Genomic DNA, 55,045 nt, shown 5'->3' on the forward strand with positions numbered 1-55,045 from the left:
GATCTGCGTGGTCGAGATGTCGGCATGGCCAAGAAGTTGCTGAACGGCTCTGAGATCGGCGCCGTTCTGCAGGAGATGGCTGGCAAAAGCATGGCGAAGCACATGCGGCGAGATCTTCGTCGACGCTATGCCGGACCGAGCGGCCAACCCCTTGAGATCGCGGGCGAAAACCTGCCGGGAGACATGGCCGCTGTCGGAAGAGGCCGGAAACAGGAACGGGCTCTCGGCAAAAGCCGGCCGCTCGGCCCTTACGGCGAGCCAGGCACGCATGGCGGCGCGCGCCTTGGTCGAGAGCGGCACCATGCGTTCCTTGTCGCCCTTGCCTCGCACCATGAAGAAGCGATCGTCGCGCAACGCCACCGTGACCGGCAGGCCGACCAGTTCCGACACGCGCAAGCCCGTTGCGTAGAGCACTTCGACCAGCGCGTGCAGGCGCAACGCGGCCAGCCTGTCGCCGTCTGGCCCGGATTCTCCGGCTTCCTGCGCTGCCCGGTCGAGCAGGCGCCCGGTCTCGGCTTCGCTCATCGTCTTCGGCAGCGGCCGGCCCTTGCGCGGGCTGTCCAGCGTGCCGGTCGGGTCGTCGCCGCGCAGCCCTTCGGCATAGAGGAATTTGAAGAACTGGCGGATCGCTGACAATTTGCGCGCCTGCGAGGTCGGCGCGAAGCCGCGCGCGGCGATGTCGTCGAGATAGGCGCGGATGTCGGCCGATCCCGCGCCCGCCAGTCCGCCCTTGATCGCCTCGGAAGCATCCTCCAGGTCGCGACGATAGGACGAAAGCGTGTTCTCGGCCGCGCCTCGCTCGGCGCTCATCATCTCGAGGAAGGCTTCGATGCGGGCGGCGCTGTTCATCGGGCCGGGATCAGCTCTTTGTCGGTGTTCGTGGGTCAGTTTTTCTTCGGGTTGAGCTTTTCAGCCGGAATGCGGATGCTCATTTCTGCTTTTTTCGGCTCCACGAACATCGCCAGCGCGAACATCGCGCCATAGGCAATGCCTGCAAGAACCGCCAGCGTCACGACGAAGCGAAACAAAGTCGGCATTCAATTTTCGCCCGTCTTGTTGTTCTGCTTTTCCAAAGCCCTGTGCCCTTATGGGACGCCGATCCGGTCAATTCAAGCACGAAGCATTCCGGTGAACAGGAGGTTTTGCCGGGGAAGCTTCGCGGCCGTTTGTCCGGCCGTGCTTGACGCAAACAGGCTTTTGATGTCGATACGGCGCAAAGAGGCCCCGATGAACGCTCTGCCACCAAATCCGACGGACGAAGGCCGCGCCGCGCTGATCGAACGGCTCGGAAGCCGGTCGATCGTCTTCGTCGGACTGATGGGCGCCGGCAAGACCGCGATCGGCCGCAAGGTGGCGGCGATGCTGTCGCTGCCCTTCATGGACAGCGACCAGGAGATCGAAAGCGTCTCGCGCATGACGGTGCCGGAGTTGTTCGAGCGCTATGGCGAGCCGGAATTCCGCGCGCTGGAGCAGCGGGTGATCCTGCGCCTGCTGGAGAACGGACCGCAAGTGCTGTCGACCGGCGGCGGCGCCTTTATGAATGCGCAGACGCGCGAGGCGATTTCCGCGCATGGCATATCGGTCTGGCTGAAGGCCGATCTGGATCTGTTGATGGAGCGCGTTTCGAAGAAGCAGAACCGGCCATTATTGAAGAATCCGGATCCGCGTGGCGTGCTGGAGAAGCTGATGGGCGAGCGCTATCCGGTCTACGCCATCGCCGACCTGACGGTGCCGACGCGCGACGATCGCAAGGAGATCATCGCCGGCGAAGTCGTCGCGGCGCTTTGCGCCCATCTCGGCCTCGACGCGATCGCAACGGGCGCTGCGAGCGCCACAACTGGCGAGAATCAGTCGTGAGCAATGCCGAACCGGTGAAGGTCGAGGTCGGACTCGGCGACCGCGCCTATGACATATTGATCGGTTCAGGATTGCTGGCGCGCTCCGGCGAGGAGATCGCGCGCCGGCTTCCCGGTACCCGCGCGGCCATCGTCACCGACGAAAATGTCGCCGCCGCACATCTCGACACGCTGAAGGCTGGGTTGGACAAAGGCGGCATCCAGTCCGCCGTCATCACGCTGCCTGTGGGCGAGAAGACCAAGAGCTTCGTCCATCTGGAGGAAGTGGTCGACGGCGTGCTCGCGGCAAGGCTCGAACGCCGCGACGTGGTGATCGCGCTCGGCGGCGGCGTCATCGGCGACCTTGCCGGCTTTGCTTCCGGCATTGTGCGCCGCGGTATGAATTTCGTGCAGATACCGACCTCGCTGCTGGCGCAGGTCGATTCTTCCGTCGGCGGCAAGACCGGCATCAACAGCGCGCGCGGCAAGAACCTCGTCGGCGTCTTCCACCAGCCCAGGCTGGTGCTTGCCGACACCCAGGTGCTCGACACGCTGCCGATCCGCGAGTTCCGCGCCGGCTATGCCGAGCTTGCCAAATACGGGCTGATCGACCGCCCGGCCTTCTTCGCCTGGCTCGAACAGAACTGGGGGCAAGTCCTCGCCGGCGGTCCGGCGCGGGTCGAGGCGATCGCCGAGGCCTGCCGCGCCAAGGCCGACGTCGTTGCCCGCGACGAGTTCGAGACCGGCGACCGCGCCTTGCTCAATCTCGGCCACACTTTCGGTCATGCGCTCGAAGCTGCCACGCAGTATGACGGGAGCCGGCTCGTCCATGGCGAGGGCGTCGCCATCGGCATGGCGCTGGCGCACCGCTTCTCGGCGCGTCTCAACCTGGCGAGTCCGGACGACGCGGAGCGCGTCGAAGCGCATCTGCGCGCCGTCGGCCTGCCTTGGCGGATGGCCGACATTCCGGGCGAGCTGCCGGACGCCGAGGCGCTGCTCGGCTTCATCACCCAGGACAAGAAGGTCTCGCGCGGCGCGCTGACCTTCATCCTGACGCGCGGCATCGGCCAGGCTTTCATCGCCAAGGACGTGCCGTCGTCGGAAGTGCTCTCCTTCCTCAAATCGAGCCATCCCGGATGGCTCGAGATGAGCCATCCCAGATGAACGGCGCCGGCTGGATCGTCGCCGCCGTCCTTGCCGCCATCGTGCTTTTGGCGCTTTTCTTCCGCGCCCGATTGCTTGCCGCTTGCGGCTATGCGCTGCGGCCGATCGAGCCGCCGCAGCGGTCCGAGCGCAATGGCAAGGATGAAGACGGCGACGAACCCCGGCGCGATGACACGGCTGCCGAGGAGCGCAATCGGCTTGAGGGCCTGTTCGATCTCGACGAGCTCGAAGTGTCGGATGTCATGGTCCACCGCACCAATATGCGCTCGGTCAATGCCGACAATGCGCCGGAAGCGGTGGTGCGCGAGATCCTGCAGAGCCCGCACACCCGCATGCCGCTGTGGAAGGGCTCGCTCGACAACATCGTCGGCGTGTTGCATGCGAAGGATCTGCTGAGGGCCCTCAACGAGGTCGGCAACGATTTTTCGCGGATCGACGTCATGAAGATCGCGGCCAAGCCGTGGTTCGTGCCGGACACCACCACCTTGCAGGAGCAGCTCAACGCCTTCCTGAGGCGCAAGGCGCATTTCGCCATCGTCGTCGACGAGTATGGCGAGGTCGAAGGGCTGGTGACGCTGGAAGACATCATCGAGGAGATCGTCGGCGAGATCGCCGACGAGCACGACATCGACATGCAGGGTGTGAAGAAAGAAGCGGACGGCTCGGTCGTCGTCGACGGCACGGTGCCAATCCGCGATTTGAACCGCGCGCTCGACTGGGACCTGCCCGACGAGGAAGCCACGACGATCGCCGGCCTCGTCATTCATGAGACGCAGTCGATCCCGGAGGAAAAGCAGGCCTTCACCTTCCACGGCAAGCGTTTCGTGGTGATGAAGCGCGAGAAGAACCGCATCGCCAGATTGAGGATACGTCCCGCCAGCGAGGGCTAAGGCGTGCCGATGTCCGGCGATGCCGCTCAGAGTTCCTTGGTCCAACGCTCGCTGAGTATCGCGCCGGTACCGGCATCGATTGCCGCCAGGCTGACATCATAGCCCCAGAGGTTGCGGATATGGCGCAGCGTCGCGTCGCGGCTCTGGCCCTCGAGCATGACGCCGTCCTTGACCGTGTGCTGGAGCCGCAGATGCCGGTCGCCGAGCAGGTCGACGTCAACCACCTGGATGTCGGGACGGTTGGCGCCGATATCGTAGCTTTGCGCCAACGCCGACCTTATCTTGCCATAGCCGCGCTCATTGTGAATCGAGGCTACCTCATAGTGCGGCTCGTCGGCACCGTCGGCCAGCACGAAGAGCCGCCATTTGCGGATCAGCCTTGGGCTCAGATACTGCCGGATGAAGGATTCGTCGCGATGGTTGGCCCAGGCGTCGAGCAAGGTGTCGCGCCAGTCGCCGCGGCCGGCGATGTCGGGAAACCAGTCGCGGTCCTCGGCGGTCGGCGCGGTCGAGATGCGCTGGATGTCCTGCATCATGTCGAGACCCAGCGCATAAGGATTGATGCCGGAAAAGCGGGGGTCGTCATAGGCCGGCTGGAAGACCACGTTCGAGTGGTTGCGCAGGATTTCGAGCATGGCGCCTTCGCTGATGCGGCCACGGTCGAACAGCATGTTCATGAGCGTGTAATGCACGAAGGTCGCGCAACCTTCGTTCATCACCTGGGTCTGCCGCTGCGGATAAAAATATTGCGCGATGACGCGCACGATCCTGACGATCTCGCGCTGCCAAGGCTCGAGGACGAGACTGTTCTTCTCGAGGAAATAGAGCAGGTTCTCTTCCGGTAGATTGAGCGATTTCTTCCGCTCGGCCGCGTCGTCGTCACCGGCTGTTTTGGTATCGCCACTCTCTTGCGAAGGCGGCAGTGTCCGCCAGAGATCGTTGAACGAACGCTCCTCGTATTCCAGGCGCTCGCGCAGCCCTTCGCGCTGCTGCTCGGACGACAGTCTCGGCGGCCGATGATAGCGAAACACCCCCTGCTCCATCAGCGCGTGGGCCGAATCCAGGATCGCCTCCACGGCCGCCATGCCATGCCGCTCCTCGCATCGGGCTATGTAGCTCTTGGCAAAATCCAGATAGCTCAGGATGCCGCCGGCGTCCGTCCATTGCCGGAAAAGGTGATTGTTCTTGAAGAAATGATTGTGTCCCAGCGCGGCATGCGCCGTCACCAAAGCCTGCAGGGCCATGGTGTTTTCTTCCATGAGGTAGACGATGCAGGGATTGGAGTTGATGACCAGTTCATAGGCCAGACCGCGTGCGCCCTTGCGGTACAGCAGTTCGTTGTAGAGGAAGTGCTTGCCGAATGACCAATGCCGGTACATCAGCGGCATGCCCACCGACGAATAGGCGTCGAGCATCTGCTCGGAAGAGATGATCTCCATCTGCACCGGGTAGATATCGAGATGAAGCTCTTCGAGGCCGATCGCTTCGATCTCGTCATAGACCCGGGACAGCTTGTTGAAATCCCAGTCCGACCCGGAAAACAGCAATTCGGATTTGCGCGCCTGACTGACCATCGGCCTATGTTCCTTCGAGCCTCAGTCCTCAAGCGCTCTTGCGCAGATCAGGTTGCCTGGCGAAGAGCTCGCGGAAGACCGGGTATATGTCGGCCGGCGCGGCGATGCGCCTCATCTGGAAATTCGGCCATTTTCCGTCGACGGCGTTGTAGGCGCGCCAGAGCGATGTGCCGTTCTCGGTCGAGCCGAAAATGTGGCTTTCCCGCTCGTCGATGATCTCCACATAGGCGAAATACTGGCAAAGCCGCATCAGCTTGCGGTCGAGCAGTTCTATGCAGCGCTCGGAATCGGTGGCGAAATTGTCGCCGTCGGAGGCCTGTGCGGCGTAGATGTTCCATTCTGCGACCGGGTAGCGTTCCTCGATGATGCGGTGCATTTCCTCGAGCGCGGTGGAGACGACCGTGCCGCCGCTTTCGGTGTGGTAGAAGAACGTATGCTCGTCCACCTCCTTGGCTTCGTGAGTGTGGCGGATGAAGACGACCTCGGTGCGTTCGTAGCGCCGTGTCAGAAACAGATGCAGCAGCACGAAGAAGCGTTTGGCCAGATCCTTCTCGCGCTCTCCCATCGAGCCGGAGACGTCCATCAAACAGAACATCACCGCGCTGGCGTTCGGCACCGGCTGGGGATCGAAGCGATTGAATCGGATATCGACCGGATCGACATAGGCAATTCGCCTGCGCCTGCGCTCGATCCGGTCGAACTCCTCGCGCAGGGCAGCGATGCGTTCGCTCATGGCCGTGCTTGCCGGCTTCGCTTCAAGCTCGGCAATCTGCAGGGCGATTGCGTCCAACTCCGCCTGCTTGGGGCGTCTGAGCGCGATGCGGCGCCCATGGCTGTTGCGCATCGTGCGCCCGACATTGATGTTGGTCGGCGCTCCGCTTGCCGTGAAGCCTGCCCGTCTCGGCTTGAAGCTCAGTATCTGCTTGAGATTGAGCTTGACCAGATCCGGCAGTTCGAGGTCCTCGAAGAAAAGGTCGAGCACTTCCTCGCGTGACAGCACAAAGCGGAAGTCGTCTTCGGATTCCGTGGTCCCTGGAGCCGATCCGTAGCCTCCTCCGCCGCCCGGTTTGGAGATGAGATCGCCAGGGCTGAATGTCCTGTTGCCGGGCAGGATGTGCTGGCGCCTGCCGCTTTCCTTGTCGTCGCCGAAGGTCGGTTCGCTGGTGCCCTTGCGAGGCATCGGCACGGCATGCTCGCGGTCAATGTCGGCGATACGACCTGTCCGGACGTGGTCGCGGATGCTGCGCTTGAGCTCATCACGGGCGCGCCGGAGGAAGCGCTGGCGATTGCCCAGGCTCTTGTCCTTAGGGTTCAGGCGGCGGTCGATGAAGATCGGCATGGAACCGTCCCGGCTTTGCTCAACCCGCCTTGTTCACGCGCATATACCAGTCGACCAGCCGGCGAACCTGCCGCTGGGTGTAGCCGCGTTCCACCATACGCTGCACGAATTCGTTGTGCCGCTTCTCCGTGACACTGTCCTGCTTGGAGCCGAAGCTGATCACCGGCAGCAGGTCCTCGACCTGGCCGAACATGCGCTTCTCGATGACCTCGCGAAGCTTTTCATAGCTCGTCCAGGAGGGATTGCGGCCGTGGTTGCGCGCCCGGGCACGCAAGGTGAATTTGACCACTTCGTTGCGGAAGTCCTTGGGGTTGGCGATGCCGGCCGGTTTTTCGACCTGCGACAATTCCTTATCGAGCACCTCGCGGTTGAGGATCTGGCCAGTGTCGGGGTCCTTGTAGTCCTGATCCTCGATCCAGGCGTCGGCATAGGCGATGTAGCGGTCGAAGAGGTTCTGACCGTACTCGCTGTAGGACTCCAGATAGGCCTTCTGGATCTCATGGCCGATGAACTCGGCATAGCGCGTCGCGAGTTCCGACTTGATGAATTCGAGGAAGGCGGCCTCCGTTTCCTTCGGGAATTGCTCGCGCTTGATGGCCTCCTCGAGGATGTACATCAGGTGCACGGGATCGGCCGCCACCTCCTTGGTGTCGTAGTTGAACGTCTGCGACAGGATCTTGAAGGCAAAGCGCGTGCTGACCCCGGTCATGCCCTCGTCGACGCCAGCAGCGTCGCGATACTCCTGGACCGACTTGGCCTTGGGGTCGATCTCCTTGAGGTTCTCGCCGTCATAGGCGCGCATCTTGGTGTAGAGCGGCGAGTTCTCGTGCTCGGCAAGGCGGGTCGAGACGGTGAAGCGGCTGAGAATGTCCAGCACTTCGGGCGCGCAGGGGCTGTTTGCCAGCTCGCTCTCGCGCAGCAGCTTCTCGTAAATGTGCCTCTCCTCGGTAACACGAAGGCAATAGGGAACCTTGACCACGAGGATGCGGTCGAGGAAGGCTTCGTTGTTCTTGTTGTTCTTGAACTGCTGCCATTCCGATTCGTTGGAATGGGCCACGACGATGCCCTGATAGGGGAAGGCACCGAAATTCTCGGTGCCGTTGTAGCTGCCTTCCTGGGTTGCCGTCAGCAATGGGTGCAGGACCTTGATGGGCGCCTTGAACATCTCGACGAATTCGAGCAGCCCTTGCGTGGTCCGGTTGAGGCCGCCGCTGTAGGAGTAGGCGTCCGGGTCGGACTGGCTGAAGTGCTCCAACTGCCTGATGTCGACCTTGCCGACCAGGGCCGAGACATCCTGATTGTTCTCGTCGCCGGGCTCGGTCTTGGCGATGGCGATCTGGCGCAGCCGCGACGGCATCAGCTTGACCACGCTGAATTTGGAGATGTCGCCCGACAGTTCGTCGAGGCGCTTGGCCGCCCAGGGCGAAATCAGTCCGTTCAGGCGGCGGCGGGCGATACCGTATTTATCCTCCAGCAGATCGCCCATGCGATCGGGATGGAAAAGGCCGAGCGGCGATTCGAAGACCGGGCTGATCTTATTGCCGACCTTGAGCGTGTAGATCGGGCGCTCCTCCATCAGCTTCTTCAGCCGTTCGGCCAGTGAGGATTTGCCGCCGCCGACCGGGCCGAGGAGATAGAGGATCTGCTTGCGCTCCTCGAGGCCCTGCGAGGCATAGCGGAAATATCCGGCGATGCGCTCGATCGTATCCTCCATTCCGTAGAAATCGGAGAAGGAGGGATAGATCTTGATGGTGCGGTTGGAGAAAATGCGGCCGAGCCGCTCGTCCTTGCTGGTGTCGACCAGGTTCGGCTCACCGATCGCCTCGACCATGCGTTCGGGCGCCGACGCATACATGGATTTGTCTTCGCGGCAGGCCAGGAGATATTGCTGCAGGCTGATCTCTTCCTGAGCCGCGTTGGAATAAATCTCCGAAAACAGATCGAAGACGTCTGATTGGTTCTCGCGCATGGTGCTTTGCCTCGGAGCCGGTGGGCTGCCAATCGGCTCATCGCTGCATCAACTGCCGGAAAGCACTCTTTGTTCCCTTCACATGAAGGATAGCGCATGCAATCTGGCATTGACCCGGGGGATACCCGACGCGGCCGAAAATGCTCGCCCGAGAAATACGTGGTGATTGCCGGCGGAGCTTCAAGGTCCTGATTTGGTTTGCTGCCCACAAGTTGTCATTATTGATCCAATCGAGGTGCGCGGCGCGCTTGCGCCGCAACCTGGCCGGAGATGACGATGATCGATCGACGCGGCTTTATCGCGGCATGCCTGGGGGCGCTGCTGCCGGCAGGTGCGTCAGCCGCCAGGCGTCCGGGCCGGCAGGCATCGCAAACCCTCGATTACGGTCCGGCCAGGCTCGATGTCTACGCGCCGGACGGCGCAAACAACCTGCCGGTGGTTTTCTTTGTCCATGGCGGCGCCTGGCGGTTCGGCAAACGCGGCCAGATCGGCTCAAAGCCGGACTTCCTGCTCGCCAATGGCTTCGTGTTCGTCTCGATCGATTACCGCATGCTGCCGGGAGCCGATGTCGCCACCCAGGCCGGCGACGTCGAAAAAGCCTACGCCTATGTGCGCGCCAACATCGCCCGATACGGCGGCGATCCCAGTCGCATCGTCGGCATGGGCCATTCGGCCGGGTGCCATCTGATCGCGCTGACCGGCATGCGCGGCGGTTTGCCCGGTGTCGCCGCGCTGATCCTGGACGATACCAGGGCCTATGATCTTGCGGCGCTTTCCAGGAATGGCGGCATGATGGGCGCCTATGCGCGTGCCTTTCCCGACCCGACACAATGGGCGGCGCTATCGCCGTCGACCTATGTCGAAGGCAGGAAACATCCGCCGACCTTCATCGCCTATTCGCGCGCGCCCGGGCGGGGCGAAGCGTCGAAGGCTTTCGCGGAACGCCTGCGCGCCACCGGCGCCAAGGTCACGCTGTTCGACGGCAGCGCCTATACGCATATGTCGATCAATCGCGATTTCGGCCAGGACGGCGACGCCTTGACCGCGGCTGTATTGGCCTTCCTCAAGGCGAGCGTCGGCTGAGAGCTTACCAGCGCGTCTTCTCGCCGGGTGCCGCCGGCTCGATCGCCAGCGCATGCACGCCGGCTTTCAATTCGTCCGCGAGCAATTCGTTGACGGCACGGTGGCGCTCGATGCGAGCCATGCCGGCAAAGCTCGGCGAAACGATGCGAACGCGAAAATGCGTCTCGCCGCCGCCGTCGAACGTCGCGTGGTGGCCGGACTCGACGTGATGATGCCCGGCGTGAAGGTGGCTCTCATTGATGACCGCTAGCCGTTCGGGCGAAAATGCCGCTTTCAGCTTGTTTTCGATTGTCGACTGTATGGACATCCGGGTTTCCCTTCCCCACATCTGCGGCATAGCCGCAAAATCTTGAATTCGACCGCTTTTAAGCCGCGATTCAGCGGTTAGGGCGATCATCGGCGAAATGTCAATTCTTGTTTCGCACATGCGAACAGCCCATAAATGGGTGAGATGAAAGCGTACCCCAAATATTTCGAGAAAATTCGAATTCGGCCGGAGAAGGACGCGGAGCTGAAGTCGCGCGCCCCGATCTGCCAGTGGGACGGCTGCAACGAAGCCGGCACGCATCGCGCGCCGGTCGGGCGCCTCAAGGAGGGCGAGTATTTTCGCTTCTGCTTCGACCATGTGCGCGAATACAACAAGGGCTTCAATTACTTCTCCGGCGTGTCGGACACTGAGATCGCCCGCTTCCAGAAGGAGGCGCTGACCGGCCACAGGCCGACATGGCGCATGGGCGCCAATGGCGGCGGGACGCGCTCGGCGCCGGATTTCGCGCAGCAGCGTTCGGGACGGGCCGGCTACTACAACCGCATGCGCGATCCCTTCAACCTGTTCAGCGGCGGAGCACGCGAGCCGCGCGAGCGCAAGGCAAAGCCACTTGAGGCCAAGGCGCTGGAAACGCTTGGCCTTGACACAAAGGCGACTGGTCAGGACATCAAGGCGCGCTATAAGGAACTCGTTAAGCGCCACCATCCGGATGCGAATGGCGGCGACAGAGGTTCGGAAGACCGGTTCCGCGATGTGCTGCAGGCCTATCGCGTGCTCAAGCAAGCAGGATTGTGCTGAGCGGCCCCACGGTACCAAGTCGTTTTTCCAACTTTCATATGGTTGGAAAAGGCTCTAAGACCGCCCCCGGACAAAATCGATTGCCGGCGAAACGCGGCGTTTCGCCCGTGGAGACGTTGATAGTGATGAACAAGGTCGATCGCGACATCGCCAACCTGCCCGACACGACCGTGCCGGTGAAGGAGAAATTCGGCTTCGATTCCAAGATGATCGTTCCCGCATATTCGGCGGCGACGGAGCATGTGCCGGACATCGACCCGGACTATCTGTTCGACAAGGCGACGACACTGGCGATCCTCGCCGGCTTTGCCTACAACCGCCGCGTCATGGTGTCGGGCTATCACGGCACCGGCAAGTCGACGCATATCGAGCAGGTCGCAGCGCGGCTCAACTGGCCCTGCGTGCGCGTCAACCTCGACAGCCATGTCAGCCGCATCGACCTCGTCGGCAAGGACGCCATCGTCGTCAAGGAAGGGCTGCAGGTCACCGAATTCCGTGACGGCATCCTGCCCTGGGCCTATCAGCACAATGTGGCGCTCTGCTTCGACGAATATGATGCCGGCCGTCCGGACGTGATGTTCGTCATCCAGCGCGTGCTGGAATCGTCGGGCCGCCTGACCCTGCTCGACCAGAGCCGGGTCATCCGCCCGCACCCTGCATTCCGGCTGTTCGCCACCGCCAACACGGTCGGCCTCGGCGACACCACGGGGCTCTATCACGGCACGCAGCAGATCAACCAGGCGCAGATGGACCGCTGGTCGATCGTCACCACGCTCAATTACCTGCCGCACGACAATGAAGTGAATATCGTGCTGGCCAAGGCCAAGCACTATCGCGACAGCAAGGGCAAGGACATCGTCAACAAGATGGTGCGCGTCGCCGACATGACGCGTTCGGCCTTCATCAACGGCGACCTGTCGACCGTGATGAGCCCGCGCACCGTCATCACCTGGGCCGAGAACGCCGAGATTTTCGGCGATATCGGCATGGCGTTCCGGCTGACCTTCCTCAACAAGTGCGACGAGCTGGAGCGTTCGGTGGTGGCCGAGTTCTACCAGCGCGCCTTCGGTGAGGATCTGCCGGAGAGCGCCGCCAACGTGGTGCTGGGGTAGGCGCGCGGCTGAAGAGGCCTCCAGCCTTTCAGCATGAATCGCGCAGGGAATGATCATGGCGGGTCCAGGCGACAACACGCGCAACAAGCCGAAGAACGGGTCTGAAGCCGACAGCTTCAAGCGCGCGGTGACCGTGTGCATGCGCGCCGTCGCCGGCGACAAGGACCTCGAGGTCGGTTTTGCCAAGGACCGGCCAGCTTTGGCCGGCAACCGCGCGCGCCTGCCCGAACTGCCGAAGAAAGCGTCCCGCAACGACATTGCGATCACGCGCGGCCTGGGCGATTCCATGGCGCTAAAGCGCGCCTGTCACGATCAACGCATCCACAACAGGCTGGCGCCGGAAGGCAAGCTGGCGCGTTCCATCTTCGACGCCGTCGAGCAGGCGCGCGTCGAGGCGATCGGCAGCCGCGCCATGCAGGGCGTGGCCGACAATATCGGTTCGATGCTCGAGGACAAATACGCCAAAGCGAACCTCGTCGACGTCAGGGACAAGGCGGACGCGCCGCTCGAGGAAGCGATTGCGCTGATGGTGCGCGAGAAGCTCACCGGACGTTCCGTGCCGAAGAGCGGCGAGCGGCTGGTCGATCTCTGGCGTCCCTGGATCGAGGAAAAGGCGAGCGGCGAGCTGGACGGCCTGTCGGCCAAGCTCGAGGATCAGCAGGCCTTTGCCCGTGTCGTGCGCGACATGCTGGTTTCCATGGAAATGGCCGAGCAACTCGGCGAAGACCAGGAAACCGACGACTCGGAGGAAAACGAAGAGAACGAGCAGCAGGGCGAGGAACAGAGCGAGGAAGGCGGCGAGGAGGATTCAGGCTCCGAGCAGTCGCAGTCGGAAGATGCCGAAGCCTCCGCCGACGACGAAGAGTCGGCCGAGACCGAAGCGACCGACGCCACCTCCGACGACCTGTCCGATGAGGACGACGCCGACGCCGAGACGCCGGGCGAGGCCAAGCGCAACGACAATCCGTTCCTGAACCTGCCGAAAGAGATCGATTACAAGGTGTTCACCACCGCCTTCGACGAGACGGTGGGCGCCGAGGAACTGTGCGAGGAAGAGGAACTCGACCGGCTGCGCGCCTTCCTCGACAAGCAGCTCGCCAACCTTTCCGGCGTCGTCGGGCGGCTCGCCAACCGGCTGCAGCGCCGGCTGATGGCGCAGCAGAACCGCTCCTGGGATTTCGACCTGGAGGAAGGCTATCTCGATCCGGCTCGCCTGGTGCGCGTCGTCATCGACCCGATGCAGCCGCTGTCCTTCAAGCAGGAGCGCGACACAAAGTTCCGCGACACGGTGGTGTCGCTGGTGCTCGACAATTCGGGCTCCATGCGCGGCCGGCCGATCACCGTCGCCGCGACCTGCGCCGACATCCTGGCGCGCACGCTGGAGCGCTGCGGCGTTTCGGTCGAAATCCTCGGCTTCACCACGCGGGCGTGGAAAGGCGGGCAGGCGCGCGAGAAATGGCTGAAGGATGGCAAGCCGCCTAATCCCGGCCGGCTCAACGACCTGCGCCACATCATCTATAAATCCGCCGATCACCCGTGGCGGCGCGCGCGGCGCAATCTCGGGCTGATGATGCGCGAGGGCCTGCTCAAGGAAAACATCGACGGCGAGGCGCTGCTGTGGGCGCATAACCGGCTGATCGGCCGGCCGGAGCAGCGCAAGATCCTGATGATGATCTCCGACGGCGCGCCGGTCGACGATTCCACGCTGTCGGTCAATCCGGGCAATTACCTGGAACGCCATCTGCGGGCGGTCATCGAGCTGATCGAAACGCGCTCGCCGGTCGAGCTTCTGGCGATCGGCATCGGCCATGACGTCACGCGCTATTATCGCCGCGCCGTCACCATCGTCGATGCCGAGGAACTCGCCGGCGCCATGACCGAGCAGCTCGCCTCGCTGTTCGGCGAGGAGAGCGCACGCGACACGCGGCGCGGCGGATTGCGACGCGCCGGATGATCCTTTCGGGGCGGTGTGCGCGGCGGACGCTTTTCGCCTGCGTGCTGGCCTGCGCATCGCCGGCAATTGCCGCTCCAGGAACTCCCGTCGCAACAGTCGGGATTTCGGCGCGGCCGATCAGCCAGTTCCATATCGGCCGCGACGAGACGCGGTTCGGGCCGCTTGAATTCGTCGGCGGGCTGGAGATGACTTCGCAGGCGCGCGATTTTGGCGCGCTGTCGGCCTTTCGCTTTCTGAAGCCGGGCAGCGACTTCATCGGCGTCGCCGACACCGGCTTCTGGTTCTTCGGCACGATCACGCATGACGCCGACCGACGTCCGTCGGGCGTTTCGAACTTCCGCATGCAGCAGATGGTCGACGCTTCGGGCCGGCCGATCGACCGGAAATGGAAGGCCGACGCCGAGGGGCTCGCGGTCAGGGACGGTATCGCCACCGTCGGCTTTGAGCGCGACCAGCGCGTCGCCCAGTTCAGGATCGATCCCGACAATATGAAAGCCCCGGTCAGGCAGCTCGACTATCAGGTCCCCGCCGAGGAGCTGCGCCAGAACCGCGGCTTCGAGACCGTCACCCATGCCAATCCTTATGGGCAGCACGCGGGCGGCCTGGTTGTGGTCTCGGAGAGGAGCCTCGATGAAGCCGGCAACGTCTATGCCGCCATCATCGAGGGACCGCATAAGGGCATCTTCACCGTCAGGCGCGACGGCGATTTCGATATAACCGACGGCGCCTTCCTGCCGGTTGGCGACCTGTTGCTGCTGGAGCGCAGTTTTTCGATCGCGCGCGGGGTGAAAATGCGGCTGCGGCGCATCTATGGCGAAAGCGTCGAGAAGGGCGCGGTCGCCGACGGGCCGGTGCTGATGGAAGCCGATGTGGGCTACCAGATCGACAATATGGAAGGGCTGGACGTCTGGACCCGCGACGACGGCGCGCTGATGGTGTCGCTGATATCCGACGACAACCATTCGATCCTGCAGCGCAACCTCTACCTGGAATTCATCCTGCACCAGGATTGACGACGGCTGGTTGGCATGGATTCAGCCGTGCCGACGGTGGACGCCGAGAGATTACCGGCCGACGTGGCGGACTTCGTTCATCACGAAATTGGCCGCGCGCTTGCTCCGGTTGCGGATCTTGAGCGTCGCGGTGTTGTCCACGAAATAGGTATGAAGGATGCTGTCGCGGGTACGGACTTCCGGTCCGACGGTGTCGACCGCGTGCCAGGTGTCGGTGCCGACCGCAAAGGCGTAGCCGGTGTTCGGCGAAAACGACATCCGGTGCGAATTCTCGAAATGCCCGTCCGGCATGCGCTCGGCGAAGCGGGTGCCGATATGGTTGATCGAGTCGTCCTCCGGCAGGTAGAACTGGACCGTGATGCCCTTCCATTTCGTGTCGGTATGGAAGCCGATCTTGTAGCCCGCCACGTCGCGCGTCAGCATCGGCACCGGATACATGCCGACCTTCATGAAGTCCGAGCCGAACCGGCGCTCCAAGCCCGGGGCAAGGCGGCGCATGAATGCGTCCTTAAGCTGCGGCGCGTGCAATGCCTTGCCAACCAGGGACCAGACCGCCCGTTTCTCTTCCGGCAGATGGCGGATGTATTCGGGGTAGAGGTCGATCTTGATCCGCGTTGCGGTGCCGTCGGCCTTGATGTTCACATTGTTGCGTCCCTTGAGCGCACGATATTCGCGCGCCTCCGGCATGGCGGCGCGCATGCGCTGATAAAGGTCCGCCGGGAAAACATCGGTCATTTCCAGATGCCAGAAAGGCTTTTCCACAAAGGCGGCACGGTTCACGGCGTCCACCATGTGGGAGACAACATGCTGCAGCGTTTGTGTGGCTGATGCTGGCGCCGCCGCGCCCTCTATGGCCGACATGGATGTCTTCTCCCCAAGCTAAAACCCCGAATCCAAATTTCTTGAATACATATATCGCCGCCTAAACGAGATGCTAACCAAAGCACAGGCTGGATTGCAACGATCCACGGGACTGATTTCGATAGCGGCTTTCTAAATCACGCAGTGAAATTGCATCAGCGCAGAGCAGGCGTATTGCGAAGGGCGCTGTCGACGATGCTGATATGGCCGCGGGCCGATATTCAACGAACCTTGTAGATCTCGATCGGCTTTCCCGCGGTAGACTGGTCCAGTTCGAGCCACTCAGGCAGGTCGCCCCGCAGCAACGCCGCGACAAGGCCCTTCGGCGCGTCCAGAGCCAGCGATATCTCTTCCGTGTTGCCGCGGCAGATCGCGACCAGCCCGACATGCTCGCGTTCGATGACGGCGCGGGCGGCGTCCGGCGTCCCCATGAAAGCGTCGAGCATGGCGAGATTGCCGCCGACATTGCGGTGGTAAGGGCCGGCCAGCGCCCGATGGCCGGTGAACGCCAATATTCCCGAGCCGAGATTGGACGAGGCAAGCACCGTCGTCGCGGGCATCGCGGCAAGATCGTGGAAGTCGCCCGGCTTGCCGCAGGTCACGGCATGGTCGGGGTCGGAATTAACCCGCTGTGGCGCCTGCCGAACCACGGACTGCGCCGCCACCGCGACCCCAGCCCAGGTCGCGTTGAGCGAGACCAGCCACGCCATGACGATGCCGGTGGAAAGGCGCCACGAGGGCGCGGCGTCCGCCCGCAGGCGGATTCTCGCGATCCAGGCCGAAAGCGGCAGCACGGCGATGGCGACGGAGAAGGTCGAGCCGCGCACCTGCCATAGGCTGACGCCGAAGGCGACGACGAGCAGGATGGCGGCGAGCATCTCGGCGCGGCGCAGGCGACGGGTTCGGAGCTGAAAGCCGACCAGCAGGATCGCGATGAAGGGCGTCACATAGCGCGCCGCCATCAGCTTCGGCTGGTGAATGGCGACGCTCCAGAACGGCTGCGCTTCGACGACGTCGGCCAGCCAATAGGTGCGGATACGTTCGTCCATGCCCGCATAGGGCGATGCCAGGCATTGCGGGAAGAACACGACCACAACCACCGCGACCGCCGCCATCAGCGCCAGCATCGAAACCAGCCGCGCCCGGCGGCTGGATGCGGCAAAGGTACTGGCGATCACGAGGCCGAAGCCGGACAATGCGGCAACGGCGAACTGGAAAGAGGAGAAGGCGTCGCATTGGGCCACGCCCCAGTCGGCGGGCCGGATGGTCGCCACGAAGACCAGGGAGGCTATGCCGGCAAATCCGATGCCAAAGCCTCGTGCCGTGCCGCGCTCCTTGTCGTCGAGGATGAACAGGACAGCGGCGCAGATGCCGAGCACCGCCACATAGGGAGCCGTCTCCATGCCGACCGCGAGCGTCAGGCCGGCGCAAATGCCCGACAGAAGGGCAGCGGGCCGCCAGAAGGGCGCTTCCATCAGAAGCCAGAGGCCGGCCGCCGTCAGCAGCAGCTGGACATTGTGGTGATCGATCACGCCCGGGCTGTAGATCACCAGGTAGAAAAGCGCCGCCGTCGACAGAATGACTGCCGGCATCGCGACATTCGCAGCGGCGAAGCGCTGCGAGGCGCGCATGAGCACGAATATGGTCAGCCCGTAGAGGAGGGTCGGCCAGATGATCTGCGCGGCGCGCTCGGCGGTGGCCGTGCTGGCGCCCAGCGCATCGAAGGCCATAATGATCAGCGCGAGCGGCGCGTCCACCAAGCGCGACCAATGCATGACGAAGCCGCCCGAGGTGCCCATCCTGTATTGGTGGAGATCGAACCAGCTTTGGCCGCCGAGCAGGTCGCGAACCTCGACCAGCCGCAGCATGCTGTCATTGTCGGCGCCATAGTCGCCAAGGGTCGGAAAACCGGAAACGGCGTTGATCGTCAGCACCACCAGCATGGCGCACAGCGCAAGCAGAAGGTCGTTTTTCCAACCGGTGCCTTGCACGGTCATGCTGATCGCAATGCCCTAGAGCAATTCCAGGAAAAGTGTGCCACGGTTTTCCGTCAGGAATTGCGTCAAAACAAAGAGATAGAGTGGTCCGCCGTTTCCGTGAACGGCGGACCACTCTGGAGAATTTTCGCGATCCTGCACGATCGGGCGTAACAAAGCGTAAAGCCGCCGCGGCTGTGGCTGAAAGCGTCAGCCCTGGTTGGTTGCGATCCAGATGACGTGGCGGGCGCCGCGCTTGCCGTTGGCCCGCGTGCTGATCTCCTCGACCGCGAAGCCGGCATGTTTCAGCCGTCGGGTGAAGCCGCTGTCCGGCCCCTGCGACCAGACTGCAAGCACGCCGCCGGGCCTCAACGCGGCGCGGGCGGCCGCAAGGCCGGCGGCGCCATAGAGCGTGTCATTGCCCTTGTGGACGATGCCTTCGGGACCATTGTCGACATCGAGCAGGATCGCGTCCCAAGCGGCATTCTCCGCCCCTATCACCTGGCCGACATCGGCCTCGCGAATGGTGACGCGGGGATCATCGAAGCAGCCACCGAAGATTTCCGCCATGGGGCCGCGCGCCCAGGCGACGACCGCGGGGACGAGCTCGGCAACGGTGACGGCAGCATCGCCATTGAGCGCGGCGAGGGCGGCGCGCAAGGTGAAGCCCATGCCGAGCCCGCCGATAAGGATGCTTGGCCGCTCGCGTCCGGCGATACGCTGACAGGAAAGCCTGGCCAGCGCTTCCTCGGAACCGCTGAGGCGGCTGTTCATCAGCTCGTTGGTGCCGAGCATGATCGAGAATTCAGCGCCGCGCCGCTTCAGGCGCAGCTCCTGGCCGCCATCGGGCGTGCGGGCGGAGTCAAGCTGAACCCAGGGGATCACGGCCCGATTCCACTTGCTGGGATCATGCTCCGACCGCGACCGCCGGCTGGCTCCAGCGCGCGGCGAGCAGCCGGTAGGGGATCAGCGCCACCACGGCGATGATCAGCTTGACCGAAAGGTCGCCAAGCGCCCAGGAGACCCAGCGCATCGTCTCGACCGGCAGCACGCCCATCAGCGGCGCGGTCTCCAGCGCGAAGCCGTCGTTGGGGCCGGCAAAAGCGAAGGCGGCGGAGAAGGCGACGCCGAAGAAGACGACGGTGTCGAAGATGGAGCCGACCAGCGTGCCGACGATCGGCGCGCGCCACCAGCTCTGCCGGCGCAGCCGGTTGAAGACGGTAACGTCCAGCAATTGCGCGGCGAGGAAGGCAGCGCCGGAAGCGCCGGCGATGCGCACCAGCCGGTCGGCGGCGGTCTCGAACTCGATCAGCCCATGACGGAACAGGAAGGGCGGAATCAGGATCGAACAGGTCACCGCGGTCATGAAGCCGACGAACACCACCTTGCGCGCCACGGCCGGGCCATAGCGGCGGTTGGCGAGGTCGGTGACCAGGAAGGAGAAAGGATAGGTGAAGGCGCCCCAAGTCAGCAGGTCCGCCAGCGACAGGCCGCCGACTTGGCCCTGCATCGGGAACTGCACGAGGATGTTCGACGCCACGACGACAAACGCCATGGCGGCCACGAAGGGCAAATATCGCGTCAGGAAATACATTTTTTTATCCTGGGTAATGGAACCAGCCGAGCGTCATGCCGACGCTCGCTCCTGTTTCGAGCACCGGTTTGGCCGGGCTCGGGGCGGTCGTCCCCCGCCTGAAAGCTGCTGGTTTAAGCGGCCGACTGCTCGGCCAGCTTCTTGGCGATCTGCTTCTTGAGCAGACGGGCGCGCTGCGACAATTCCTTGACGTCGGCCTTGGCCAGGAAAGCGTCGAGACCGCCGCGGTGCTCGACCGAACGCAGCGCGTTGGCCGAAATGCGCAGGCGAACATTCTGGTTCAGCGCTTCAGAAATCAGCGTCACATTTACCAGGTTCGGCAGGAAGCGACGCTTGGTCTTGTTGTTGGCGTGGCTCACATTGTTGCCGGTCTGAACTGCCTTGGCAGTGAGTTCGCAGGTGCGGGACATCTTGTCTAACCTCAGTTCTAAGCCTGCCAAACCATTCTGCCCGCGCCGGGCGGCGCGCGGTCTCGGTCAGGCGGCCTTTGGAAAAGTTGGCGTTCCATAGTGGCATTTCACCACTGCGTCAAGCTCCGGCACGCGCCCCGCTGTCAGGCACGCTCCATATAAAGGCCGGATTTCACAGTATAAGCCCATCGCGAAGGGATCTGCCAGGCTGGAGCCGCTGCGTTCCGGCCGAACCGCCAGGGATCAGCCAGCCGCCATGCTCCGTCCTTCTCATGCATTCGCCGCCCTGCTTGCCGTTGCCGTGCCGGCAACGAGCTTCGCCGCCGCGCCGCCGCAGTCGTTCAAGGGCGAGTATACGGTGTCGTTTCTCGGCCTTTCGATCGCCAGGGCGACTTTCTCCAGCCGCTACCAAGGCGACACCTATGCCATTGACGGCACCGTCTCGGCCGCCGGCCTCGGCAAGTTGTTCGACGACACCAAGGGCACGATTTCCTCGAAAGGCACGATTTCCGGCAAGCAGATGCAGCCGCATGCATTCCGGGCCGACTACACGTCGGGCAAGAAGGCCTCGATGGTCGATATCCGCTTCAACAACGGCGCCGTCACCTCCACGCAAGTCGTTCCCGCGCCAAAGAAGCGCGATCCGAAGAGCTGGGTGCCGCTGGGCGATAGCGACCTGAAATCGGTGCTCGATCCGATGGCCGCGACCGTCATCCATGCCGACAGCCTGAACAAGGTCTGCGGACGCACGGTCAAGTTCTACGATGGCGAGATGCGCGCCGACCTGACCTTGACCTATGCCTCTAAGGGGTCGATCTCGGTGCCGGGTTACAAGGGCGACACGGTGACCTGCAAAATGGGCTTCGAGCCGGTGGCGGGCTATCGCAAGGGCCGCAAGGCATTGAATTTCCTGAAGAACAAGAGCCGCATGCTGGTGACGTTTGCACCGCTCGGCCAATCCGGCATATATGCGCCGATCCGCGCCACGGTCGGGACCCAGATTGGTCCGCTGACCATCAGCGCGAGACGGTTCGAAGCGGTAAATTAGGACAGGCGCCATCGCGCGCCGGCGGGGGAAATATGGGGCGCGCAACACTGATCGGGTTTTCCGCGGTCGCCATGTGGGCGCTGCTGGCGCTACTCACCAACGCTTCCGGACCGGTGCCACCCTTCCTGTTGTCGGCCATCACCTTCGCCATCGGCACCTGCGTCGGGCTCGTGGCGCGGCTGGTGATGCCGGCTTCCGACCGGGGCCGGAAGATCCCTCGCCAAGTCTGGGTGATCGGCATTGCCGGGCTGTTCGGTTATCATTTCTTCTACTTCACGGCGCTGCGCAATGCGCCGGCGGTCGAGGCGAGCCTGATCGCCTATCTGTGGCCGCTGCTGATCGTGCTCGGCTCGGCACTGATGCCGGGCGAGCGGCTGGCCTGGAACCATGTCGTCGGCGCGCTGCTCGGCCTTGCCGGCACCTTCCTGATCGTCACCAAGGGCGGCGGGCTGGCCTTCGACGCGCGCTACGCGTTCGGCTATGCGATGGCGGCCGTCTGCGCGCTGTTGTGGTCGTCCTATTCGCTCTTGTCGCGGCGCTTTCCGGCGGTGCCGACCTCGATCGTCACCTGGTTCTGCGCGGCGACGTCGGCACTGTCGCTTGCCTGCCATCTGCTGCTTGAGAAGACGGTGCTGCCGGACAGCCTCGGACAATGGCTGGCCGTCATCGGGCTCGGCCTGATGCCGGTGGGCGCGGCCTTCTATGCCTGGGATATCGGCGTCAAGCGCGGCAACATCCAGGTGCTGGGCGCCGCGAGCTACGCCGCGCCGCTTCTGTCGACGCTGGTGCTGATCGCCGCCGGCGTCGCCGAGCCGTCGCTGCGCATCCTCGCGGCTTGCGTGCTCATCACCGGCGGCGCGGCTCTTGCGGCGAAGTCGCTGCTGATGCGCAAGCCGGCGGCCAAGGAGGTCAACGCATGATGCCGTTTTCCGGCGGCATCGAGGCCAACGCCAACGCGACGCTTTTGTTCTCGGTCGTCGCGGCCGCGATCTACGCCTTTGCGCTCGACATGCCGCCGAAGTGGACGCGCACGGCGGCAAAGACGCTTGCCGTGGCTTTGCTGGCCGTGCTTGCCGCCATGCAGGGCGGTCCGCTGCTGCTGGTCGCGGCGCTGGCACTCAGCGCCGTCGGCGACGCCTTTCTGTCACGCGACGGCGAAAAGGCCTTTCTCGGCGGGCTGGCGAGCTTTCTCGCCGGTCATATCGCCTATATCGCGCTGTTTTCGCAGGCAGGCGGCGGGCTCGGCCTGTTGAGCGCCGAATCCTGGCGCGGCGCGATCGCCTTGGCCATGGCCGCATTCAGCACCGTCATGCTTGCCGCGCTCTGGCGCCGCGTCGGCCCGCAACTGCGCGCGCCGGTCGCCGTCTATGTCGCGGCGATCCTCGCCATGGGCATTTCGGCGCTCACGACCAATGTTCCCTGGGTAATCGCCGGCGCGGTGCTGTTCATCGCCTCGGACGGGCTGCTGGCAACCGAGCGCTTCCTGCTCGCGGCGATCTCGCCGCAGCTCGTGTGGATGCGCCACGCGGTCTGGGTGCTTTACTATGCCGCCCAGCTGGCGATCACCTTGGGACTTCTACTCGCCTAGCTAGTGCGTTTCACCGTTTACGGAAACGACGAAACGCCCTATCTCTTTGTTTTTTACGCAATTCCGGACGGAAAACCGCTCACACTTTTCCTGGAATTGCTCTAGCCGGCTGCCAGCCCGGCTCGGCCAGCTCGAAAGCGGCGAAATCGAAACCGGGCGCCACGGTGCAGCCGACCAGCGTCCATTCGCCGAGGCTGCGCGCCGACTGCCACCAGCCGGCCGGCACGACGATCTGCGGCCGCTCGCCGGCGGTAAGGGCCGTGCCAAGCACCTGCTCGATGACGGCGCCTGCCCCTTCCTCATGCATCGACAGCGCCAGTGGCGCTCCGGCATAAAAATGCCAGACCTCGGCCGCGTCCTTCACCCGGTGCCAGGCCGAAAGCTGGCCGTGCTCGAGCAGGAAGTAGATCGCGGTCGAATGACCGCGCGGGCCGCCCGCGGCGTCGCGAAAGGTCTCGGCGTACCAGCCGCCCTCGGGATGCGGCTTGAGGCCTAGCGTTGCGATGATCTCGGCGGCGCTGGTCATTGGCGGCCTTTGCTGCGACGAACGTCGAGCCCTTTGGTCGACATGCGGTGGAACTAAAAATTGTCTTTGCGCTTGCGGATCTCGGCAAACACCTCGGCGTCCGAGGCTTTCTCCATGCCGAGATGCTTGCGGATCGCCGGGTCGTGCCAACGCAGGAACGGGTTGGTCGACAGTTCCTCTCCGATGGTCGTCGGCAATGTCGGCTTGTCGTCGGCGCGCAGCGCTTCGATCCTCGCCGCGCGCTGCTTCAGCGCCGAGTTGGTCGGGTCGACCGTCACCGCGAAACGGGCATTGGCCAAGGTGTATTCGTGGCCGCAATAGATGGCGGTTTGCGCCGGCAGCGCCGCCAGCTTCTTCAAAGAGTCATACATGACCGGCGGCTTGCATTCGAACAGGCGGCCGCAACCCAGCGCAAACAGCGTATCGGCGGTGAAGGCCACTTTCGAGGCCGGCAGATAGTAGGAGACGTGGCCCGCGGTATGGCCGGGCGTCTCGATGACCTCGATTCGTTCCTCGCCAAGGAGCACGACCGAGCCTTGGCTGACCGTCTCGTCGATGCCGGGGATCTTCGCCTTCTCCGCTTCCGGGCCGACGATGCGCAATTTGAAGCGTTCCTTCAGCGCCAGATTGGCTTCGACATGATCAGCATGATGGTGCGTGGTGAGGATCAATGTCGGCGTCCAGCCGGTGCGCTTGACCGCCGCCAGGATCGGCGCTTCTTCCGGCGCGTCGATGATCGCCGTCTGTCCGCTTTTCGGATCGTGGACCAGCACGCCGAAATTGTCGGTGCGGCACATGAACTGCTCGATTTCGACCGGCATCGCATGTCTCCCTTTGTCGTCGCAGACATAGGGCGGCCGGCCGCCGATGTCATCCGGGTTTGTTGAACTCGGCACCTTTGTTGAACTTTCCGCCTTTGTTGAACTTGGGCCCCTTCGCAGCTACCGTCGCGCGCATGCATTCGGATATCGTCGACCTGCGTTCCTTCTATTCGACCACGCTCGGGCGCCTGGCCGAGCATTCGATCACCATGGCGCTGTCGTCCGTATGGGCGACCGTTCCCAATGAGCGGCTGGTCGGCCTCGGATATGCGCTGCCATGGCTGGAACGCTTCGGCACCGATGCCGAGCGCGTCTTCGCCTTCATGCCGGCGACGCAAGGCGCGGTGGTGTGGCCGGTGTCGGGGCCGACGGCGACGGCGCTGGTCTTCGACGAGGAGCTGCCGCTGGTCGATTCCTGCATCGACCGCGTGCTTTTGGTGCATTCGCTCGAACATGCCGAAAACCCGCGCGAGACGTTGAACGAGATCTGGCGCGTGCTGTCGCCGGCCGGGCGCGTGGTCATCGTTGTGCCGAACCGGCGCGGCGTCTGGGCGCGATTCGAGCACACGCCCTTCGGCAACGGCCGGCCGTTCTCGCGTGGCCAGTTGACCGAGCTGCTGCGCGAGGCGAATTTCACCCCGGCGACATGGAGCGATGCGCTGTTCTTCCCGCCGTCGCCGCGGCGTTTCATGATGCGCTTCCACAATGTGCTGGAGAAGGCCGGCCGGCGGTTCTGGCCGATCTTTTCCGGCGTCATCGTCGTCGAGGCGCAGAAGCGGCTCTACCAGGGCGTGCCGGTCGCGCAGCGTGCCTCTCGCCGCGTCTTCGTGCCGGTCTTCTCGCCGCAGGGGGCAACGCGGCTTGGCCGGCGTGCGGCTGACGCCGCGCCTGGCCAAGTGACGCGTTCGTGATCGCCGCGCCTTGCATCGCGCGGCAATCGTCACCCTATCTGAGGCATGCCCGAGCTAAGGCATGCTCGCTCGGCGCGGTATTCATGACCGAAGCGGAAACCAGGAATATCCTTCATGGACGACCAGACCAATAAAAAGCCGGGGCCGCAGAAACCCGTTGTCTCGGTGGAGGCGAGCAGCCTCGCCGACCAGGTGGCGACGATCAAGCTGGGGCTGAAATCCTCGCCGGTGCGCAGGCAACTTGCCTGGGTCTCCATCGGTATCGTCGCGGTCATCGTCGCAACCTCGGTCGGACAGGTCCTGCTCAATCGCTGGAACCAGCCTTTCTACGATGCGCTGGCCCGACGCGACATGACAGCCTTCCTGCACCAGCTTCTGGTCTTTGCGATGATCGCCGGCGGGCTGCTGGTTCTCAATATCGGCCAGACCTGGCTCAACCAGATGATCCGTCTGAGGCTGCGCGAGGCGCTGACGCTCGACCTGATCGATCAATGGATGCGCCCGGCGCGGGCCTTCCGGCTTGCCAATGCCGGCGCCATCGGCGTCAATCCCGACCAGCGCATGCAGCAGGATGCCGCTCATTTGTCGGATCTGTCGACGGATCTGGGCGTCGGCCTGCTGCAGTCGTTCATTCTGCTTGTCTCCTTCATCGGCGTGCTGTGGGAGCTGTCTTCCGGCTTCGTGTTCCATGTCGGCGGCCATTCGCTGGAGATACCGGGCTACATGGTCTGGGCCGCGTTCCTCTATGCCGGCATCGCCTCGTGGCTGAGCTGGCTGGTCGGGCGTCCGCTGATCGGCCTCAACAGCGAGCGCTACACCCGCGAGGCGGAGCTGCGCTCCTCCATGGTGCGGGTCAACGAGAATGTCGATGCGATCGCGCTCTATCATGGCGAACCAGACGCCAGGCGCCGGCTCGAGCTCGATCTCGGCACGGTGCTGGACGCCATGCGGCGCATCTTCGCCGCCCAGATCAACCTGGCCTGGGTGACCGACACCTATGGCTGGATAACGGTGGTGGCGCCCATCCTGGTGGCTTCGCCGGTCTATTTCTCGGGCGACATCTCATTCGGCGGGTTGATGATGGCGGTCGGCGCCTTCAACCAGGTTCATTCTTCCCTGCGCTGGTTCATCAACAACATCGGCAGCATAGCCGACTGGCGCGCGACTCTGATGCGCGTGGCCGATTTCCGCATCGCGCTCACCGAAACCGACGCGCTGCATGATACGGAAAAACACATCCAGTTCGGCGAAAACGCCAATGGCAGCCTGACCTTCGACACGCTTCAGGTGGCTTCGCCGGAAGGCTGCACCAAGCTTGCCCAGACGGATGTCGAAATCCACGCCGGCGAGCGCGTCATGATCACCGGTGAGCCGGGCGCCGGCAAGACATTGTTCTTCCGCGCCCTTGCCGGCCTGTGGCCGTGGGGGAGCGGCCGGATCGGCCTGCCGGCCGGCGAGACCCCCATCTTCGTGCCGCGCGTGCCCTATTTCCCGACCGGCACGCTGCGCGAGGTGCTCGATCATCCGAACGGCGAGGCCCCGGCCAGCGATGCCGAGATCGCGGCGGTGCTTTGCGAGGTCGGCCTCGATCCACTGGCAACCACCCTTGATCGTCCCAGGCGATGGGAACGCGAACTCGGCGATGACGAACAACGGGCGCTGGCTTTCGCCAGGCTCGCCTTGCGCAAGCCGAAATGGGTGATCATCGACGAAGCCCTGGATGCGTTCGACGGGCCGACGTTGCGGCGGGTGCTGGCCATGCTGCAGAAGCGCCTGCCCGAAACCGCAATCATCAATATCGGGCGGGGCCAGCACAACACCCAGTTCTTCCCGCGCGCGCTGAATATCGTGAAGGATACCGGCGCGCCGGCTTTGAAGCCGGCCCGTGTCCGCGCCGGCGCGATCGAGCCGCCACCCATCGCTGCCCGCCAGGGGAAGAAATAGCTTTATTTTCGCCGCGATCGCCGGGAAAATCCGCCGGGTCGTTCGAGGCTGCCATGCTTGCGATGCTCGGCCTGCTTGTGTGCCTTGCCTGCGCCGAGGCGGCGCCATTGCCGATGCCGGGCAAAGGCGCGCCGGTGGACGTGGAACTTGTGCTTGCCGTCGACATCTCGCAGTCGATGGACCAGCGTGAACTCGCCCTGCAGCGCGCCGGCTATGTCGAAGCGCTGCGCCATCCCGACTTCATCAATGCCGTACGCGCGGGTCCAAATGGCCGCATAGCGCTCGCCTATTTCGAATGGGCGGGCGTCGTGCGCGAGGACGGGGCCATTGCCTGGCAGATCATCGACGGCGAGGACAGCGCCAACGCCTTCGCCGACAAGATCGCCACGCGGCCGTTCCGCAGCTTCCGCGGCACCTCGATCTCGGGCGCCCTCGGCTTCGGCGCCGGGCTCCTGGAGAGAACCGGCTTTTCGGCGCCGCGCCGCGTCATCGACATATCGGGAGACGGGCCCAACAATACCGGGCTGCCCGTCACCGCAGCCCGTGACGCCGCCGTTGCCAGCGGTGTCGTCATCAACGGCCTGCCTATACTGATCAGTCCGTCGCCGAGTGTCGGCCGTCTCGACCGCTACTACGCCGACTGCGTGACCGGAGGAGCCGGTTCGTTCGTGCTGCCGATCTACGCGGCGTCCGAATTCTCCACCGCCGTCCGCCGCAAGCTGGTCCAGGAAGTCAGCGGCCTGACAGGCGCCAGCTCCTTCCACGTCGAGGATGCGATGCCGGTCGATTGCCTGCTGGGCGAGCGCCTGCGGCAGCGGTTTTCCGATCCTTATTTCCCGGAACTCGACAGATAGCCGTCGTGGGGTTCTCAGACCGCCCGGGCGCCGTATTTGGCGCGGAACTCATCATAGCAGTCGCGCCGCCAGCGGCGGCCGACGACATAGCCGCGCAAGAGTTCGGCGGGCGAGTAGCCGAGCGACTTGGACGCCCGGTTGGCATGATAGCCCGAAAACGCCTGCGGCAACCTGCCCTTGAGGATATCGGCGATGATCTGGCGCGCTATCATGTAAGGCGGAACGTCGGGATAGCGGTCGGCGATATAAGGATGCTTGTCGATCAGACTGGCATAGGCCTCGACATAGCCATCGCGGCGGCCTGAGATCGAATTCTCCGAATTGTACTTCTTCCAGTCGATGTCCTCGGACAGCAAGGCGCCGCCGCGTTGGGCAAAGCGCAGCAGCAATTCGCGATCCTGCATGCGCGTGATGTCGCTGTCATAGCCGCCGATCGCGAGCAGCGACTCGCGCCTTGCGGTGATCGCCGAGCCGGCAATGAAGATGGTCTGCGAGACCAGGGCGCGCTGCAGCGTGCTCTTGTCGAGGAAGGCATCGCGATTGATGCATTTGGTGCTGCGGCCGCCCTTCAGCGATACGAACGAGCTGATGAGGACTTCGAGCGAGGAGTTCTGGTCGAAGCGCGCCAGCGTCCGTTCCAGCCGGTCGGGCAGGTAGACATCGTCCGAATCGAGAAACGTCACGACCGGCGCCCGCGCGCGCTCGATGCCCGCATTGCGCGCGGCATTTGCGCCGCGCCATTTGGCGCCGACATAAATCAGCCTCGGGTCGCGGATTTCGGCGAGCGCAGCGGCCGTCCCGTCGGTCGAACCGTCGTCGACCACAATGTGCTCGAAGCGGGTAAGTGTCTGCGCCAGAACGCTTTCCACCGCGCGCACGACCTGGCTGCGACGGTTATGGGTTGGCGTGATCACTGAGATCAGCGGAACGTCCTGGCTCGACATCGGGCTGCCACCACCGGTCGGATCTAGCGTTTGTCGGATGGGTCCGATGGCTATCTTCGTGTCCCACCTCTGATTTGCGGCCGACGCTACAAAAAACCCCCCATTGTGTCACGCCAGGCCGGCCGAGAAATGCCGAAATTAGGGGTTTTTCCGCAACATTGCGGTCTGATGGCAACACAACTGGCCTTCCTGTTGATTAGGCGGCCCGCCAACAGGAACCAACGGACGGTTTTGCCCTTGGCCCGGGCACCTGATCGTCATCGAATTCCCCGGCAGGCAGCATATGCGGGACTGGTACAATTCACCGGCCTATCAGGCGATCCTTTCGCCGCGCACCGAGAACTCGCAGTCCGACGTGATCTTCGTCGACGGCGTCGAGCATCCGCACAAGGCTACGGATGTGCTTGCTAGCGGGAAAAGATTGACGTTAGCTGTGCCCGATATAGTCCGGCACCATTTCGACCTCGTCGCGTCAGATGAGTTATCTTATCGGCAAGTTGTGCGAACTGACTCGCAAAGAGCTTGATTGCATAGACGCCGGTAGAGGACCGCCCCTGTCAGCGCACGCAGTAGCTGGGCGCGGGGATCTCGCGGATAATCCGGCAGCTCCAGCAGACGTCGCCGCCGAACCATTCCAGCGGATGGCCCAGCCCGGCGGAAGCCATCAAACCTACAAGATGATTGCTACCGCTGCGCGGCGATGTGCAGACGAGAATTCCCGCCCGTATTTCGGAAAGAATATTCGGGGGGATTTCCACCACTGCCGGCGATCGACGAAAGAAACGAATTTCCGTCATCGCCTCAGCAAAAACACCGCCTGCTGACCAAAAAAATTCCAGAACCACCAGGGCATCGACAGGCCGATCTTCTGGCCGTTGGCGTCGAGCGCGGTTGCCTTCTCGACGGTCGCGCCGAGTTCCTCGCACAGATTGACGAAGTCGCGGATGGTGCAGAAATGGATGTTGGGCGTGTCGTACCAGGAGTAGGGCAGGTCCTTGGTGACCGGCATCCTGCCCTTGACCAACAGCGAGAAGCGCACGCGCCAGTGACCGAAATTGGGGAAGGAGACGATGGCGCGGTTGCCGATACGAAGCAGCTCGTCGAGCACCAGCTTCGGGTTGCGGGTCGCCTGCAGGGTCTGCGAGAGCACGACGAAGTCGAAGCCCTTGTCGGGATAGAATTCGAGGTCCTTGTCGGCATCGCCCTGAACGACGGAAAGGCCGCGCGCCACGCATTCGTTGACGCCGCGCTGCGACAGTTCCAGCCCGCGGCCGTCGACCTGCTTGGTCTCCTGCAGGAGTTCCAGAAGCAGTCCATCGCCCGAGCCGACATCGAGGACGCGCGAATTGGCCGGAATGAGATCGGTGACGACCTCGAGGTCGACACGCTGGGCGCGATTGACGCTCACTGCTTCGCCTCCTGCATGGCGCATGATCCCGGTCCGAAAAGTCCGCGACTTTTTGCGTTCGCTGACCTTCGGTTCGGGGTCATAGGCTGAGCCCCCTGGCGCGGGCGGCGGAGGCGATGAAGCCGTTGATGGCCGCGAACAGCTCCGGCTCATCGAGCAGGAAGGCGTCGTGGCCGCGATCGGTCTCGATCTCGACGAAGGATACGGAAGCGCCCGCCGCGTTCAAGGCATGCACGATCGATCGGCTCTCCTCGGTCGGGAACAGCCAGTCGCTGGTGAAGGAGACCAGGCAAAAACGCGTCTTGGTGCCGGCGAAGGCGTCGGCGAGGCGCCCACCGTGATCGGCGGCAAGGTCGAAATAGTCCATCGCGCGGGTCAGATAGAGGTAGGAATTGGCGTCGAAGCGGTCGACGAAAGTCATGCCCTGATGGCGCAGATAGCTCTCGATCTGGAAATCGGCGTCGAAGCCGAAGGTCAGCGCCTCGCGGTCCTGCAAATTGCGGCCGAACTTGCGGTGAAGCGCGGCTTCCGAAAGGTAGGTGATGTGAGCGGCCATGCGCGCGACGGCGAGCCCTTTTTCCGGCCGCTTGCCGAAATCGAGATATTTGCCGCCATGCCAGTCGGGATCGGCCATGACAGCCTGTCGGCCGACTTCATGGAAGGCGATGTTCTGCGAGGAATGACGGGCGCCGGTGGCGATGGGCAGGACGCAGAACACGCGCTCCGAATGGCTCGCCGCCCATTCCAGCACCTGCATGCCGCCCATCGAGCCGCCAAGCACGCAAAACAGCTTCTCGATGCCGAAATGGTCGATGAGCATCGCCTGCGCGCGCACCATGTCGCGTATGGTGATGATCGGCAGGTCGAGCCCGTAGGGCTTGCCGGTCGCCGGGTTGGTCGAGGCCGGGCCGGTCGAGCCGAGGCAGCCGCCGACGACGTTGGAGCAGATGACGAAGAAACGGTTGGTGTCGATGATCCTGCCGGGCCCGATCAGCACTTCCCACCAGCCCGGCTTGCCGGTCACCGGATTGGTGTTGGCGACGTGCTGGTCGCCGGTCAGCGCATGGCAGACGAGGATGGCATTGGAGCGCGCGTCGTTGAGCGTGCCATAGGTCTGGTAGGCAATCTGGAAGGGCGAGAGCAGCGTTCCGGCGTCGAGCTTCAGCGGCTTGTCCGGGCCGAACCGCAGCACCGGGCTCGACGGATGGTCGGCCTCGTCGTTGGTTCTTGCAGCACGCTGAGCGGCCATGTCCGTCCTCATCCTGTCCCGCATCGGTTTCGTCCCGACGCGGTGTCCGGCCGGCAGCGGACAATAAAAAACCGGCATTGCCGTCGCAAAGCCGGTTACAGGGTTGCAAACGGCCCTTTAGCGAATTGTTTAACGTGGCTGCAAGCCGACCGGCCAAATCACCACGGGAGTCTGGCAATCCTTCTAGGACCAGCGCCGCGCTTCGTCAACGGGTGGCCTCCTCGCGACCGGATACGGGTGCCAGCCGGCGGCACTCGACATTCCAGCCCGTGGCCTGTATTTCCGCTGCGGCCTTGAAGGCCTTCTCGACGGATTTGTGACATGAAGCAGGATCAGCCCCGTCCGACGCCCCGCGCGGGCATCATGGACATCGAGGCCTATGTACCGGGAAAAAGCACCGCGCCGGCCGGCGTGGCGAAAGTCTACAAGCTGTCGGCGAACGAAAATCCGCTCGGGCCCTCGCCGAAAGCGATCGAGGCCGCGCGCGAAGTGGCGGCGAAGCTCGATGTCTATCCGGACGGCTCTGCCCGCCGGCTGCGCGAGGCGATCGCCGAGGTGCATGGCCTCAACCCGGCCAACATCATCTGCTCCAACGGCTCCGACGAGATCCTGGGGCTCCTGGCGCAGAGCTATCTCGCGCCGGGCGACGAGGCCGTGTTCACCGAGCACGCCTTCATGGTCTACAAAATCTATATCCAGGCGGCTGGCGGCAACCCGGTGGCGGTGAAGGAGACCGAGGAGCGCGCCGACATCGACGCGATTTTGGCCGCGGTGACGCCGGCGACGCGGATCGTGTTCCTCGCCAACCCCAACAATCCGACCGGCACCTACGTGCCGTTCCAGGAAGTGCGCCGGCTGCACGCTACATTGCCGAAGAACGTGCTCCTGGTGCTCGACGCGGCCTATGCCGAATATGTGCGGCGCAACGACTACGAGGCCGGCATCGAGCTGGTGAGCAGCTCCGAGAACGTGGTGATGACCCGCACCTTCTCCAAGCTCGGCCTCGGCGGCGCGCGTGTCGGCTGGATGTACGGGCCGGCGCATATCGTCGATGCGATCAACCGCGTTCGCGGCCCTTTCAACGTCAACGCTACGGCGATCGAGGCCGGCATCGCCGCGATCCGCGACCGCGCCCATATCGAGCGCAGCGTGGCGCATAACGAGAAATGGCTGGCCTGGCTCAGCGCCGAGCTGACCGGGCTCGGCCTGCGCGTCACGCCGAGCGTCGGCAATTTCGTGCTGATCCATTTCCCCGACGGCGAGAAACATTCGGCGGCGGCCGCGGACGACTATCTGAGCGCCCGCGGCTACATCCTGCGCCGCGTCACCGGCTACGGCTTCCCCAATGCGCTGCGCATGAGCGTCGGCACCGAGGAAGCCAATCGCGGCGTCATCGATGCGCTTAAGACCTTCCTGAAAAGCTAGAACACCATGGCGTCACCGATGTTCGAGAAAATAGCGCTGGTCGGCATCGGCCTGATCGGCTCGTCGCTTGCCCGCATTGTCCGCCGCGAGGGTCTGGCGCGCCATATCGCCATAGCGACGCGCAGCCAATCGACGCTCAAGCGCGCCGAGGAGCTTGGCCTCGGCGATTCCTACAGCACCGATGCTCGCGAAGCCGTGCGTGACGCCGATCTCGTCATCGTCTCGGTTCCGGTCGGCTCGTCCGGCGAGGTCGCGGCCGAGATCGCGCCAGCGCTGAAAAAGGGCGCCATCCTCACCGATGTCGGCTCGACCAAAGCCTCCGTCATCGCGCAAATGCAGCCGCATGTGCCCGAAGGCGTGCACTTCATCCCCGGACATCCGCTGGCCGGCACGGAAAAGTCCGGGCCCGATGCCGGCTTTGCCGATCTCTTCGAGAATCGCTGGTGCATCTTCACGCCGCTGCCGGGCACCGATCCCGCGGCGCTCGAGACGCTTTCGGAATTCTGGCGGCGCTGCGGCTCCAACATCGACACGATGGACCCGCAGCACCACGACATGACGCTCGCGATCGTTTCGCATCTGCCGCATATCATCGCCTACAACATCGTCGGCACGGCGGACGATCTGGAAGCGGTGACCAAGAGTGAAGTCATCAAATATTCCGCTTCCGGCTTTCGCGACTTCACCCGCCTTGCCGCTTCCGACCCGACCATGTGGCGCGACGTGTGCCTGCACAACAAGGACGCGATCCTGGAGATGCTGGCGCGTTTCTCGGAGGATCTGGCCTCGCTGCAGCGGGCGATCCGTTGGGGCGACGGCGAGAAGCTGTTCGACCTCTTCACCCGCACCCGCGCAATCCGCCGCTCGATCATCGAGGCCGGCCAGGATATCGATGTGCCGGATTTTGGTCGCCAGGCGGTCGAGCACCCGGCGAAGCCTTAGGCTTTTTCCTCGTTCTCTGGCGTGGATTGACCTGTCAGCGTGGGCAGGCGCATGCGCTGGAGATTGGCCGAAACGCCCATCGCGATCGTCATCCACGGGCGGAGCAAGGAGCGAAGCGACGCGCGCAGACCCGAGGATCATTCCGTGACTTCCGAGCGCTGTCGCGGTGCAGAATTCTGCTCCGCCGCATTCCATGGCTCAGGTCACGGAATGGATTCCAGGGTCTCCGCGACGCCGCTTTGCGGCTGCTCCGCTCTGGAATGACGAGGTTGAGCGGCTTACGCCAACCCCAGCATTTGTGCCGATTTCGCGGAAATAGCCGAGATACTTTTGCTTTCTAGCCCTGGGCTGGCGGCCAGTGCGCCGCCATCATCGCCAGCGTTTCGGCCCGATCCGGCGCGCCGAGGCGGCCGCCGAAGCGCAGGCATTTGAGCGCCGCGGCGGCGCTGGCAAAGCGCAGGGCTTCCTCCATGGGCATGGCCTCGGCGAGGCCGACGGCGAAGGCGCCGTGGAACACGTCGCCGGCGGCGAGCGTGTCGATTGCCTTGACCTTCGGCGCCTCGACATGGCGCACGCGCCGAGTCGCGCGGTCGTGCCACCAGGTGCCGGCCGCGCCGCCGGTCACCGCGACAAAGGCATCGGTGCGCGAAGCGAGGTCGGCGCAGGCGCTTTCTGGGTCGAGCGCGTGGCCGCAGACGATACGCGCCGCCGGTTCGGAAGCGACGATGTGCGAGGCCAATGGCAAGAGTCGCTCCAGCACCTCGACTGGCGCCGTGTCGGCGTCCAGGATCGCCGGACGGCCGATCGATCTGGCCGCGTTTAAGGCAAGGGCCGCGGCGCCTGGCCAGCGGACATCCACCAGCACGGCGTCGAAGCCGGAGAGGTCGGCGAGCGGCAGCGCCTCCGGGTCGGCTTGCGCCTTTTTGTCGTAGAAGGGGACGATGACGCGCTCGCCATGCGCATCCACCAGGATCGCGGCCAGCGCCGACCGCGCGCCGGGAACGCGGCGGATAAGGCTGCAGTCGACGCCTTCGGCCTGAATGTCGGCGATCAGCTGGTCGCCGACCGGATCGTCGCCCGTGCTTGCCCAAAGCGAGACCTCGGCGCCGAGGCGATGTACGGCGCAGGCGGCGCTCGTCGCCATGCCGGAAGCGATCTGGACGCCGTCGCTGGCGATGAACTTGCCTTGATGCGCGGGCAGCGTTTCGACGCGAAGGATCGTGTCGAGAGTGAAGGCGCCGACGCTGAGCAGTCTGACCGGCTTCGCCATTGTCCCGTTATTCAAGCGGCTTGATCTTGCCGAGTGGGATAAAGCCCAGCGAGGCCTTGCCCTTGACGATCTTGAGCGGCATCGAGGGTTCTTTTCCAAGCATCGACAGGGCGGCAAAGCCCTGCTCGATTTCGCTTTTATGCTCGGGAATCGCGCCGGCGAGGATAGATGCCACCGCTTTCGGGTCCTTGAGCTTGATCGTCAGGTCCCCGTTGACCAGCCCTTCCGCGTCGACGGAGACCGGTCCGGACACGATGATGCGCGCCGTGCCCGACGACAGGTCGAGCTTGGCGATCTCGATCGACTGGCCGCGCAGGCTCTTCGGGGGCGCTGGGATCAGCGCCACGCCGTTCTTCAGCGTCACGTCGCCACTGCCGTCCAGCGCCGGCAGCACGCGTCCGTCGATGGCATCCGCGTTGATCTCCAGGTCGCCGAAGCTGCCGACATAATTGATGTCCTGGCCGGCCGGCTGCAATTGGCCGGCCGCCTTGCCGGCGCTGAACAATTGCATCGGATCCGCGTCGTCCTGCGGGTCGGTCTGACCGTTCAGGCCTTCAGCCTGCACGGAAACGCTCCTTGGCAACGGCCACCACACTTTGACATTGGCCTGCAACCGGTCCCAGTCGATCCAGAGCGGCGGCATGCCGGGCGCCATCATCCTAAGCGGCCCGCGCAGGTCGGCGACCGGCGACAGGGGTCCGGTGAGGCCGGCGACGGCGTTGAAGCTGCCGGTGGAGGCGGCGACCTTCCGGGCGTCGTCTTCATAGGCGATGTTGTCGCAGGAAACCGTGAAGCTCATCGGGTAGCCGCTGACGGCGAGGTTGGCGCAGCCGGCGGCGATCCCTTTGCTGCCCAGTTTCGCCACCGCCTGATCCGCCTCGGTCTTGAGCCTGTCGGCGAGATAGAACCAGCCGCCGCTATAGGCGGCGAACAGCACGACAAGGAGCGCGGCAAGCCAGAACAGCCGGCGGCGAAGTTTGGGCGATCGCTCGTCACTTGACGTCATGCTGCGGCTCTCGTTAACCCGGCGAGCGGGCATTTACCAATACGCAAACAAGCGGGGGCCAGAAGAAGCACCTCGGCGGTGCGGTGTCGTTCACTCGAATGCGATCAGGCTTGGCGATATGGGCGATTTTTGGGTTTTTGGCTATGGGTCGCTGATCTGGCGGCCCGGATTTGCCCATGTCGAGACGCGCCGCGCCCGGCTTTACGGCTATCGCCGCTCGCTTTGCGTCTATTCCTTCGTGCATCGCGGCACGCGCGCGCGGCCGGGCCTGGTGCTCGGCCTCGACCGGGGCGGCTCCTGCGTCGGCCTCGCCTACCGTGTTCCCGGCAATTTGCGCGACGAGGTGCTTTCCTATCTGCGCGAGCGCGAGCTGGTCACCAGCATCTATCTCGAACGCATCCTCGATGTCCGGCTGGATGGTGGAGGCGCGGTCGAGGCGGTCGCCTACACCGTCGACCGCCAGCATGAGCAGTATGCCGGCGCGCTCGACGCCGATCATGCGGCCAGGATCGTTCGCGGCGCGGTCGGCCAATCCGGCCGAAACGAGGACTATCTCTTGAGCACACTTGAGCATCTCGAGGCGCTCGGCATCCGCGATCACTGGCTGGAGGAGGTGGGCCGTCGGGTCGCGTCTTCGTGAAGCGCATTTTCGGCGAAATAATTTCGCCTCCAATGCTCTATCTCTTTGTTTTTACGCAATTCCAGACGCAAAACCGCGACGCAGTTTTGCTGGAATTGCTCTGGTCCGATCAAAAAACAAAACCATGCCTTTGACCTCGCCCGGCCGCGACCTAGCTTAGCGGCATCCCATCCTTGGGCGTCAGGCCCGTTCCAGCATCACGGAGATCAGTCTTGCAGAAACGTCGTCTCGGTCGCACCGACCTTTCTATCGCGCCGCTGGTCCTGGGCGGCAACGTCTTCGGCTGGACCGCCGACGAGAAGACCTCCTTCGACCTGCTCGACCGGTTCATCGCTGCCGGCTTTAACGCCGTCGATACGGCCGATGCCTATTCGCGCTGGGTTCCCGGCAACAAGGGCGGCGAATCGGAAACGATCATCGGCAACTGGATGAAGAGCCGCGGCAACCGCGATCAGGTCATCGTCATCACCAAGGTCGGTTCGGACATGGGCCAGGGCAAGCGCGACCTCTCCGCTGCCTATATCGAAAAGGCGGTCGACGCTTCACTGAAGCGGCTGCAAACCGATGTCATCGACCTCTACCTGTCGCACTGGCCGGATCCGGCCACGCCTTACGAGGAAACGCTCGGCGCCTATCAGCGCCTGCTCGAAAAGGGCAAGATCCGCTATCCTGGCTGCTCCAATCTCGATGCCGGGCAGCTGCGCGCCGCGCTCGACGTCGCCAGCCTGCGCAGCCTGCCACGTTACGAGGTGCTGCAGCCCGAATACAATTTGTACGACCGCTCGTCGCTCGACGGACCGCTGCTCGACCTCTGCAAGGCAGAGGATATCGGCGTCATCACCTATTTCAGCCTCGCCAAGGGATTTCTGAGCGGCAAATACCGCAGCAAGGCCGATCTCGGCCAGAGCGCGCGCGGCGAAGACGTCGCCGAATATCTCAACGAGTGCGGCATGCGCATCCTTTCCGCGCTCGATGCCGTGGCGGAGCGCCATTCGGCCAAGCAGGCGGAGGTGGCGCTGGCCTGGATCATCGCGCGGCCGGGCGTCACCGCGCCGATCGCCAGCGCCACGACCCCGGCCCAGATGGACAGCCTGATCCGCGCCGCGTCGCTCAAGCTTTCGGCCGACGATATCGCGGCATTGGACCGGGCCAGCGCCTGAGACGGGCGCTGCGCACGAACGTCCAAGACGGCCATGACAAAACCCGCTTCAGTCCTGTCGCATCGCGGCGGCAGGAGGGTTCGGCATGGCCGATGGCATCTTGAACGAGGCGCAGACCTGGCAGCAGGTGCTGGCGCTTATCGTGGCCGCGACGGTCGTCATGGGCAGCCCGGGACCGGCGACGATCAGCGTGACCGCGGTCGGCGCGGCTTTCGGTCTGCGTCCTTCCCTGGGTTACACGTCTGGCGTGGTGCTCGGCACGATCGCCGTGCTTCTGGCGGTGGCGGGCGGGATTTTCGGCATGCTGACCTCGGTGCCGGGAGTGGCGCCGGTGCTGGCGGTCGCCTCGGCAGGCTACATCCTTTATCTCGCCTTCAAAATAGCGACCGCGCCGCCATTGGCGGAGCGCGGAAGCACGGCGACGAAGCCCGATTTCCTTGGCGGCTTCATGCTCGCCGTCGCCAATCCGAAAGCCTATGTGGCGATCGCAGCGGTTTTCGCCGGCGCCGCGTCGCAGGCCGATGCGCTCGGCGTCTCCACCAGGCTGCTGGTGCTTGCCGCGATGATCGTCGCCATTCACGTCGTGTGGCTGCTTGCCGGAACGGCGTTCGCGCGCGGCCTGCGCCATCCGCTGGCCTCGCGGATCATCAACCTGGTGTTTGCCGCCACGCTGGTGCTGACGACCCTGCTGGCGGTGCTGCGGTAGCCGATCAGGTCTTCGCGGTTACGCCGAGTTCCGCCAGCCGTTTCACCGCCGTCGGCGGCATGGGCGGCGGGTTCGGCGCCTGCGCCGCTTCGATAAGCATCTGGTCGCAGGCCGCCTCGGTCTCGCCGATCAGCCGCTGCATGAATTCCTCCTTGCCGAGCCCTGGCGGGATCGGCGGCAGGAAGCGGGCCTTGATGGTGCCGGGATAGCGCAGGAACTTGCGGCGCGGCCAGTAGAGGCCGGCGACATGAGCCACCGGGACCACAGGAACGCCGAGCTGCGTGTAGAGCTCGACGATGCCGTATTTGTAAGACGGCTCGGCGCCCGGCGGGCGGCGCGTGCCTTCGGGATAGATGATGAGCTGGCGCGGATTGCGGTTCATCTCCTGCCTGGTCGCGACGACGACCGCCTTCAGCGCTTTCGAACGGTTGCCGCGGTCGACCGGGATCATGCGCATCTTCAAAATGTACCAGCCGAAAAAGGGAATCCAGGTCAGCTCGCGCTTCAGGATGTAGAGCGCGTCGTCGAGATAGGGGAAGAAGGCGATCGCATCCCAGAAGGATTGATGCTTCGGCGCCAGGATGAAGGAGCCCTCGGGCAGGTTCTCGATACCCGTAATCTCGCTCTTCGTCGCGGCGATCTTGTCATAGAGCCACATCGAGGTCCGCGACCAGAATTTCGGCACGAACCAGGCGCGGTGGCGCGGCGACAGGAAATAGAAAGGCGTCCAGAAGATCATCTGGACGATCAGGCTGAGATAGAAGACGAAGTTGAACGCCAGCGAGCGGATGATGAGCATGCAAGGGGCCCGTGAGGAAGTGTGCGTTGGTTACACCAAGCGGCGGCAAAAAGGAAACGCCGCCATTGTCGAATGGTGCCGCTAGAGTGACCTGGCCAGCCGTTCCTTGAGACGTGGCGCGGCGAAATCGAGGAAGGCGCGCAGCTTGACCGGCAGCCGGCCCTGGCCGGCATGGACGAGGCTCACCGGCCAGGGCGGCGGTTCGAAGGGCTGCAGTACCAGCCGCAGCGCGCCGGCGCGCACGGCGGCATCTGCCTGGTAGGAGAGCACTTTCGTCAGCCCGAGCCCGGCAATCGCGGCATCGATGGCCGCTTCGGCGGTGTTGACTTGCAGGCGCGAGCGAACAGGGATTGTCGTTTCCGTCTTGCCGGTTCCGAAGCTCCATGCCGCGGGAGCGGCGAGACCTTCGAAGGTGACACAGTCGTGGCCGGCAAGGTCTTGCGGGGTCGTCGGCGTGCCATGCAAGGCGAGATAGGCGGGGCTTGCGCAGACGATACGGCGGATCGAGCCGACGCGGATCGCAACCATCGCCGAATCCGGCAGCTCGCCGATGCGCAGGGCGAGATCGATATGTTCCTCGACCAGTTGGGTGATCCGGTCCGACAGGGTCAAGCGGACATCCACTCGCGGGTAGACGGCGACAAAGCCGGCGATCACCGGCAGCACATGGAGGCGGCCGAACACGACCGGCGCCGTGATGACCAGCTCGCCGGTTGGGCTCGAATATTCGCCGGCAGCATCGCGCTCGGCCTCGCTCACCTCGTCAAGGATGCGACGGCAGGCGGCAAGATAGGACTGGCCGGCATCGGTCAGCGTCAGGCGCCGCGTCGAGCGGTTGAGCAGGCGCGTCCCCAAATGCTTCTCCAGTTCGGAGAGCTTGCGGCTCACCGTCGGCAGCGGCACGCCGGCGCGCTTGGCTGCAGCGGAAAGGCTGCCGGCCTCCACCGTGGCAACGAACAGGGACATAGCGTCGAGGCGATCCATTATTCTTCCGAAATATGGAAAGATAGATTGCGAACATGCTCTCTACATCCGGTTTTCGGAAGAGCCTAATTGATGTGCGATCCTGTTCGCGGAGCGCCAGCATGAATGAATTCACCAGCGACGTCGCCTTCACGCCTACCGTCAAGGCCATCCAGTCCCGCAAGGGGTCGCGCAATTCCTATGCGCGCGTCGAGCAGCACGGCGGCTGGCGGGCAACGATCGCTCCGGATCTTGCTGCCTTCATCGAAGCACAGACCAGCGTGTTCCTGGCGACGGCCAACGCCGAAGGCCAGCCCTACATCCAGCATCGCGGTGGGCCGGCCGGTTTCCTCAAGGTGCTGGACGAGCACATGATCGGCTTTGCGGACTTTTCCGGCAATCGGCAGTTCATCACCCAGGGCAATCTCGAGGACAATGACCAGGCCTTCCTGTTCCTGATCGACTATATGCTCCGGCAGCGCATCAAGATCTGGGGCAGGGCGCGCGTCGTCGAGAATGACCCGGAGCTGACGGCGAAGCTGATGCCGGCGGACTACAAGGCGCGGCCGGAGCAGGCGATCCTGTTCACGGTCTCCGCCTGGGATGCCAATTGCCCGCAGCACATCCCGCAGCGCTTCGAGGCGGCGGATGTCGCGGCCGCACTTGCCGAGCGCGACCGGCGCATCGCCGGCCTGGAGCAGGAGATTGCGGGCCTGCGCAACAGCGCGCCAGGCGAAGTCTAGTTCTTGACCACCGTCGAGGCTTCGGCGAGCGTGACGCCTTCGGGCGTCGCGCGCAGCGGCAGGAAGCCGCGCGCCAGAGACAGCACATATTTGCTGTATTCGGTGAGCAACACACGCAGGGCTTCCGGCTTGGTCAGCCAGCCGCCGTTGCCGAGATTGGTGTTGACCACCGGATAGGGCTCCAGGCGCGCGCCATGCAGCAGCCGGCCCATCTCAAGCAGGCTGCGCGGCATGTGGTAATTGTTGGTAACGATGATGATGCTGCCATAGGCGTGGTTCTCCACCCATTTGGCGCTTTCCTCGGCATTGCCGATGGTGTCGAGCGCGGCGCGGTCGATATCGACGCAACAGGAAAAGAGCTGTTTGTCGCCGCCCATCGCCGCCTGCAGCTGGCGCTTGGTTGCCGACGGATGGACGCCGCTGATCAGCAGCCGTTCGCCCTTGCCGGAGGCTAACAGGTCCATCGCCGCGTCGAGCCGCGACTGCCCACCGGTGAGCACGATGATGGCGTCGGCCTTGGCGGGATTGGCCGGAGTCGTCATATGGCTGACCCTGTCGGCAAACCAGCCGAAGCCGCCGGCAAAAAGCGCCAGCGCGGCGAGAACCACGAAACCGCAGACGCGCAGGGCGAGCCTCAAACGACCGAACCCGGCGAAGGCAGCGCTGCGCACACGCATCGCCGGCATTCGTCCAGCCGTCTCGATCGAATCCCGCGCTTCCATCATCCCCAGGTTAATCCTGAAAGCCTCTAATGGTTAACTCCGAAATGCGGCCGTTGATAGGTGAGACGGCGCACATTGCGTTACGGCAGGTATCCCGCGTGTGATCATTGTCTTGTTTGTTTATAGCGCTTTGCGCCGGTTTCCGGATTGATCTCATGGGTCAGCCCGCATCCGGCTGGCGAACGTCGATGTCGCTGAGATAGGCGACGACGGTCGCATGCGAGGTGGCCGCGGTCAGCGCGCCGATCACCAGCACCATCAGACCGACGCCGAAATAGCCGGCTGAGCCGATGGCGAAATTGCCGAACAAAGCGGTTGCCTGGTCGGCCTGGGGCGTCGCCATGTTGCGCGACGACCACCAGGAAAAGACGATGAAGACGGCGATCGCCAGGGCGCCGCCGGCGGCAGCGCCCTTCATGCCGGTGACCAGGAAATGCCAGCGGAATTCGCGCGCGATGAAGCGCGCCTCGGCACCGACGAAATGCAGCACCTCGATGATGTGGCCGTTGCCGGCCATGGCGCCGCGCGTGGCGAACACCACCGTCAGCACGGTTGCCGACAGCATCAGCACCAGAACGGCAATGCCGATCGTCACGGTCGTGCGCGCCATGGCGACCAGCCGGTCGACCCAGGTGCGGTGATCGTCGAGTGCCGCGGTCGGTATTTTCGGCGTGATGGCGGCGCGCATGGCGGCAAAATCGGGCGGGCTGGCCTCGTCGATGGTGACGATGATGAGGCGCGGCACCGGCAGCTCGTCAATGTTGAGGCCGCTGCCCAGCCACGGTTCCAGAAGACGCGCGGTCGCGTCGCGGTCGATGATCTTGGTGCCCTTCACGCCGGGGAACTCGCTGGCGATCTGCGAGGCCTGCGCAAGGGCCGCCTCCATGTCCAAACCGTCGGCCGGCTTGATCTGGATCGTCGCCTCGCGCGATATCTGGTTCTCCCAGACGGAGGCGGTATCGCGCACCAGCGTCACGGCGCCGAAGGTGAGGCAGGACAGGAAGGTCATGATGGCGATGACCAGCACCAGCGCCCGTCCAGCGATGTTCTGCGCCGGTACGATCGGCGCCGTCTTGCGCTGGACACGCCGGACCGTCGTCTTCTCGAGCGTTTCGTGCTGGAGGTGATCGGCCGGAAGGTCAGTCATAAACGTCCAACCTTCCACCGGCCAGGATCATGCGACGCGCATCGACCTGTTCCATCAGGCCGAGGTCGTGGGTGGCGATCACCACGGCGGTGCCTAGCCGGTTGAGCTCGATGAACAGTCTTAGCAGCCTGCGCGCCAGCGGCGGATCGACATTGCCGGTCGGCTCGTCGGCAAGCAGGATCTCCGGCTGTTCGATCAAGGCCCGGGCGATCGCGGCGCGCTGCTTCTCGCCGCCCGACAACACCGGCGGCAGCACATGCATACGGTCGCCGAGCCCGACCCATTTCAGCAGCTCGGTGACGTCGGTGCGGTAGCTCGCTTCCTCGCGCCCGCGCACGCGCAGCGGCAGCGCGACATTCTCGTAGGTCGTCATATGGTCGAGCAGGCGGAAGTCCTGGAACACCACGCCGATGCGGCGGCGCAGCAGCGGCAGTTCGCCGCGCGAAATGCGCGAGCGGTCCTTGCCGAAGATGGTGATCAGGCCGCGTGTCGGCTTCAGCGACATGAACAAAAGGCGCAGCAAGGTCGTCTTGCCGGCGCCGGAGGGGCCGCTCAGGAACTGAAAGGAGCGCTCCGGAATGTGCAGGGAAATATCGCGGAGGATCTCCGGACCCATGCCATAGCGGAGGCCGACATTTTCGAAGCGGATCACGTTCGGCGACCTGAAACTTTCGGCGGCGACGCGCCACAATCTACTTTAACAGACCATCGGCCGGCATGGTTAACCGGCGGTTAATTTGTAATGCTCAGCGTGCATCAAAGCCATTCCGGTGGGGAAGCGTTAACCAATTCCGTTTACGCAAAAGAAACGAAGACTGCACTGGTGCCGTAATGGCTGACGAGAGGACCGCGCGCCCTGTTTCCGGCGAAATCATGACCGGTACGGCAACGAATGCCGCGCCGGAGCGCGCCATTTTCGATGCCGCCAATATCGTCGATGCCGATTACGTGGTGCTGCCGCGTCTTGCCTCGGCACCGGCAGCACCCCCGCCGCAGATTCCGCCGACGCCATCGATCGAAGGCATGGGCATGCTGCGCAAACCGGACGCCCCGCCGCTGCGGTCCTCGCGCGGCGGTCCAATGTTCTGGATCGCCGGCATCGGTATAGCGCTGGTCTCCTTCTGGGTGTCGGGCGGTCATGCGCTGGTCCGGCAGAGCCCCTTTTGGACGACCGCCGCGCCGGCGAGCGCGCTCACCATTTCCGGCGTGACGTCGCGCATCGATGCGTCGGGCTTGAAGCCGGTGCTGTTCGTGGACGGCGAGGCCGCGAATGACGGCATGAGGTCGGAAACGCTGCCGCCGCTCGAAATCCGCGTCACCGACAACAACTCCAACATCATCCGCTACAGGCTGGGGACATCCAATCGTTCGCTGGGCCCGGGCGAAAGATTCGGCTTTTCCAGCCGCCTCGATGTGCCTAAAGACGGCGTAAGGACAGTCTCCGTAATCTTCGCCGGCTAGGTGTGTCGATATTCAGGTGAGGCCGCCCTGCAAACGATGCCTTTCTGCGCTTCCGGCCTTCGCCGGCCGAAGCACTTAGGAGTGGCGTGGCAGTTAAATTGAGGCTATGGCCGGCGTAGGCCGGTGCTCACGTACTGAATGTACGCCCCGCTCCGGTTCTCGAAAGCCATCGTTCTCGACTCGGCCTGACCTGAATCTCGGCACACCTAGCGCCCGGCATCCTAGGTGGTTTTGAAGGAAAAACTATGCCAGTTGTGCGCGGCAAGGACATCGAGGTCCTGTTTTCGGCGTCGGCGATCGCGCGCCGCAATCTCGAGCTTGCCAAGGAAATCGCCGGGCGCGACTACCACGACCTGCTGGTGATCTCCATCCTCAAGGGCTCGTTCGTCTTCGCCGCCGATCTCATCCGCGCCATGCATGATGTCGGCCTGTCGCCGGAAGTCGAGTTCATCTTCATCTCCAGCTACGGAGCCGGCACCACGAGCGGCGAGGTCAGGGTGCTCCGCGACATCGACAATGAGGTCGCCGGCCGCGACGTGCTGTTGATCGACGACATACTGGAGTCCGGCAAGACGCTTTCCTACACCCGCGACCTGATGCTTTCGCGCGGCGCCAAGAGCTGCGCCATCGCGGTGCTGTTGGACAAGCGGATGCGCCGCCAGACCTCGCTCAACGCCGACTATGTCGGCTTCGACTGCCCGGACTATTTTGTCGTCGGCTACGGCATGGATGTCGCCCATGCGTTCCGCGAGCTGCCGTTTGTCGGGGTGGTGAAAGGCGACGCCTGAGGAGGCGGGGCCATTCCGAAAAGCTGCCGATCGTTAGAATTTTCAGAAAACATCAATATTTCGGCGGCATCTATCTCTGCATGGCAAAGCTTCTGATCGTCGAGGACGATGAGTCCGTCCGCACCCTCGCTGCCCGCGCGCTCGAGCGCGATGGCCACAATGTCACCATCGCCACCGACGGCGCGCAGGGGTTGGACATGATCCGGCAGGCGCGTGGCGGTTTCGATCTGGTGGTGTCCGACATCCGCATGCCGGAAATGGACGGCATCGAAATGGCGACAGCCGCCGGGAGAGAGTTTCCGGCGATGCGGATCATGCTGATGACCGGTTATGCCGATCAGCGCGAGCGCGCCGAGGAACTCAACGGCATCATCCTCGATGTCGTGCAGAAGCCGTTCACGCTTGCCGAGATCCGCGGTCGCGTCGGCAAGGCTTTAAGTTGCTTCGCTTGAGACCGCATCGGTCGTAACAGGGGCGGCCGGCGCGGCACTTCGCCGACGCCCGCCGCTGAGTGCCAGCAGGCCGGCGCCGATGATCAGTGCGGCGCCCAGCACGGTGGTTTCTCGCGGCACTTCGGCGAAGAACAGGAACCCCCAGAGCGGCGACCACAGGATGCCTGTGTATTCGAAGGTGGCGACGCGGTTGGCGGGCGCCAACCGGTAGGCCTGCGACAACAGGATCATGCCGGCCGAAGCGACGAGGCCACAGGCGGCCATCTTCAGGAAATCCGGCATTGTCGGCCACACCCATGGCCGCACCAGGAATTCGACGCTCGGATGCGCCGCGTGGGTGATGCCGGCAAGGTGGAAGACGGCCGCGACGGCAATGGCGCCGCTGAGATAGGCGCCGTTCTGGTAGAAGGCCATCACGGTCGACGATTCGGTGTCGCCGATGCGGCGCGCCATCAACTGCGAAAAGCCGTAGAGGAAGGCCGAGCCCAGCGACAGCAGCGCCGCCCAGTCGAACACGCCGGCGCCGGGACGCACCATCACAAGCACGCCGACCAGGCCGATCAGCACCGTCGCCAGTGTTTTCCAGGAGACGCGCTCGCCGAGATAGGGACCGGCCATCGCCATGATGAACAGCGGCGCCATGAAATAGAGCGCCACGGCATCGGCCAGCGGCAAGGCGGCGATCGCCAGATAATAGACCGTATAGGACGAGAACTGGATGAAGGCGCGCAGCGTCAGCATGCCGAAGCGCTTCGACAGCACCGCCTTCAGGCCGACATCGGCCTGGACGAGCACGATCAGGATCGGCAGCGCAACGATGGCGCGGATCGCCATCACCTCGGTCACCGGATAGCCGCCCGAGACCGCCTTCACCAGCGGATCCTGCAGCGAAAAGACCAGCACGCCGAGGCAGAGGCTCAAAATGCCAAGCACCGTCCGGTTCTGCATGATCGATCCAGCGAAAAAGAACCCGCTACCGTTTTCAGGCAGCGGGCACGAGTGAGGACTCTTCGATTGGTCCGCGACCGATTTCACGGTCGCATATCCAATGGGTGTGGTGACTATCCTGCGGCGTTTGACATCTGGCAAACGAATTGGAATGATGCCAGCAATCAACTTTTCTTATGGCGACTTCGATGCGACCAGTGCTCGACAGCGACCTCCTGCGCACCTTCGTGGCGGTGGCCGAAACCGGCAATTTCACACGTGCGGCGGAGAAAGCCGGGCGCACGCAATCGGCCGTGTCCATGCAGATGAAGAAGCTGGAGGACATGGTCGGCGACAATCTGTTCGAGCGCGGCTCGCGCGGCGTGGCACTGACGCGCCGCGGCGGCGAATTGATCGCCAATGCGCGCCGGATCGTCTCGCTGCTCGACGAGACGGCGGCCTCGCTGGTCGCGCCGCCGCTCGGCGGGCTGGTGCGCATCGGCATCCCGGCCGAATATGGACGTTCGATCCTGTCGCGGGCGCTGGGCGAATTCGCCAAGCGGCATCCGCGCGTCGAGGTCACGGTGCGCTACGCACATTCGGATTCGCAGGTGCGGGCACTCGCGGCCGGCGAGCTCGACCTCGCGGTGGTGTTCGAATGGGAGGGCTCTTCCGGCGGCGAGGTGCTGATGCACGACCCGACGGTCTGGGTGACATCGACGCTGCATCATATGCATGAGGAACGGCCGGTGCCGATCGCGCTCTACAGCCGCAACGGCTGGTGCCGCGACTTCGCCATCAAGTCGCTGCAGCAGCGCGGCCTCGACTACCGCGTCGCCTACACCAGCGACACCAATGGCGGCCTGACGCTCGCCGTCACTTCCGGCCTGGCGATCGCGCCGATCTCGCGCAGCAACATCCCGGAAGATTGCCGCGAACTGACGGCTGCCGACGGCTTCGGCGACATCGATTCCTCGAACGTCGTCCTGCACCGCAATCCGCTGGCGACCGGCGAAGCGATCGACGGCATGGAGAACGCGATCCGCGAGGCCTTCATGCTGACCCGGCAGACGGGCGCGGCGGCCGGGCTTTAGTCCGGCGGGCCACTTTCAATCTGCCTGAGCCAGCGCATGGCATCATCCAGGCGATCGTCGCCCCAGAACAGCTCGCCGTCGACGAGGAAACTCGGCGAGCCGAAAATGCCGAGCGCCTTGGCTTGCTCGGTCGCGGCGGCGAGCTCAGCCTTGGCGGCGTCGCTGTCGGCCTCCCGCAGGATCGGTTCCGGTTCCTGCCCCGCTTTGTTGATGCTTGCCGAGATGTTCGGCTCGCTGCCGGCCGGTTCACCCATCTCGAACCAGCGTCGGTAGCTCTCCCTGGCATAGGCCTCGCACCAGCCCTCCCGCGCGGCAATGACGGCGACGCGATTGGCGCGCTCAAGTTCGGCAAGCGGGTAGGGCGCGGGCAGCTTAGGCACCATCCTGTACATCGCCGCGCGACGCTCTATGTCGCGCCACATATAGGCGGCCTTCACCGGCTTCTTGGCGAAGGGGATATTGTCCATCTCGATCATGATCGAGCGCACGTTGAATGGCCGCCAGCGGAACTCGATGCCGGTCTCAGCCTGGATCTTCGCCAGTCGCATCACCGAAAGGTAGGTGTAGGTGCTGCCGATGGAAAACCAGAAATCGATCATCGCCCTGTGCCCTCGGCCGTGACGCTACCGGTTCTGAATATGCAGGGCAATCTCGCAACGCCGATGACGGACTATTTCAGTTCCAGCAGCCGTTCGAGATAGCTGCGCTCGATATCGGGGCTGAGCGCGTTGCCGAGCCGCTTGCGAATCGCGTCGAGGATCTGGCGGGCGCGCTGAACGTCGATCTCGTCGGGAACCTTGACCGAGGTGCCGTCGTCGGGGCCGTTGGTGGCGCGCGGCCGCCCCAGCGGATCGCGATCGGCGTCCTGCTGGCGGCCGCCTTGCTCGCTGCCACCCTGGTCGCTCTGCATGGCCTGCATCTGCTTCATCATTTCCTTGGCGCCGCGGCGCAGCGCCTCCAGCGCGCGGCCCTGGTGGCCGACGGCCTGGTCGCCATCGCCCTGGCCAAGCGATTGTTCGGCATTGCCCATCGACTTGCCGGCCTCGCCGAAGCCCTCATTGGGCTCCATGCCCATGCCTTCGAGGCCTTTCTTCAACTGGTCGAGCTCGCTCTGCAACTGGCCCTGGCCTTCCTGCAGCTGCTTCAGCGCATCGGCCAAATCCTTCGGCGACATTTTCGGCCGTCCCAGCGGATCGCGGTCCTGACCGGGCCCCGGCCGCTGCTGGTCACTGGGCTGGCCCTGTTCGCCATCCTCGCCAAGCTGCTGCTGCTCGCCGCCCTCGCCCCGCTGTCCGCGCTGCATCTGGTCCAGCCGGAAGGTGTCGTTCATCATCTCCTGCTGTCGGCGCATGATATCGCCGAGCTTGTCCATCTGCTGGCGCATCTCGCTGTCCTGCTCGCCACCCGGCTGCTGGCGGCCGGCCTGCAGGTTGTTCATCATGTCCTGCAGCTCGGAGAGAAGCTGCTGCGCCTTGTCGCGATCGCCCGATTTGGCCAGATTCTCGATCTGGTCCATCATGCGGTTGATATCGCTCTGGCGCAGCTCGCGGCCGTTCTGCTGCATCTGCGGCGCGTTCGGATTCTGTTGCGCGCGCTGGGCGAATTCCTGCAGGAACTGGTTCATCGCCTCGCGCAGTTCCTTCATCGCCTTTTCGATCTCCTGATCGCTGGCGCCGTTCTTGATGGCGTCCTGCAACGCCTGCTGCGCCTGACGCAGCCGGCGCTCGGCGGCAGACAGATTGCCTTCCTCGATGCCGAGCGCGATTTCCCAGAGATAGGAGACGACGTTGCGCAGCTGGTCGTCGCTCCCGGAGAGCTTCAGCCGGCTCCTCGCGCTCATGATGGCAAGATAGTTGGACATGTTGTCGAACGTGTCCTCGGGCCGCAGCGTGATCGCGTCCATCAGGTCGAGAACGCGCGGCTTGGTATTGGTGTCAAGCGCCAGCAGCCGGCGCTGTTCGATCACCGCCCGGGCCAGCGGATTGGCGAAGGGCCGCTCGGGCATGACCATTGTCTTGGTCTCGCTGGTCGCGGTGTGGCCGGCATCGTCGGTGACGCTCAGCGTCAGCTTGATGTTGCTGCCGGCCCAGGCATGTTCGGTCAGGTCCTTGGTCGTCTTGGCCGCGCTCGCCTTGCCGCCGCGGCGCGGCAGGGTCAACGGCATGTCGGGCGGGCCGTAGAGCGGATGCGCGTTGGTGGCCGGCGGATCCAACAGCTTGAAAACGGCCTTGGCGGAGGCTGCCCCATAGTCGTCGGCGATCTCGTAGTTGAGCTCGATGGCGCCGTTGACGGCGCGCTTCGGTTCGCCGACGAAACGGATCGTCGGCGGCTTGTCTGGAATGACGGCAAAGGCCCAGTGGCCGAGATCGCTATCGCCGGATTTCAGTGTCAGCCTGCCGTTGGTGTTCAGCTTGCCGGAGAACTGGCGCACTTTTGGTGCCGTCTGGCTGGTGGCGGCGGGCGCGGTTCCCTTGGGTGCTATGGGGGACGACGCGGGCTCGATGGCGCGATCATTGCCGTCTTGATCGGCATAGCTCAGCGTTTCCTCGCCCGAGCCGCCGGTGACGCGCAGCGAAACGTCGCTGCCTTGCGGCACGGAAAAGGTCTGGACGGCCTGGTTGGCGTCGGCGGTCAGGAACAGCGGCGCCTTGCCGGTATAGGCGGGCGGCGTGACCCAGGCGTCGATGCGCGGCGGCACCGCATCGTGCGCGGCGCGGGCGACAAAAGCGTCGCTGGCCCTGCCGCCAAAGGGTCCGAAGGAGAAGGCCAAAGCGGTGACGAACAGCAGCCCCGCCACGGCGCGCAAGCCCCAGCGGTCATAGTCCGGCACCCCGGTGCGCGGCCGGTCGGCGCCGAGGCTCGAAAGCCGCTCGGCCATGCGCTTCTGGTGCTCGCGCCACAGCGCCTGCGAGAAGATGCTCTCGGCCCCGCTCGGCCGGTCGGTCTGCACCTGCACCGGGCTGTGCAGCAATTCGTTCGCCGCCTCGATGCGTCGGTCGATCTCGGCTGCCGAGGGCATGCGGAAAAAGCGAAGCGGATAGAGCGCCGCGACCGCGGCCAGCGCGAACAGGATCAGAAGGCCGATGCGGACCGTGTCCGGCAGACGCGGGAACAGACCGAACCATGACAAGCTGAGGAACAGGCTGGCAACGACCAGCAATGGCAGCACGAGCGGCCAGGTGCGCTCGAAGAGTATCGAGGCCCGCGTCGCCAACCGGCTGAGCGCCAGCCGCCCGGCCAGGCCGCGTCCACCGCTGGCCAGGCCGCGTTCGCCGCTGGAAATGGGACGTTCGGTCATCGGCCCTTCCTGCCCGGGCACGATAGCCCAGACGTCATCAGCAGAAGGATACCAACAAACACGGCAAAGGCGAGGCGAGTTCCAAAAAACGTGAAGCGGTCTGGCCGGGTTATGATCAGAAACTGGCGGGATTCGTGTTCGAACCGCAGACGAGGACCGCCACGCGCTCGCCTTCCGCCGGCACATAGCGTCCGGAAAGCATGGCGGCGAAGGCCGCGGCGCCGCCCGGCTCGGCGATGATTCGCACACGGTCCCACAGCGCCTTCTGCGCCGCGACGATGTCGTCGTCGCTCACCAGGATCGATCGCTCGACGAAGGCTTCGGCGATCGGGAACATCATCTCGCCGACGCGCTTCGGCGCCAGCGAATCGGCTGCAATGCCCTCGGCGGGCGCATCGACCGGCTCTCCGGCCTCCAGGGCACGGTAAAGCGTCGGCGCTCCCTCGGGCTCGATGGCGACGATGCGGATGCGGCCAGCGAACCAGGCGGCGATGCCGCCGATTAGGCCACCGCCGCCGACGGCGACCAGAAGCGTGTCGATCTCGGGCAGGTCGGCTTCGATCTCCAGGCCGAGCGTGCCTTGGCCGAGCAGCGTTTCTTCCTGGTTGAAGGCGTGCACCTGCAAAGCGCCGGTCCTGGCGGCGTAGTCTTCGCTGGCGGCCAGCGCTTCGGCATAGCGGGCGCCGCCGACCACCAGCTCGGCGCCATAGGCGCGAATGCGCGCGAGCTTCGCCGGCGGGCTGACTTCGGGCACGAAGATGGTCGCCTTGTGCCCGAGCTTCATGGCGGCGTAAGCGACGGCCGCGCCATGATTGCCGCCGGACGCGGCGACCACGCCGGCTTCGGGCACCTGGCGTTCGAGCAGGTTGGTGAAGGCGCCGCGCGCCTTGAACGAGCCGGAATGCTGCAGGCATTCGAGCTTCAGGTCGACTGGGAAGGCGGGCCGGCCGAAATCCGCCATGTCGACGCGCATGACCGGCGTGTGGCGGACATAGGGGCGGATGCGCGGCTCGACGGCGGCGATGCGTTCGCGCGTGATCGTCCCTTTGTCCGACGTGCTTGTGTTCAACATGGCCTGCTCCTCGGGATTGACTTCAATTAGTAACTTAGCAAAATGGCTAAATGCAAGAGGTCGACATCTTCAAGGCGTTTGCCAATGAGCGCAGGCTGCAGATCCTCGAATGGCTCAAGGACCCGCGCGCGCATTTTCCGCGCCAGGCCGATGGCGATCTGGTGGAGGACGGCGTCTGCGCGCTGCAGATCGCCGAAAAGCTCGGCATCAGCCAGGCGACGCTCAGCGAGCATATGCGCGTGCTGACCCAGGCCGGCCTGCTCAGCACCAAGCGCACCAAGCAATGGATTTTCTATCGCCGCGACGAGGGGCGGATCGCCGAAGCCAAGGCGCTGATCCAAGAGAAGATCTAGCGTCAGGCGAGAGGACTATTTCAGCCAGTCGGGGACCGAATCCAATCCAATCAGGTCCTCATAGGTCTGGCGCGGCCGCACGACATGGAAGCGGTCGCCGTCGACCAGCACCTCCGGAACCAGAAGCCTGGTGTTGTAGGTGCCGGCCTGTACCGCGCCATAGGCGCCGGCTGTCGAAACGGCGATCAGGTCGCCCGCCTTCAGCTTTGGTAGGTCGCGGTCGAGACCGATGAAGTCGCCGGTCTCGCAGACCGGGCCGACGACGTCGACCTTCATGCGCGGCGTGGACGCGGGCGGCTGCACCACCGGCCTGATGTCGTGGAAGGCGTCATAGAGCGTCGGCCGGATCAGGTCGTTCATGGCGGCGTCAACGACGAGGAAGTTCTTGGCGTCGCCTTCCTTCACGTAGATGACCTCAGACACGAGGATGCCGGCATTGCCGACGATCAGGCGGCCGGGCTCGAACATCACCCTCAGGCCGAGCTTGGTGACGTGCTTCCTGACGATTTCGGCGTAAGCGTCGGGCAAAGGGGGCGGGCTGTTGTCGACGCGGTAAGGAATGCCGAGGCCGCCGCCGAGATCGACATGCTCGATCGCATGCCCGTCGGCGCGCAGCGCTCCGACCAGTTCGACCAGCAATGCGAAGGCATCGTCGAAAGGCTGCAATTCGGTGATCTGGCTGCCGATATGGGTGTCGATGCCGGTCACCTTGATGCCCGGCAGTTGCGCGGCGCGGGCATAGACCTGCCGCGCGCGCTGCCACGGGATGCCGAACTTGTTCTCGGCCTTGCCGGTCGAGATCTTCTTGTGAGTCCTGGCATCGACATCCGGATTGATGCGCAGCGAGACCGGCGCCACCTTGCCGAGCGCGGTCGCTCGCGCCGACAAAAGCTCCAGCTCAGGCTCGGATTCGACGTTGAAGCAGAGAATGCCGGCCGAAAGCGCAAAGTCCATCTCGCGCGCCGTCTTGCCAACGCCGGAAAACAGGATCTTGCCGGCCGGGATGCCGGCGGCCAAAGCGCGGCGCAATTCGCCTTCGGAGACCACGTCGGCGCCGGCGCCCTGCCTAGCCAGCGTCCTCAGCACGGCCTGGTTGGAATTCGCCTTCATGGCGTAGCAGACCAGCGCGTCGAGGCCGGAAAAAGCCTCCTTGAAGACGCGGAAATGCCGGGTCAGCGTCGCGGTCGAATAGCAATAGAAGGGCGTGCCGACCTCGGCTGCGATGTCGGGAATGGCGACGTCCTCGGCATGAAGCACGCCGTCGCGGTAATCGAAGTGGTTCACGGTGTTGGTTCCGGAAAGTTGAAGCTCGATTAGACCGGGTCGATCTCACCGGCTCTACAGCAGGGGATCGAGGATGAACTTCCTGTCCTTGACCGGTTTTTCCGGCTCGGGCGGCACCGGCTGCTTGGCGCGTTCGGCATCCTTGCGCGCCTGCTCCGCCGCCTCATAAGGCGTGTCGAGGCCGGTCTTCCTGCCGCAGGCCGTGACGGTGACTACCGCAGCCAGCAGCGCCAGCGTCACCAAAATCCTGCTACGGGTCATCGATCCATCCGTTCGAAACTGATTGCGTGCTGCGCTTTTAGCCGAGTTTTCAGCGCTTTGCATCCCGGCAATTTAAAGCGCGGCGCGCTTTAAATCTTTGTTTTGATGCATGTCGTTCTCCCAGAACGGCTGCACACTTCTGGGCGACATGCATTAAGCCTTGGCGAGCCGCTTTTTCCAGTAGCGGATCTGCTTTCGCACTTCCGACGGCGCGGTGCCGCCGAAGCTTGTGCGGCTCTTCACCGAATTCTGAACGGCAAGCACCGAGAAGATGTCGTCGGTGATGCCCGAATGGATCGAGCGCAGGTCGTCCAGCGAGAGCTTTTCCAGCCCAAGCTTCTTCTCCTCGGCCAGCGCCACGGCGCGGCCGGTGACATGGTGGGCTTCGCGGAAGGGGAGGCCCAGATTGCGCACCAGCCAGTCGGCAAGATCGGTCGCGGTGGCGTGACCGGCGCCTGCGGCCTTCTTCATGGCGGCGGCGTTGACGGTCATGTCGCGCACCATGCCGGCGGTCGCCGCCAGCATCAGGTCGAGTGTCTCGGCGGCGTCGAAGACCGCTTCCTTGTCCTCCTGCATGTCCTTGCCGTAGGTCAGCGGCATGCCTTTCATCACGGTCAGCAGGCCGACGAGATGGCCGTTGACGCGGCCGGTCTTGCCGCGCACCAGCTCGGCGGCATCCGGGTTCTTCTTCTGCGGCATGATCGAGGAGCCGGTGGAGAAAGAATCCGACAGGCGGATGAAGCCGAATTGCGGCGTCGACCAGATGATGATCTCCTCGGCGAGCCTGGAGAGATGCGTCGCGCAGATCGCGGCAAGGCTCAGGAACTCGAGCGCGAAATCGCGGTCCGAAACGCTGTCGAGGGAATTGCGCGTCGGCTCGCGGAAACCCAGCGCCTTCGCCGTCATGTGGCGGTCGATGCCGAAGCTCGTGCCGGCAAGGGCCGCCGCGCCTAGCGGGCTTTCATCCATGCGCTCGATGGCGTCGTGGACGCGCGAGAGGTCGCGGCCGAACATCTCGACATAGGCCATCAAGTGGTGGCCGAGGGTCACCGGCTGCGCCGCCTGCATATGGGTGAAGCCGGGCATGACGGTCGCCGCATGCTCCTCGGCGCGTTCCAGGAACGCGGCGATCAGCTCCTTCAGCGCCCGGGCGACGCGCTGGCACTCCTGCTTGACCCAGAGCCGGAGATCGACCGCCACCTGATCGTTGCGCGAGCGGGCGGTGTGCAGGCGTCCCGCCGCCGGGCCGATCAGGTCGGCAAGGCGGGCCTCGACATTCATGTGGATGTCTTCGAGCTTGGTCGAGAATTCGAACGTGCCGGCCTCGATCTCTTTCAAGATCGTGTTCAGCCCGTGAGCGATTTTTTCTTGATCGGCGGCCGAAATAATGCCCGTTTGA

General features: G+C 64.2%; 56 protein-coding genes, 1 pseudogene and 1 riboswitch (1 of these 58 cut by a window edge). Of the genes and pseudogenes, 26 read left to right on the plus strand and 31 right to left on the minus strand.

The window, feature by feature from the left end; genetic code table 11:
- Together FJ423_RS26075 and FJ423_RS26080 are read right to left on the minus strand one after the other, a co-directional pair.
- Positions 1–849 (minus strand): site-specific tyrosine recombinase XerD (locus FJ423_RS26075; protein WP_140845856.1); only part of this gene is annotated, 849 nt, incomplete at its 3' end.
- Positions 850–884: 35 nt separating this feature from the next.
- The gene (locus FJ423_RS26080; RefSeq protein WP_042643428.1) at positions 885–1,037 is read right to left on the minus strand and encodes a hypothetical protein; all 153 of its coding nucleotides are present in this window, start codon (positions 1,035–1,037) and stop codon (positions 885–887) included.
- 190 nt (positions 1,038–1,227) lie between these two features.
- Here FJ423_RS26080 and FJ423_RS26085 point away from each other — a divergent pair, with 190 nt between their 5' ends.
- The 3 genes from FJ423_RS26085 to FJ423_RS26095 are packed head-to-tail and all read left to right on the plus strand — an operon-like array spanning position 1,228 to position 3,889.
- Positions 1,228–1,857: a shikimate kinase gene (locus FJ423_RS26085; RefSeq protein ID WP_140845857.1), complete on the plus strand. Its 630-nt coding sequence runs from the start codon at positions 1,228–1,230 to the stop codon at positions 1,855–1,857.
- Positions 1,854–2,999, plus strand: a complete 1,146-nt coding sequence (gene aroB, locus FJ423_RS26090) for a 3-dehydroquinate synthase (RefSeq protein WP_140845858.1) — start codon at positions 1,854–1,856, stop codon at positions 2,997–2,999. Before FJ423_RS26085 ends, aroB begins: the two co-directional genes overlap by 4 nt.
- Entirely contained in the window at positions 2,996–3,889 is an 894-nt protein-coding gene (locus FJ423_RS26095) for a transporter associated domain-containing protein (RefSeq protein ID WP_140845859.1), read from the plus strand. The genes aroB and FJ423_RS26095 overlap by 4 nt, the downstream gene beginning before the upstream one ends.
- Positions 3,890–3,915: 26 nt before the next feature.
- On the opposite strand, the gene FJ423_RS26100 is transcribed toward FJ423_RS26095, so the two are convergent.
- The 3 genes from FJ423_RS26100 to FJ423_RS26110 are packed head-to-tail and all read right to left on the minus strand — an operon-like array spanning position 3,916 to position 8,771.
- Complete coding sequence (locus FJ423_RS26100; RefSeq protein ID WP_140845860.1) at positions 3,916–5,463, minus strand: SpoVR family protein; 1,548 nt, start codon at positions 5,461–5,463, stop codon at positions 3,916–3,918.
- Between the two features lie 28 nt (positions 5,464–5,491).
- The gene (locus FJ423_RS26105) at positions 5,492–6,802 is read right to left on the minus strand and encodes a YeaH/YhbH family protein (protein WP_095767434.1); all 1,311 of its coding nucleotides are present in this window, start codon (positions 6,800–6,802) and stop codon (positions 5,492–5,494) included.
- A 19-nt stretch (positions 6,803–6,821) separates the two neighbouring features.
- Positions 6,822–8,771 (minus strand): PrkA family serine protein kinase, encoded by a 1,950-nt coding sequence (locus tag FJ423_RS26110; RefSeq protein ID WP_140845861.1) that lies wholly within the window; start codon positions 8,769–8,771, stop codon positions 6,822–6,824.
- 276 nt (positions 8,772–9,047) lie between these two features.
- Between FJ423_RS26110 and FJ423_RS26115 the strand changes: the two genes are divergently transcribed.
- Positions 9,048–9,854, plus strand: a complete 807-nt coding sequence (locus tag FJ423_RS26115; RefSeq protein WP_140845862.1) for an alpha/beta hydrolase — start codon at positions 9,048–9,050, stop codon at positions 9,852–9,854.
- A 4-nt stretch (positions 9,855–9,858) separates the two neighbouring features.
- Here FJ423_RS26115 and FJ423_RS26120 read toward each other — a convergent pair whose 3' ends face one another.
- Complete coding sequence (locus tag FJ423_RS26120) at positions 9,859–10,161, minus strand: BolA family protein (protein WP_140845863.1); 303 nt, start codon at positions 10,159–10,161, stop codon at positions 9,859–9,861.
- Between the two features lie 135 nt (positions 10,162–10,296).
- Between FJ423_RS26120 and FJ423_RS26125 the strand changes: the two genes are divergently transcribed.
- From FJ423_RS26125 to FJ423_RS26140, 4 genes are all read left to right on the plus strand, one after another.
- On the plus strand, positions 10,297–10,920 hold the full coding sequence (locus tag FJ423_RS26125) for a J domain-containing protein (RefSeq protein WP_095767437.1): 624 nt from the start codon (positions 10,297–10,299) through the stop codon (positions 10,918–10,920).
- 125 nt (positions 10,921–11,045) lie between these two features.
- Positions 11,046–12,032, plus strand: a complete 987-nt coding sequence (cobS, locus tag FJ423_RS26130; RefSeq protein ID WP_095767438.1) for a cobaltochelatase subunit CobS — start codon at positions 11,046–11,048, stop codon at positions 12,030–12,032.
- Between the two features lie 55 nt (positions 12,033–12,087).
- A complete protein-coding gene (cobT, locus tag FJ423_RS26135; RefSeq protein ID WP_095767560.1) occupies positions 12,088–13,986 on the plus strand; it encodes a cobaltochelatase subunit CobT in 1,899 nt (632 codons plus the stop codon).
- A complete protein-coding gene (locus tag FJ423_RS26140) occupies positions 13,983–14,999 on the plus strand; it encodes an esterase-like activity of phytase family protein (protein WP_140845864.1) in 1,017 nt (338 codons plus the stop codon). The genes cobT and FJ423_RS26140 overlap by 4 nt, the downstream gene beginning before the upstream one ends.
- A 51-nt stretch (positions 15,000–15,050) precedes the next feature.
- Here FJ423_RS26140 and FJ423_RS26145 read toward each other — a convergent pair whose 3' ends face one another.
- The 5 genes from FJ423_RS26145 to rpmB all read right to left on the minus strand — a co-directional run bounded on the left by FJ423_RS26145 (position 15,051) and on the right by rpmB (position 19,840).
- A complete protein-coding gene (locus FJ423_RS26145; RefSeq protein ID WP_140845865.1) occupies positions 15,051–15,860 on the minus strand; it encodes a hypothetical protein in 810 nt (269 codons plus the stop codon).
- Between the two features lie 221 nt (positions 15,861–16,081).
- Positions 16,082–17,857 (minus strand): GtrA family protein, encoded by a 1,776-nt coding sequence (locus FJ423_RS26150; protein WP_140845866.1) that lies wholly within the window; start codon positions 17,855–17,857, stop codon positions 16,082–16,084.
- Between the two features lie 189 nt (positions 17,858–18,046).
- Positions 18,047–18,721, minus strand: a complete 675-nt coding sequence (locus tag FJ423_RS26155; RefSeq protein WP_140845867.1) for a hypothetical protein — start codon at positions 18,719–18,721, stop codon at positions 18,047–18,049.
- Between the two features lie 22 nt (positions 18,722–18,743).
- Positions 18,744–19,430 carry a queuosine precursor transporter gene (locus FJ423_RS26160; RefSeq protein ID WP_140845868.1) on the minus strand — a complete coding sequence of 229 codons (687 nt, stop codon included), beginning with the start codon at positions 19,428–19,430 and terminating at the stop codon, positions 18,744–18,746.
- 113 nt (positions 19,431–19,543) lie between these two features.
- Positions 19,544–19,840: a 50S ribosomal protein L28 gene (rpmB, locus tag FJ423_RS26165; protein WP_095767449.1), complete on the minus strand. Its 297-nt coding sequence runs from the start codon at positions 19,838–19,840 to the stop codon at positions 19,544–19,546.
- Positions 19,841–20,096: 256 nt separating this feature from the next.
- On the opposite strand from rpmB, the gene FJ423_RS26170 reads away from it, so the two are divergent.
- The 3 genes from FJ423_RS26170 to FJ423_RS26180 are packed head-to-tail and all read left to right on the plus strand — an operon-like array spanning position 20,097 to position 22,476.
- On the plus strand, positions 20,097–20,888 hold the full coding sequence (locus FJ423_RS26170; RefSeq protein ID WP_140845869.1) for a DUF3108 domain-containing protein: 792 nt from the start codon (positions 20,097–20,099) through the stop codon (positions 20,886–20,888).
- A 32-nt stretch (positions 20,889–20,920) separates the two neighbouring features.
- Positions 20,921–21,808: an EamA family transporter gene (locus FJ423_RS26175; RefSeq protein ID WP_140845870.1), complete on the plus strand. Its 888-nt coding sequence runs from the start codon at positions 20,921–20,923 to the stop codon at positions 21,806–21,808.
- The gene (locus FJ423_RS26180; RefSeq protein ID WP_140845871.1) at positions 21,805–22,476 is read left to right on the plus strand and encodes a lysoplasmalogenase family protein; all 672 of its coding nucleotides are present in this window, start codon (positions 21,805–21,807) and stop codon (positions 22,474–22,476) included. Before FJ423_RS26175 ends, FJ423_RS26180 begins: the two co-directional genes overlap by 4 nt.
- Before the next feature lie 79 nt (positions 22,477–22,555).
- On the opposite strand, the gene FJ423_RS26185 is transcribed toward FJ423_RS26180, so the two are convergent.
- Together FJ423_RS26185 and gloB are read right to left on the minus strand one after the other, a co-directional pair.
- Positions 22,556–23,002 (minus strand): cupin domain-containing protein, encoded by a 447-nt coding sequence (locus FJ423_RS26185; RefSeq protein WP_140845872.1) that lies wholly within the window; start codon positions 23,000–23,002, stop codon positions 22,556–22,558.
- Between the two features lie 53 nt (positions 23,003–23,055).
- Entirely contained in the window at positions 23,056–23,823 is a 768-nt protein-coding gene (gene gloB / locus FJ423_RS26190; protein WP_140845873.1) for a hydroxyacylglutathione hydrolase, read from the minus strand.
- A 134-nt stretch (positions 23,824–23,957) separates the two neighbouring features.
- Here gloB and FJ423_RS26195 point away from each other — a divergent pair, with 134 nt between their 5' ends.
- The 3 genes from FJ423_RS26195 (at position 23,958) to FJ423_RS26205 (ending at position 27,532) form a co-directional block, all read left to right on the plus strand.
- A complete protein-coding gene (locus FJ423_RS26195; protein ID WP_095767455.1) occupies positions 23,958–24,734 on the plus strand; it encodes a methyltransferase domain-containing protein in 777 nt (258 codons plus the stop codon).
- A gap of 114 nt (positions 24,735–24,848) precedes the next feature.
- Positions 24,849–26,678 carry an ABC transporter ATP-binding protein/permease gene (locus FJ423_RS26200; RefSeq protein WP_140845874.1) on the plus strand — a complete coding sequence of 610 codons (1,830 nt, stop codon included), beginning with the start codon at positions 24,849–24,851 and terminating at the stop codon, positions 26,676–26,678.
- A gap of 53 nt (positions 26,679–26,731) precedes the next feature.
- Entirely contained in the window at positions 26,732–27,532 is an 801-nt protein-coding gene (locus FJ423_RS26205; protein ID WP_140845875.1) for a DUF1194 domain-containing protein, read from the plus strand.
- 14 nt (positions 27,533–27,546) lie between these two features.
- On the opposite strand, the gene FJ423_RS26210 is transcribed toward FJ423_RS26205, so the two are convergent.
- Entirely contained in the window at positions 27,547–28,476 is a 930-nt protein-coding gene (locus FJ423_RS26210) for a glycosyltransferase family A protein (protein WP_140845876.1), read from the minus strand.
- Positions 28,477–28,714: 238 nt separating this feature from the next.
- Between FJ423_RS26210 and FJ423_RS34310 the strand changes: the two are divergent.
- A pseudogene (locus tag FJ423_RS34310) lies at positions 28,715–28,882 on the plus strand (DUF1330 domain-containing protein); the annotation flags it as partial.
- Positions 28,883–29,033: 151 nt separating this feature from the next.
- On the opposite strand, the gene FJ423_RS26220 reads toward FJ423_RS34310, so the two are convergent.
- The 3 genes from FJ423_RS26220 to FJ423_RS26230 form a co-directional block, all read right to left on the minus strand.
- Entirely contained in the window at positions 29,034–29,273 is a 240-nt protein-coding gene (locus FJ423_RS26220) for a hypothetical protein (protein WP_181174905.1), read from the minus strand.
- Positions 29,270–29,884, minus strand: coding sequence for a methionine biosynthesis protein MetW (gene metW, locus FJ423_RS26225; protein ID WP_095767561.1), 615 nt, complete (start codon positions 29,882–29,884; stop codon positions 29,270–29,272). Before metW ends, FJ423_RS26220 begins: the two co-directional genes overlap by 4 nt.
- 79 nt (positions 29,885–29,963) lie before the next feature.
- A complete protein-coding gene (locus FJ423_RS26230) occupies positions 29,964–31,133 on the minus strand; it encodes a homoserine O-acetyltransferase (RefSeq protein ID WP_140845878.1) in 1,170 nt (389 codons plus the stop codon).
- A gap of 97 nt (positions 31,134–31,230) precedes the next feature.
- Positions 31,231–31,308: riboswitch (SAM riboswitch) on the minus strand.
- A 146-nt stretch (positions 31,309–31,454) separates the two neighbouring features.
- Between FJ423_RS26230 and hisC the strand changes: the two genes are divergently transcribed.
- Together hisC and FJ423_RS26240 are read left to right on the plus strand one after the other, a co-directional pair.
- Complete coding sequence (hisC, locus tag FJ423_RS26235; protein ID WP_140845879.1) at positions 31,455–32,558, plus strand: histidinol-phosphate transaminase; 1,104 nt, start codon at positions 31,455–31,457, stop codon at positions 32,556–32,558.
- A gap of 6 nt (positions 32,559–32,564) precedes the next feature.
- The gene (locus FJ423_RS26240) at positions 32,565–33,500 is read left to right on the plus strand and encodes a prephenate/arogenate dehydrogenase family protein (RefSeq protein WP_181174906.1); all 936 of its coding nucleotides are present in this window, start codon (positions 32,565–32,567) and stop codon (positions 33,498–33,500) included.
- A 337-nt stretch (positions 33,501–33,837) separates the two neighbouring features.
- Here FJ423_RS26240 and FJ423_RS26245 read toward each other — a convergent pair whose 3' ends face one another.
- Entirely contained in the window at positions 33,838–34,770 is a 933-nt protein-coding gene (locus FJ423_RS26245; RefSeq protein ID WP_140845881.1) for a sugar kinase, read from the minus strand.
- 7 nt (positions 34,771–34,777) lie between these two features.
- Entirely contained in the window at positions 34,778–35,776 is a 999-nt protein-coding gene (locus FJ423_RS26250; RefSeq protein WP_140845882.1) for a DUF2125 domain-containing protein, read from the minus strand.
- 118 nt (positions 35,777–35,894) lie between these two features.
- On the opposite strand from FJ423_RS26250, the gene FJ423_RS26255 reads away from it, so the two are divergent.
- From FJ423_RS26255 to FJ423_RS26265, 3 genes are all read left to right on the plus strand, one after another.
- Entirely contained in the window at positions 35,895–36,416 is a 522-nt protein-coding gene (locus FJ423_RS26255; RefSeq protein WP_140845883.1) for a gamma-glutamylcyclotransferase, read from the plus strand.
- 212 nt (positions 36,417–36,628) lie between these two features.
- A complete protein-coding gene (locus tag FJ423_RS26260; protein ID WP_140845884.1) occupies positions 36,629–37,576 on the plus strand; it encodes an aldo/keto reductase in 948 nt (315 codons plus the stop codon).
- Between the two features lie 85 nt (positions 37,577–37,661).
- Positions 37,662–38,282 (plus strand): LysE family transporter, encoded by a 621-nt coding sequence (locus FJ423_RS26265; protein ID WP_140845885.1) that lies wholly within the window; start codon positions 37,662–37,664, stop codon positions 38,280–38,282.
- A 4-nt stretch (positions 38,283–38,286) separates the two neighbouring features.
- Here FJ423_RS26265 and FJ423_RS26270 read toward each other — a convergent pair whose 3' ends face one another.
- A complete protein-coding gene (locus FJ423_RS26270) occupies positions 38,287–39,081 on the minus strand; it encodes a 1-acyl-sn-glycerol-3-phosphate acyltransferase (RefSeq protein WP_140845886.1) in 795 nt (264 codons plus the stop codon).
- 81 nt (positions 39,082–39,162) lie between these two features.
- Entirely contained in the window at positions 39,163–40,065 is a 903-nt protein-coding gene (locus FJ423_RS26275) for a LysR family transcriptional regulator (protein WP_140845887.1), read from the minus strand.
- A 101-nt stretch (positions 40,066–40,166) separates the two neighbouring features.
- Here FJ423_RS26275 and FJ423_RS26280 point away from each other — a divergent pair, with 101 nt between their 5' ends.
- Positions 40,167–40,787, plus strand: coding sequence for a pyridoxamine 5'-phosphate oxidase family protein (locus tag FJ423_RS26280; protein ID WP_140845888.1), 621 nt, complete (start codon positions 40,167–40,169; stop codon positions 40,785–40,787).
- On the opposite strand, the gene FJ423_RS26285 is transcribed toward FJ423_RS26280, so the two are convergent.
- The 3 genes from FJ423_RS26285 to ftsE all read right to left on the minus strand — a co-directional run bounded on the left by FJ423_RS26285 (position 40,784) and on the right by ftsE (position 43,308).
- Entirely contained in the window at positions 40,784–41,512 is a 729-nt protein-coding gene (locus tag FJ423_RS26285; protein ID WP_140845889.1) for a YdcF family protein, read from the minus strand. The genes FJ423_RS26280 and FJ423_RS26285 overlap by 4 nt on opposite strands.
- 157 nt (positions 41,513–41,669) lie before the next feature.
- Entirely contained in the window at positions 41,670–42,656 is a 987-nt protein-coding gene (locus FJ423_RS26290; protein WP_095767469.1) for an ABC transporter permease, read from the minus strand.
- Positions 42,649–43,308 (minus strand): cell division ATP-binding protein FtsE, encoded by a 660-nt coding sequence (gene ftsE, locus FJ423_RS26295; RefSeq protein WP_027167480.1) that lies wholly within the window; start codon positions 43,306–43,308, stop codon positions 42,649–42,651. Before ftsE ends, FJ423_RS26290 begins: the two co-directional genes overlap by 8 nt.
- Positions 43,309–43,529: 221 nt before the next feature.
- Here ftsE and FJ423_RS26300 point away from each other — a divergent pair, with 221 nt between their 5' ends.
- The 3 genes from FJ423_RS26300 to FJ423_RS26310 all read left to right on the plus strand — a co-directional run bounded on the left by FJ423_RS26300 (position 43,530) and on the right by FJ423_RS26310 (position 45,357).
- Positions 43,530–44,117 carry a hypothetical protein gene (locus tag FJ423_RS26300; protein ID WP_246680310.1) on the plus strand — a complete coding sequence of 196 codons (588 nt, stop codon included), beginning with the start codon at positions 43,530–43,532 and terminating at the stop codon, positions 44,115–44,117.
- A gap of 245 nt (positions 44,118–44,362) precedes the next feature.
- Positions 44,363–44,905, plus strand: a complete 543-nt coding sequence (gene hpt, locus FJ423_RS26305) for a hypoxanthine phosphoribosyltransferase (RefSeq protein ID WP_095767471.1) — start codon at positions 44,363–44,365, stop codon at positions 44,903–44,905.
- A gap of 80 nt (positions 44,906–44,985) precedes the next feature.
- Complete coding sequence (locus tag FJ423_RS26310; protein ID WP_140845891.1) at positions 44,986–45,357, plus strand: response regulator; 372 nt, start codon at positions 44,986–44,988, stop codon at positions 45,355–45,357.
- Here FJ423_RS26310 and FJ423_RS26315 read toward each other — a convergent pair.
- Positions 45,340–46,305: a DMT family transporter gene (locus FJ423_RS26315; RefSeq protein WP_140845892.1), complete on the minus strand. Its 966-nt coding sequence runs from the start codon at positions 46,303–46,305 to the stop codon at positions 45,340–45,342. The genes FJ423_RS26310 and FJ423_RS26315 overlap by 18 nt on opposite strands.
- A gap of 188 nt (positions 46,306–46,493) precedes the next feature.
- Here FJ423_RS26315 and FJ423_RS26320 point away from each other — a divergent pair, with 188 nt between their 5' ends.
- Positions 46,494–47,378 carry a LysR substrate-binding domain-containing protein gene (locus FJ423_RS26320; RefSeq protein ID WP_140845893.1) on the plus strand — a complete coding sequence of 295 codons (885 nt, stop codon included), beginning with the start codon at positions 46,494–46,496 and terminating at the stop codon, positions 47,376–47,378.
- On the opposite strand, the gene FJ423_RS26325 is transcribed toward FJ423_RS26320, so the two are convergent.
- The 3 genes from FJ423_RS26325 to FJ423_RS26335 all read right to left on the minus strand — a co-directional run bounded on the left by FJ423_RS26325 (position 47,375) and on the right by FJ423_RS26335 (position 51,748).
- Positions 47,375–47,977, minus strand: coding sequence for a DsbA family protein (locus FJ423_RS26325; protein ID WP_140845894.1), 603 nt, complete (start codon positions 47,975–47,977; stop codon positions 47,375–47,377). The genes FJ423_RS26320 and FJ423_RS26325 overlap by 4 nt on opposite strands.
- 71 nt (positions 47,978–48,048) lie before the next feature.
- On the minus strand, positions 48,049–50,676 hold the full coding sequence (locus FJ423_RS26330; protein ID WP_140845895.1) for a TIGR02302 family protein: 2,628 nt from the start codon (positions 50,674–50,676) through the stop codon (positions 48,049–48,051).
- A gap of 115 nt (positions 50,677–50,791) precedes the next feature.
- Positions 50,792–51,748 carry a threonine/serine dehydratase gene (locus FJ423_RS26335; protein WP_140845896.1) on the minus strand — a complete coding sequence of 319 codons (957 nt, stop codon included), beginning with the start codon at positions 51,746–51,748 and terminating at the stop codon, positions 50,792–50,794.
- Positions 51,749–51,798: 50 nt separating this feature from the next.
- Here FJ423_RS26335 and FJ423_RS26340 point away from each other — a divergent pair, with 50 nt between their 5' ends.
- Positions 51,799–52,101 carry a metalloregulator ArsR/SmtB family transcription factor gene (locus FJ423_RS26340; protein WP_140845897.1) on the plus strand — a complete coding sequence of 101 codons (303 nt, stop codon included), beginning with the start codon at positions 51,799–51,801 and terminating at the stop codon, positions 52,099–52,101.
- A 15-nt stretch (positions 52,102–52,116) separates the two neighbouring features.
- Here FJ423_RS26340 and lysA read toward each other — a convergent pair whose 3' ends face one another.
- From lysA to argH, 3 genes are all read right to left on the minus strand, one after another.
- Positions 52,117–53,385 carry a diaminopimelate decarboxylase gene (gene lysA / locus FJ423_RS26345; RefSeq protein ID WP_140845898.1) on the minus strand — a complete coding sequence of 423 codons (1,269 nt, stop codon included), beginning with the start codon at positions 53,383–53,385 and terminating at the stop codon, positions 52,117–52,119.
- A 54-nt stretch (positions 53,386–53,439) separates the two neighbouring features.
- Positions 53,440–53,646, minus strand: coding sequence for a lipoprotein (locus FJ423_RS26350; protein WP_095767477.1), 207 nt, complete (start codon positions 53,644–53,646; stop codon positions 53,440–53,442).
- 153 nt (positions 53,647–53,799) lie between these two features.
- On the minus strand, positions 53,800–55,045 hold the 3' portion of the coding sequence (argH, locus tag FJ423_RS26355; RefSeq protein ID WP_140845899.1) for an argininosuccinate lyase. It continues 155 nt past the right edge of the window; 1,246 of the gene's 1,401 nt are visible here — the last part of the coding sequence; the start codon falls outside the window, past its right edge; the stop codon is at positions 53,800–53,802.

Origin of the sequence: Mesorhizobium sp. B2-8-9 (assembly GCF_006439475.1) — a bacterium.
Lineage (GTDB): Bacteria > Pseudomonadota > Alphaproteobacteria > Rhizobiales > Rhizobiaceae > Mesorhizobium.

Coding starts and splice junctions, on each gene's coding strand:
- FJ423_RS26080 (WP_042643428.1), bottom strand. CDS start 1,037: ATGCCGACTTTGTTTCGCTTCGTCGTGACGCTGGCGGTTCTTGCAGGC.
- FJ423_RS26085 (WP_140845857.1), top strand. CDS start 1,228: ATGAACGCTCTGCCACCAAATCCGACGGACGAAGGCCGCGCCGCGCTG.
- FJ423_RS26095 (WP_140845859.1), top strand. CDS start 2,996: ATGAACGGCGCCGGCTGGATCGTCGCCGCCGTCCTTGCCGCCATCGTG.
- FJ423_RS26100 (WP_140845860.1), bottom strand. CDS start 5,463: ATGGTCAGTCAGGCGCGCAAATCCGAATTGCTGTTTTCCGGGTCGGAC.
- FJ423_RS26105 (WP_095767434.1), bottom strand. CDS start 6,802: ATGCCGATCTTCATCGACCGCCGCCTGAACCCTAAGGACAAGAGCCTG.
- FJ423_RS26110 (WP_140845861.1), bottom strand. CDS start 8,771: ATGCGCGAGAACCAATCAGACGTCTTCGATCTGTTTTCGGAGATTTAT.
- FJ423_RS26115 (WP_140845862.1), top strand. CDS start 9,048: ATGATCGATCGACGCGGCTTTATCGCGGCATGCCTGGGGGCGCTGCTG.
- FJ423_RS26120 (WP_140845863.1), bottom strand. CDS start 10,161: ATGTCCATACAGTCGACAATCGAAAACAAGCTGAAAGCGGCATTTTCG.
- FJ423_RS26125 (WP_095767437.1), top strand. CDS start 10,297: ATGGGTGAGATGAAAGCGTACCCCAAATATTTCGAGAAAATTCGAATT.
- cobS (WP_095767438.1), top strand. CDS start 11,046: ATGAACAAGGTCGATCGCGACATCGCCAACCTGCCCGACACGACCGTG.
- cobT (WP_095767560.1), top strand. CDS start 12,088: ATGGCGGGTCCAGGCGACAACACGCGCAACAAGCCGAAGAACGGGTCT.
- FJ423_RS26140 (WP_140845864.1), top strand. CDS start 13,983: ATGATCCTTTCGGGGCGGTGTGCGCGGCGGACGCTTTTCGCCTGCGTG.
- FJ423_RS26145 (WP_140845865.1), bottom strand. CDS start 15,860: ATGTCGGCCATAGAGGGCGCGGCGGCGCCAGCATCAGCCACACAAACG.
- FJ423_RS26150 (WP_140845866.1), bottom strand. CDS start 17,857: ATGACCGTGCAAGGCACCGGTTGGAAAAACGACCTTCTGCTTGCGCTG.
- FJ423_RS26160 (WP_140845868.1), bottom strand. CDS start 19,430: ATGTATTTCCTGACGCGATATTTGCCCTTCGTGGCCGCCATGGCGTTT.
- rpmB (WP_095767449.1), bottom strand. CDS start 19,840: ATGTCCCGCACCTGCGAACTCACTGCCAAGGCAGTTCAGACCGGCAAC.
- FJ423_RS26170 (WP_140845869.1), top strand. CDS start 20,097: ATGCTCCGTCCTTCTCATGCATTCGCCGCCCTGCTTGCCGTTGCCGTG.
- FJ423_RS26175 (WP_140845870.1), top strand. CDS start 20,921: ATGGGGCGCGCAACACTGATCGGGTTTTCCGCGGTCGCCATGTGGGCG.
- FJ423_RS26180 (WP_140845871.1), top strand. CDS start 21,805: ATGATGCCGTTTTCCGGCGGCATCGAGGCCAACGCCAACGCGACGCTT.
- FJ423_RS26185 (WP_140845872.1), bottom strand. CDS start 23,002: ATGACCAGCGCCGCCGAGATCATCGCAACGCTAGGCCTCAAGCCGCAT.
- gloB (WP_140845873.1), bottom strand. CDS start 23,823: ATGCCGGTCGAAATCGAGCAGTTCATGTGCCGCACCGACAATTTCGGC.
- FJ423_RS26195 (WP_095767455.1), top strand. CDS start 23,958: ATGCATTCGGATATCGTCGACCTGCGTTCCTTCTATTCGACCACGCTC.
- FJ423_RS26200 (WP_140845874.1), top strand. CDS start 24,849: ATGGACGACCAGACCAATAAAAAGCCGGGGCCGCAGAAACCCGTTGTC.
- FJ423_RS26205 (WP_140845875.1), top strand. CDS start 26,732: ATGCTTGCGATGCTCGGCCTGCTTGTGTGCCTTGCCTGCGCCGAGGCG.
- FJ423_RS26210 (WP_140845876.1), bottom strand. CDS start 28,476: ATGTCGAGCCAGGACGTTCCGCTGATCTCAGTGATCACGCCAACCCAT.
- FJ423_RS26220 (WP_181174905.1), bottom strand. CDS start 29,273: ATGACGGAAATTCGTTTCTTTCGTCGATCGCCGGCAGTGGTGGAAATC.
- FJ423_RS26230 (WP_140845878.1), bottom strand. CDS start 31,133: ATGGCCGCTCAGCGTGCTGCAAGAACCAACGACGAGGCCGACCATCCG.
- hisC (WP_140845879.1), top strand. CDS start 31,455: ATGAAGCAGGATCAGCCCCGTCCGACGCCCCGCGCGGGCATCATGGAC.
- FJ423_RS26240 (WP_181174906.1), top strand. CDS start 32,565: ATGGCGTCACCGATGTTCGAGAAAATAGCGCTGGTCGGCATCGGCCTG.
- FJ423_RS26245 (WP_140845881.1), bottom strand. CDS start 34,770: ATGGCGAAGCCGGTCAGACTGCTCAGCGTCGGCGCCTTCACTCTCGAC.
- FJ423_RS26250 (WP_140845882.1), bottom strand. CDS start 35,776: ATGACGTCAAGTGACGAGCGATCGCCCAAACTTCGCCGCCGGCTGTTC.
- FJ423_RS26255 (WP_140845883.1), top strand. CDS start 35,895: ATGGGCGATTTTTGGGTTTTTGGCTATGGGTCGCTGATCTGGCGGCCC.
- FJ423_RS26265 (WP_140845885.1), top strand. CDS start 37,662: ATGGCCGATGGCATCTTGAACGAGGCGCAGACCTGGCAGCAGGTGCTG.
- FJ423_RS26270 (WP_140845886.1), bottom strand. CDS start 39,081: ATGCTCATCATCCGCTCGCTGGCGTTCAACTTCGTCTTCTATCTCAGC.
- FJ423_RS26275 (WP_140845887.1), bottom strand. CDS start 40,065: ATGGATCGCCTCGACGCTATGTCCCTGTTCGTTGCCACGGTGGAGGCC.
- FJ423_RS26280 (WP_140845888.1), top strand. CDS start 40,167: ATGAATGAATTCACCAGCGACGTCGCCTTCACGCCTACCGTCAAGGCC.
- FJ423_RS26285 (WP_140845889.1), bottom strand. CDS start 41,512: ATGATGGAAGCGCGGGATTCGATCGAGACGGCTGGACGAATGCCGGCG.
- FJ423_RS26290 (WP_095767469.1), bottom strand. CDS start 42,656: ATGACTGACCTTCCGGCCGATCACCTCCAGCACGAAACGCTCGAGAAG.
- FJ423_RS26300 (WP_246680310.1), top strand. CDS start 43,530: ATGACCGGTACGGCAACGAATGCCGCGCCGGAGCGCGCCATTTTCGAT.
- hpt (WP_095767471.1), top strand. CDS start 44,363: ATGCCAGTTGTGCGCGGCAAGGACATCGAGGTCCTGTTTTCGGCGTCG.
- FJ423_RS26310 (WP_140845891.1), top strand. CDS start 44,986: ATGGCAAAGCTTCTGATCGTCGAGGACGATGAGTCCGTCCGCACCCTC.
- FJ423_RS26315 (WP_140845892.1), bottom strand. CDS start 46,305: ATGCAGAACCGGACGGTGCTTGGCATTTTGAGCCTCTGCCTCGGCGTG.
- FJ423_RS26320 (WP_140845893.1), top strand. CDS start 46,494: ATGCGACCAGTGCTCGACAGCGACCTCCTGCGCACCTTCGTGGCGGTG.
- FJ423_RS26325 (WP_140845894.1), bottom strand. CDS start 47,977: ATGATCGATTTCTGGTTTTCCATCGGCAGCACCTACACCTACCTTTCG.
- FJ423_RS26330 (WP_140845895.1), bottom strand. CDS start 50,676: ATGACCGAACGTCCCATTTCCAGCGGCGAACGCGGCCTGGCCAGCGGT.
- FJ423_RS26335 (WP_140845896.1), bottom strand. CDS start 51,748: ATGTTGAACACAAGCACGTCGGACAAAGGGACGATCACGCGCGAACGC.
- FJ423_RS26340 (WP_140845897.1), top strand. CDS start 51,799: ATGCAAGAGGTCGACATCTTCAAGGCGTTTGCCAATGAGCGCAGGCTG.
- FJ423_RS26350 (WP_095767477.1), bottom strand. CDS start 53,646: ATGACCCGTAGCAGGATTTTGGTGACGCTGGCGCTGCTGGCTGCGGTA.